The sequence below is a fragment of the Bradyrhizobium sp. Kon69 genome (assembly GCF_055807515.1).
The window spans coordinates 1-57,671 of record NZ_JBVVOS010000038.1 but is presented as its reverse complement, the minus strand read 5'-3'; the positions used below and the strand labels follow the sequence as shown (position 1 = coordinate 57,671).

The window sequence follows — 57,671 nt, the reverse complement described above, 5'->3', positions numbered from 1 at the left end:
GGTCTGGAGCTCGCGTGCCACCGATGTCGTTTGCACCGTACGCGCCGGCGGCCAGACCTACGGCGGACGCGCCACTCACGTTCCGAATGCTGGTCGTATCGTGAACCGTTTGATCTTGAGCCGAGAACGAAGCCGTAACGCCTTGGCCGAACTCCGCTGTATACGAGATCTGATTGACGGGATCCCAGCCGCCGGCGCCGGGCAGCTCAAGGTTGTTGCCCGGGTATTGACCCCAAGGAGTCCTGAATTGCGATTCCGCTTTGCCGAATGTAAACCCAGCAAACTGAAGAAATGCATAATAGATCCCGAGATAACCGCCAGCGGCCGCACCAGCACCATTTGTTCCGGCCGGGGCGGCGTTATAAGCCGTTGAGCCATTCACGGGACTTGTACCGGCACCGTTGTATCCACCGGATTTCCAGCTGAACACAATTTCAGCGAAGGTTCGGACGACGCCGTACTCGGTCGCGGTCCGCGTATCGACTTGGAAACCTTGACGGGCCAAGGTGTTATAGTAGTTGCTGAGGCGGTTTCGCGCCCCCCCCAAATCGTTGGATGCGGCATCAAAGTGGTAATGCGTGTTCAGAACGGTTTCCCCACGGAGATAACCACCCAACTTAAAGCACGTGTCGCTACCGGGGATGTAGTAGAACCCCGCACCATACAGCGAGCAGATCTTCACATATTCGATCGCCTTCGCCTTCACAGGTAGATCGGCAGCATGCGCCCCGGCACCCGCGAGCATTGCCGCAGAACCGAGGATGAGACTCTTCGTCAGTTTCATGGATAGTCCTCCAAATTGAATATCGCTTCCGTCCAAGATCCGCCGCGACGAGCCTCACCCCCCCGGTGGGCGGGTTTTGACGGAACGACTTCGAGGCGCCCCCTCTCCGTCCATCCCCGTATAGTTCATCGTAACAATTGCTTCAATTACTTAATTGGATGCAGTATTATGTTGGGTCGACACCGTTGCACTTCGGCAACAATCCGAAACACGCCAAAAGAAAAGCATGTAGAGGTGAAAAGGAACCCTCGGGGGGGCATCCCGAGGGCTCTATTGGAGAGTTTAACATGACCGTTGGCCGATTGGTCCTTCAGTCTGAGTCCCACGGTAGCCCACATCAATTGCGCACGTCAATTAATTTCTTGCATGACCGGTATACCTCGGCAATTAGTCGCGAGACGATCACTCGCATTGCGGCTAATGATCAGCTGCATGCCTGCGGGCGGGACCAACATGTGGCGGAAGACCAAAATGGGCGAAAAAGATCAGCTGGATAGAGCCGTTAGGGATTTCATCTGGAACATCGTCGAAATCCACTCGCAGCTCGAGGAAATACACAAGGGCTGGGCTGAGATGATGGGCATCAGCGAACCCCAATGGTTGATGCTGATGGCTATCGGCGAGCTCGACCAGGGTCGAGGGGTCTCCGGCATAGCAGTCGCCAATAAGCTCCGAATTCACCCCGCCTTCGTGACGACTCAAACGAAGAAACTTGAAGAGGCAGGTTTTCTGTCTCGCGTGACATCCCCTGATGATGCGAGGTTTCTGCAGATCTCACTGACTCAGAAGGCGCTGGCCGAAATCGCAAACCTGTCAAAGAAGCGAGAAGCTCTGAACTCGACAATGTTCGCCGGGCTAGACGAGGCATCCCTCGACTACCTCAATAAGCGACTGGCCGCGATCGCCACAAACAGCCAACTAGCCTCTCAAAAACTCCGTATTGGCGTACTGTAGTCAGTCCCGCGCTGCCGAGCCTCTCCGCAAGCTCAGTATGTATTCGGTCGTGAGCTGCAATGCCCAGGCAACCATCGCGAGGACAAAGGGCAGCTGAGAACGGACCAACATCGATGACCTTGTCGTGATCTAGTCCTGGGCGATCCGATCGCTAACCGCCGGCAATAAGCTTAGAATCCGAGCCATTTGTGAGCTTTCGATGCAGCCAGGCAAACACGCGATCGTCAGAACTCACGAAATTCTCGGTCCCTTTTAAGGTAGACCGGGGCTCCGCCTCGAAGAAGAATTCTAGATCAATGCATGCTGCTCTACAGTCAGCCTGTAGCTTAATCGCCTCTGACGCGCTGACCGGTCCGTATCCACCAACGACCACGAGACCTGGACATCTCAACTGTCGCACCAATCGCGAGCGACGTACCGACTCCACGCCCTGGTCTACGAGGTCTGCCGTACTGCTGCTCATCCAGCGCACTGCGGCCAAAGTCCGCGCCCAATTCCATAGCCCGCCATCGCAAACGGCCGCAGCAATTCGGCAATCAAATACAGCGAAATCGGTTGCAAGAGTAGCCGACAAGCCTTCCCCAAAGACGCCTATTCGAGCCGGATGAACATCTGCTCGGCCTGACAGGTAATCCAAACAGCAAGACAATGAAACTTCTGATTGGCCCCGCGCGTGATTCGAGAGGTCGTCGTAGGAGACCACGAGAACCGACAAACCTAGAGTAGTCACAAAAGGCCAAATTCTTCCAAGTAGCGCAGTTGCTGTTTCTTGTTCGTTGCTGATGCAAATAATTACGGGAGCGCGTAGTCCCGGCGCGCGGCAAGGCAAGTAATAGACTTGAAAGTCGGCCTGATCTACATGCGCAATCTGTACGAGCTCGACATTCAGCCCCAAATTTGCAAGCCCCTGAAGGTCTGCCTCAACTTTCGTTGAAACGTCATCAAGGCGTCTATCGTCATTAACACGGCTGGAAACTTCAAAGGCGGTTAGTGGATCGAGGCAAGCCTCGGCCGCCCGATCGAGCGCGTCCCTGTCAACGCGAAGATCGGCGACAGTGGAATGCGCATCTCCGATGTTCGTACACGAGTCGGACCAAGGCTGCGGTCCTTCAGGCGTGCAGATGCTCTCGAGACTGCGTCGAAGGCCTGCGGCGTCGCGCTGTGCCGAGGCAGAATTGCCTGTCATGTAAGGCCAAGCAGCGCGCTCGTTCAATTCGCCCCCCTTTGAGTGCAGCTCTACACCCGAGTTTAAGAATTCGCCTCTCTGTCGGAGTTGCTGGTGTGGAGATTGGCGGAGCCGCAGCTACGGTCGATCGACTTTTCTCCATCATTTGTGGGAATATTAGTGATCCTAAAGGGCGAATTTCTCTGATTTCTAGGGAATCTGATCCGTAATACTGCGCGCAGCAAATCAATCCGCAGTTTTTTAACATGCCGGAACTCGATGGTCGGTGCGCCGCAAACCAATCGGTGTCAAAGCTAACCATCGAGTTGGATTGTATCGGTCGAGCTTTTCACAATCGTGCGGATCATGAATTATCCGCGCTCTCTCATGTTGCCGCGAATTCGTGTCAGGTGCATGAAGGCCGGGCAGCAGCGGCCCTGCCGCTCTGAGCGATGCTTATACAATGCGCATGCGGGTTGAGGCCGCTTTTCCGGTTCTCACCGAGCATGCGTCAAATAAGGTATCGAAGCTTAGCCTAGTCAAAGGAGGAGAATGGGTCCGAATTGCGTCGGACCTACTCGGAATACGCCACCGAGCGGCGGCGCTCCTTTTCGCGATACGCTGCGACATTCGCCCGACGAAGGATGGCAAGCGTGCGGACTCAAGTGTTGTGCAGCTGCTTTGCCGAAAAGAACGAGGAAGCGTGAGCCGCCACATCTTGCCAGGTGTAAGTTAGCGATACGCCGCGGATGCCATATTCCGCCTCGATCGAGAGAATACGTACCAAGCCGTATATGCCGGTTTAGCGGCTCCGTAGTTAGGTTGCCGGAAATTCCCAAGCAGCCCCTGGGGACGTCATAATCGTCCCGCCTATTCGTGCGCTGCCCCGATTAGCCGCGAGAGAACGGGCTTGGTTTGCCAGCTCATCTTGATGCAAAAGCACAGTATCAGGCAACGCGGGTAAGGGCATTGGGTGCCATGATCCGGAAGCCGACGGCGACGACGAGTGCGACGCCACCTCCGGTGCAAAAGCCTACGATCGCGGCGATTGTCGGCTGGTCCATCTCGTACCAGGCTCAAGTGAGCCGAGGACCGCTCCTGAACTCCCATCCCGGCGCGGCTAGGTCGGGCGGTTCGCGAGGACCTCCCGCACCGCCTTTTAAGATCGGCGGGCGGCGCGTAAGGACTTGCTGCCGGTCAGAATCACGACTGAGGTTTTTGCGTTGTCATCAAAACTTTCAGCAGCTCTCGTCCGCTCGCGAGTTGCTCGTCGAAAGCGCGTTGATACAATCGCCGCGGTCGAACGCCTTAAAACCGGAACGCGCTCCTCCGGGCCAATCGGTCTTTACGAAACTCGCCAAGATCTGGCCTTGTTTTGACCATCTGGCGTTTTCCCGTATGTCTCGTGAGATGCCGCAGCGCTCATTTCGAACATCGACGTCGGTTACATGTGCCCAACGGGCGACTTCATCCGAGCGATACGATCATCACGCAGTTGGGTCCGCCGTACCTTGCCCGCCTCATCGCGCAGAGGCTCGTCGACGAACTCAATGGTGCGCGGAAGCTTGTATGCCACCAACCGCTTGGTCAGGTGCGCCAGTAGCAACTCGGCGGTCAGGCCCGGGCGCGAGTGGACGATTGCGTGGACGGATGAGCCCAGGTCGTCGTGTGGCAGCCCGATGACGGCGCTCGACTGCACAAGAGGATGTTCATCGATCGCGGCCTCGATCTCAGCCGGATAGACGTTTGCACCACCAACCAAGACCATGTCTGTACGACGGTCAGCGAGGTAGAGATAGCCGTCCGCATCGAAATAACCGATGTCGCCGAGGCTTTCCCATCCGCCGGGCAGGGTGCGGGCCTTCGCGCCGCGATAGGTATATGAGGGAAGCGCGCCTTCAGGGCGGCGCAGGTAGATCTCGCCCATCTCGCCGGGCGGCAACAGGTTTCCGTTTGCGTCGAATACCTTCATTTCGCCCATCGTCACGCGGCCAACCGACCCGCGGTGGTCAAGCCATTCGCTTCCAGTGATCGTCGTCCAAGCTAAGCTCTCGCTACCGCTATACATCTCTATGATAACCTCGGAGCCTACCCAGCCGATGAAGGCCTCCTTAAGCCACGGTGGGCACGGAGCGGCCGTGTGCCAGAGCGTCCTCAGTGAGGATACATCATAGCGATCTCGCACGTTTTCCGGCAGCCGCCACATCCGGCTCATCATGGTCGGCACTAGATAAAGCCAAGTCGCCCTGCTCCGCTCGATCTCGCGCAGTACGCCTTCTGCGTCGAAGCGCGGCATCAGCACCAGGTGGGCGCCCTGGATCAGGGCCTCCATAGCCAACCAGAATGGCCCGCTGTGATAGAGCGGTGCTGGAATGAGGGCAATGTCGCCTGAGCCCAACCGCCAGAAACCTTGGCCATCCGATTCAGCCATGGTCAGACCAGGCGAGCCGGAAAGTATGAGCTTGGGTCGTCCGGTCGACCCGCCAGACGTCGGAGCATACACAATCGGAGCCACGCAGGCTTCAACCGATCGGCCATCGTCACATAATGCGAGTAGGTCCTCGACCGTTGCACGTCGCCGATCGGTCTCTAGCTCCGGCAATGCGATCACCACCGGCGGATCGGCTAGGTTGACTATCGCTTGCAATTCGGCACGCGGTAATCGAAAGGACACCGGTTGCGGCGTGGCGCCCAGCTTCCAAACGCCCCAGCAAGCCTCGATGAAGTCAAGCCCGTTTGGCAAGCCGATAGTGACCAAATCACCCAGCTTGACGCCCAGCCCTTCCAAGGCGCGGGCAATCCGGTTCGCCCGGGCGTCAAGTTGGCTCCAGGTGAGTGTTGTTTCGCCACAACTGACCGCCGGGGCGTGCGGTGTTGCCTTGGCACGGCGGGACAGCTTCTCACCCAAAGGGATCATGTCTTCCGACATCTTTCGTCAAGACCTTCTTCTCGTTCGACCCGCCTTCGTACATAAGCAATACGCCTGCCCCGCGCTCGCGGAGGTTCTAGAAGAAATACCTTATGTCTCGGAAGGAAAACGCCAACTTCTGCTAGAGTGACACATAGATCAGGCGATTCTTGTTGTATTGGCGCAGAACTTCAGCATGGAGTTCAATTGCGTCTGCCATTCGCGCAACATGTTGCCCACTGAGAGCCAGCTAAAAAAGTCAGCGAGACACTGTCGTAATTCAGCTGCCATTGCACTGCGAAGGCATTGAGCGTACCCGCTAGTCTCGTTTCGCAGGTCCGTCGCGATTCTCCTCTTAGTTGCTCGTTGCCTCCCGCTCTGAATGTTGTTCCGCGCTGCTCCGCGTTATCCCACTGCCGACCTCGACCATCACTCCTTGTGGCGGAAACATACGTTTGGATGGCACGTTGACCTGCGTGACGACGGCGGCGCGATCAGCGCCGTCACGACGAAACACAGGATGATCCGGACGCTCCAGGCCACGTGAGAGCCATGACCCGCGGAATCCTCGTTACTTTGTCGACTCTAATTTTATGTCAGCTCGGCTGTTGGAGACGGCAAGGAGAACAGAAGCCATCCTGCCGCTCCTATGTTTGGCCTTACTGCGCGAGCCACCGGGTAAATCGCTGGCGTATTTCATCCATCTTCTCAGCCCAAAATCTCGAGTCTACCGGAATAGCTTCGCTGTTATCAGGGGCATGCGAATATGGCCGGATTGCTGGATCAACGAGCGCAACCGCATCCCTGTTTGCCGGTGGGTTGGCGGAGTCGTTTGCGATGTCTGCCTGGACACGGGTCGAACTAGTGAAGGCCAGAAACTTGTAGGCCTCCTCCAGAGGCCGAGCGCCCCTGGGAATCACCAAATCAACCCCGGTCTCCATCGCACCGTCCCACATGATCGCGAAATGCTGGCCAGAGTTCTTGACCGCATCATAGATTCGGCTGCCCCAAGCTTGGCTCATCACGACCTGACCATCGGCGAGAAGTTGCTGAGGCTGAGCTCCGGCCGTCCACCAGACCACGTCCTTCTTGATCGTGTCCAGCTTATTGAAGGCCCGGTCGACTCCCTCGGGTGTGTTGAGGACCTTGTAGATATCTTTGGCCGGCACCCCGTCGGCCATCAGGGCCCACTCGAGATTGATGTCCGGACTTTTATAGAGTCCCCTTTTGCCGGGGAAGGCCTTCAGATCGAAAAAGTCGGCGATGGTCTTCGGCCCATTCGGCAGCTTGTCCTTATCATAGGCAACGACCTGAGCAGAGAAGCTGGTCGGGACCCCACAGTCCGTGTTGTCGGCCCCCTGAAATTTGGCCCGTTCGAGGCCAAGCTTCTTCCAATCAATCGTCTCGATGAGACCCTCGTCGCACAATCGCTTGGTTTGAGCCTGGGTGACGTAGACCAAACCCCAGATCACCGTATTCGTGTCAACCATGGCGCGGATTTTGGCAGTGTTCCAATCCCACTCGGCTTCAGTGATCTTGATGCCCGTCTTCTTTGTGAAGGGATCGAACGCATCGTTCCGCAGCACCTTCGCGAACGATCCGCCCCCGTGGGTGACCGTGAGCTGATCGGCCGCAAAGGCCGATTTAGTTGGCGCAAGCGTACCCGCTGCCAGGCAGATTGCGGCCAAGGCGAAGGTGATCAATAGTGTCTTTCGCATCATTCTCTCCGCTGTTACAAATTCTCCCGGGATGGAAGACCCTTGCAATTGGCCGCTGCTTGAATTGGAATTTCGTCGTCATGGTGTGTGAGCGCCCTTCCAGCCGATGGTGATCACCGCCGCTTCGGCCCATGACAGTACCCTCGGCTGGCTGATGCCCTCGACATTAATCCCCAGCGCTTGCACGTTTTCCGACGCTCGGCATCTCCACATTGCAAGTGAAAACGCGCTTGCGGTCCGACCTGGTCAACGCTTCCCTTCGATTATGCGTCACATAGGCCATCATCTGCCGCTCCGAGATGCTCATGAAAATGCTTGATCCCGAGCTACGCGTGTTCACGCAATTGCTGTCCAGTGCCCCGAGCGGCACATCCATCAGCAAGAGCTTGGGATCGAAGACGAACGAGCCGGCGAGCGCAACACGCTGCTGCTGGGCACGGAAAGTTGGCCGGGCCAGCGGCCGCCGTAGGCGTTGAGCCCGGCATGCCTATCCGAGGCTTCATACGAGCCTCTCTTCATAGCATCACGCCACGGACGGGAGCTTCGAATCCGGCAAGCCGGAAAATTCTGCAAAACTCTTCGCTAGTGCCTGGCATTGCCCCTCTTCCCTCCTGCGCGCACCCTGGTGCGCCCACTCGGCGCCGGTCAACAACCGGACCGCGATCTTCTCTTGACAGATTGCAGCAGTGGGTGCATGGCCAAGCCTGCAAGAACAGTCCTGCACTAGGCGCCTGCCGTTAGTTGGATTTTTCCCACCGGTTCTTGATTTCTTGACCTCTCCGATAGTCAGAAGGCTTCTGTCTTAGAAAGAGTGTATCGGGTTCATATGATGAATTTCAGCATTCTGGCCGGTCGAAAGGCTGAAATCCTGCGCCGACTCGGGCGAATACGTCTGACATGGCTCGGAGCGTTGTCAGGCAAGTAGGAGCAGAGAACAGCGATGGCTTCGTAGTTTACGGAGGGGCCAACACGCGCTCACGGCCGACTGCGATGATCGCCAGGACTCATGCGCTACCCGAGGTGCGAGCTTACTCGCCCGTTTTGCGTCGTTAGCCTGCCTCGATGATTTCGCCCACGTCAGCCCGACCGAGATCGAAGGCCAGACTGTGCGCGCGCCCAAGAAAAAAACGGATCCGGCGCGTTGGGAATCCAGCCGTGTGTTGATAGGCGATGACGCTCCCGCTCAAGCGGTAATCCCTCCTCGGCCAAATTCGCCTGAGGCCGCAGACGTCTTCGATGTAAGGGTAAGGCACTCCCGTCGACGTCTAAGGTGGTGGACATTCGGCGCCGACGGCAACAATCAAAAGCGCTATTCACCCCCTTCTGCCGAAATGGCGCGGCTTGCACTTGAGGCAAATGCCTTACTCGTACGTGAACCTCGACCTGGACGTCGAGGAGATGTGGTTTTGAGACATAGGCCCCGCCGCGAATGGTTTGGTGAGGTTCGGTGGTTGTCTAGCCATGCGGCATTCTGAGACGCCAGTTCGTGTCGTCAAGTTTTCGCGCTCCGAAGCCGCTGCGCTTTTTGCGAAGTCCGTCCGTTTACGTTGAAATCCGCGAAGGAAAGCCGTGGAGCGCGGTTTTTGGGCGCGATCATGCGCTTTTTTGCGAAAATTTCGAATGGAGGATTGCTAGATTAACGCTCCTGCGGGAAGCAGGTTGAGAAATCTCAGTGTTCCTTACGAACTGGTGAGTGCGGCAAGACCAGTGTGGCAGCGCAATGTGCCCCCTTGATGTTGGTTCGGCCGACTAACCCGGACGAAATCCAACATCTGCTATAGGAACTTAAACCATGTCCGAATGGGACTACATCATTGTCGGTGGCGGCTCGGCCGGCTGCGTACTCGCCAATCGCCTGACCGAGGATGCGCGCGTCAAGGTACTCCTCCTCGAGGCTGGCGGACAAGGCGGCTCGATGTGGATCGATATTCCCGCAGGTTTCACGAAGGTCCGAAAGCAGTTCGGCTGGAACTTCCAGATGGACGCTCAGGACAGCGTGGCCGGCCAGCGCCTCCCATGTGCGAGCGGCCGTGGGCTGGGCGGCTCAAGTTTGATCAACGGCATGCTCTACGTACGTGGCCAGCCGCTCGATTACGACGGCTGGAATAAACTAGGCAATCCCGGCTGGTCCTACGAAGACGTGCTGCCGTATTTTAAGAAGTCGGAGCACTATGAAAGTTGCGGCGACGAGACGCGTGGTAAGGGCGGGCTCCTCAATGTAAGCGATATCAGCGAACGCCATGTGCTTGGCGACGCGCTCATTGAGGCGGCGCAGGCCAGTGGTTTCCTGCGCAGCCAAGACTACAACAACGGGCGGCAGGAAGGCTTCAGCTACTTTCAGACCACGATCAAGAATGGTCGCCGGTGGTCGGCCGCTCGCGCCTTTCTGAATCCAGCGCGCAACAGGCCCAACCTGCACATCGAGACCGGTGCTCTTGTGAGCCGTATCCTGCTCGAGGGTAGGCGCGCAGTCGGTGTCGCTTATACTCTGCGCGGCGAACGTCGGGAAGCGCGCTGCGAAGGTGAAGTGATTGTCTCTTGCGGCACTATCCAGTCGCCCGGCGTGCTGGAGCTGTCGGGCATTGGCCAGCCGAGAACCCTCAAGAAGCTTGGGATCGAGATCCACCATGAGCTGAAAGGGGTCGGCGAGAACTATGGCAACCACTTCTATGTGAACATGGGCTGGCGCATCAATCGACCGATCACGTTCAACGAGCAATCTCGTGGATTTCGGATGTTGCGCGAGATACTGCGATACTATGTTATGGGAACGGGTCTGCTTACCAAAACGCCGGGCCTAGTCGCCGGCTTTGTGCGCACGCGGCCCGGCCTCCAGACGCCCGACGTACAGTTTCACATGGCGCCCGCGAGCTACGATTCGGCGCGGCCCGGGCGTCTTGAGAAAGAACCCGGAATGTCCTTCGGTTTCAACCAGTGTCGACCCGATTCTCGCGGTTCAATTCACATCAAATCGGCGATACCCGGCAGCGAACCAGCGATTCAGCCGAATTTCCTGTCCGTCAATGGCGACTGTGACTGCGCAGTGGCTGGCATGCAAATCGCGCGAAAAATCATGCAGAATCCTGCTATTGCCAACTACACGACTTTTGAAATGTATCCCGGCGAGAAGGTGCAGAGCTTTGAACAAAGCCTTGACTACGCTCGACATGCAGGTCGGGGACTCCACCATTATGTAGGGACTTGCAAGATGGGCAACGATCCTATGGCGGTAGTTGACGAACGCCTGCGTGTGCATGGACTGCTTGGACTGCGCGTCATTGATGCCTCTGTCATGCCGACCGTGCCCTCCGGCAACACCTACGCCGCGACGATAATGGTGGCAGAGAAGGGCGCCGATATGATCAAGGAAGACGCTAAAGATGGCATCACACTCAAGGGCAGACTAGATATATTCCCTACAGTCTAACAGGGCCATTGGATCGGTATGTGCAAAACCAGTCCGTGGCATAATCTTCAACAGCTGCTAACACGATCTTCTCCGGCGCTCTCACATGGAGGCGGGGTCATCGCTGCCTCAAGCCATCTGAGCTTTGACGGGCCATTTGGAGTCGCCCGTGGAAGCAAGATGAACAGCCTGAATTTGCGAACTAATTTGAGGAACGCCGGCGATCAATTAGCCAGGCCGATCTTCTTGTAAAGGCGAATGAGGGATTCCGTCTGCGCTATAGGAACGTCGCTGGCGAAGAACGTGGCTCAGGCCTTGGCACTGAGCTCCTCGTCGCTGCCGGATCTCGCGCTGTGAGAGCGCTTCAGCAGGCGATCGCGGTAACCACCGGCGCGTCGCATAGTCATGCCACCGGCCAGATCGTCCGCTGGTTCGCGATGAAGCCGCACTTCATATCGGTTCCTTATCCGAAGTCGGCCGCCGCCTTGTTCCGCTCAGTATTCACCTTGGGGCTGCTTCCTACGCGCAACCGGGGAAAGCCCACGCCCCGCTCGATTCGGAACTCCTTCACCCACTTTGCAGCACTTTCTTATCAACGTCCAGGTCATGTGCAGCCTGACCAACCGATGCCGATCGCTTCTTCACCAGCCTGACCGCCTCCACCTTCAAATCGCCAACCGAACCTCCGTCGTGTCGTTGCCAACCTCCGCCTCCATGATACACATAATGTTGTGGCCATCAAACCGGCAGCAGCTCAGATCACTAGGCCACTTTAGATCTTTCGATTTCGGCAACAGTTTTTCAAAGTACCACTTCGACCGCGAAGATCGAGGTGGCACAAAGAGCAGAGATTAGGCCTCGAGCTTATTTGCCTCAGCGTCAACCGGAAGGTTTTTTGGCATGCGACGCTCTTCCTTAGTAATGATCTGAAGTAGAGCAGGAATACCCTTCTCGTTTTTCTCTAATGCACGCTTAATCGCTGGGATGATATCTTCAGGCTCAACTACTTCTTCGCCGTACCCTCCGAAGGCCCGGGCCATTGCAGCGTAATCTCCACCAAGTTTCTCGATCTTATATTTTTCAGAGGCGTTCGGGTGATACTTACTATATCCGCCCATTATGCTGTTTTTGAGCACGATTGTCAGCGTTCCCAACCCGCAGCGGACCGCAGTCTCGAAGTCCATGCCCACCATTCCAATGGCAGCATCACCCATGATGTTGACGCACGTCCAGTCAGGCCGTGCGAGCTTTGCGCCTTGCATAAGCCCAAGCCCTAGTCCAAGCTGGGTAGTCTTCCCCCACCCCATATAACCGTGCGGAACGAGCGACTCCCAAAAAGCAGTTATCTGGTCTCGCGGGCTCCCAGCGTCGTGCGTAACTACTGTTTTTGTCCGATCAACCGTGTTCATAAGGTCCCATACAACTCTGTATGGGTTTATCGGCTTTTCGGCGGAAGTGAGAAGAGGCAGCCATTCCTTGAGAAAAGCGGCCTTCTGCGCCGCGATGTAACGGGCAACCTCCGGCCTGCTAACACCTTTACCTCCGGTCTTGTCCTTTATCGCCGAAATCAACGCAGCTATCGACGGCTTGGCATCGCCAATCACACCCAGATCGATAGGGTAGTCCTTCGAGATGTCCCCTTCCCAGTTGGTCAATTGAACAAACTTGCGACCGTTAACCGGATACGGGGTAATATAGTCAGACCTTGTGAAGCTAGTGCCCAACCCAATGTAAACGTCGGCACGTTCCAAGGCTCGGTTTACGGTATCAGGACGCGATCCGCCACCACAACCCAAGGAAAGTGGATGGTCTTCCGGGAAGCAGCTCTTACCGTTCAGTGTAGAGAGAACCGGTGTATGGGTGAGCTCGGCGAGTTCTTGCAGCTCGTGCCACGCTTCAGCGTACAAGATGCCTTGCCCCGCAATTATAACAGGCGAATTCGCACGCAAGAGAATATCGGCAATTTCAGTAATTTGGGCGGTGTCTGCGCAGGGCGCCGATCGACGCTGCGGCTTATAGGCGTCCAGGAGGGTTGGATCAACTTCTTCTCTGAAGACGTCTGCAGGCACTTCGAGTACTACAGGACCCGGCCGACCATTCTTAAGAAGAGCAAACGCGTTTTGCATCATCTGAGGTAGGCGATCGACGGTCATCACCATCTCACACCACTTGGCGATAGACTGCATGTTGCGAGCAGCATTGAAATTTGGATGAATGCCTTGGACGCTGCGAGGGTAGCCACCAGGCATGTGCAAGACCGGAACATTATCCGCATAGCATTGTGCCACAGCCCCGATCGCGTTCTCCGAACCAGGTCCCAGTTGTACTGTGGAGCAGCAAATTTCTCGCCCTCCCGTCATGCGAGCGAATCCGTCGGCTAAATGTAGCGCGTGACGCTCTTGGCGCACAATCAATGGGCGGATCCCCGCTTTCGCGCCGCTATCGATGATGTCGCTGTGCGGAAACGAAGGTATGTATCTGACCCCCTCTTTTTTTAAGATTCCGGCAATAAGATCGGCGCCATTCATTTGACTCTCCACTGCTTCAACATTCCCCGTTGCGCGGCATTGCGTTCGAAGCGCAGATCGCCGCTAGTCGACATGCACCCTTTGGCAAATGCTGCCGCCTGACAGCTATTCACGCCCGTACATTTGTTGTGACATCTTTCAAAGAAGCAAACGCACACACAATTGCGGCATTCCGAACCGCTTGCTCTCCTGGCAACTATGCTCATACCGTTCGGTCAGTAACGGGACGAATAAGTCTCGATCGAACATTCAGAGTTGGACCGCTCACTGCGTTAATCACGAGGCTTCGCCTGCACAGGCTGCGTTAACCGGCTATCGACTAAGATGCAGCATAACCACTCTGCCGGTCTGATTTCCTGCAAACAGCAGACGAAGGCGCATCCAAAGTTTGCATACAGGCCAAATCATGCCGAATTCCTGACCTGAGCGATCAACGGGCGCGGCGCAATTAATCACCCATACTGCGCTACGGCTTGTCCCCCTGTGATAAGGATTAGCTCGGAGTGCCCCTAGCAATCCTCGGAAGTGGAGTGTAGGGCGAACCATCTCATCGGCAGAAGCGGCATGCGGTCTTACGGTTTATGCCGCTACCGTTAGCAATTTTGCAGGCCTGGACGCAGTTACCTTCTAAAATGCCCGAGCGTTGCGACTAGCACTATCCAGATCGCGGCGCACATCGCCGCGATCATTCAGCGGCGGTTGCGATCAAAGCCGGCCTCAGGGCACGCAACCAAGGGCGGCCGAATAGTTTAACAGGTACTCATCAGATTCGTGCTCGCATCGAGTGCCTTATCGGCATAATGGCGAGCCCCCTCAAAATCGCTCGTTGCCCCGGATTCCGCGAGCCTCTGTTCTTGTTGAGAACTTCGTCATCAAAAATGACTTTTCGCGGTCTTTGAGCGTCCAAGCTTCCTATCTCGTTCGTCTGCACGGCGCTGATGAAGGAGCAGCGGAAAGAAACGGCACGGCCCGCGTGTGGGCAGAGACTCGTCGAGCCCACCCGGAGAAGCACGTCAGTATCGGCAACTTCGACTGAGGTCGCCATAGCGACTGCCCAAAGCGCTTAGGTAGCCGCTATTAGCTATGAGAAGAATATACAGCGTCTTGGCGCAAAGAAGATCTGTCCTACATTGTGCGAAATTCTGCTAAGTTTTAGCTGTCTGCGTCCGCCTCACGTGAGGAAACGACCTGCGCTGTCCTCTACTTCGGAATCAGAGTTTCTGAAGCAAGGCGGCATCGCATTATCATTTGCTTTCGGAACTAGGAGTGTCGAAATCCGGCGTGGAAAGGCGTTCTACCGCCGCACGCCTGTGTCAATGTGAGTGTTTTGCGCAAAGCCACCTGGAAGAGTGGGTAACATAGAGGATTAACGATAGCGGATTGGGAAGGATGAAGGGCGTTGTGAACGTCGGCGATCTGCGCAAATTGGCGAAGAAGCGATTGCCAAAGATCTGCTATGACTATATCGAAGGCGGCACTGACGACGAGCTGGGGCTAATTACGAATGAGAAGGCTTTCCGGAAAATCCGTATTGTGCCGCGTTACTTGATCGATGTCAGCGCGCACGACCAGTCGATATCACTGTTCGGCCGTACCTATTCGAGTCCTGGGTTAGCTGACCTATTCCGTCCGACCTGATGCTGGCGCAGGCGGCACGCGAAGCGAACGTGCCCTTCATCATGTCGGGCGAGATCTCGGCAAAATCGCGCCTGACCATGGTTGGTACCAGCTCTATTCCGCTATGGACACATCGATTTCGGAAGATATATAATTAAGCGCGTGAGCAACGCCGGTTTGAAACTTTGGTCTTCACCATTGGAACGGTTGGGGAAAGCTGACGTGGCGGACGAAATTGGAAGCATTGCGTCATCCGCGCTGGATCATGGAGTGCTTACAACATGGCACGCCTTTCTTCGCCAATTGGACGCGCTACGCCGATCCTAACGCCAGTGCCAAAAATGTAGCCGATTTCTTGAACAGTCAATTCGGCGCCCCGATGACATGGAAGCGTGTCGAGCGCTACCGCGAGCTGTGGAAGGCAATTCGTGCTCAAGGGAATCATGCACTCCTGATGATGCCGTCCGCGCACATTCGCTAGGTGTCGACGGCATCATGGTTTCCATCAATGGCACGCGACAGCTTGACAGTGCGCCATCGCCGCTGGACGTGCTGCCCGAGATCTGTGATGCGGTGGGCGACAAAATGATTGTAATGCTGGATGGCGGCGTTCGTCGCGGCCTGCACGCCTTAATCGCCCTCTGCGATGCAATAATCTCGGCAACCGACAGCTGAAAGGTTCGCTAAGCACTGCCAAGGCCGCAGGCAGCGACGAGACGTCGGTCGGCGGGCAGATAGAAGAAGAGCTTGCAGCTCGCGCCGAGGTTCCTGGCTACTGTGACGTCTTCTTCACGACAGAGACCGGCGATTAGAGGCGTTTAGCGGGACCCCGAGGACAATGCTCTTCACACGTTTGAAGCCAGCTCATTTTGCAGAATCGCTGCAATTCTGAGCTGCTTGTCAATCCACCCGCTGCTTTTGGCGGCGAGCTGGACCAACTCGTGCTTCATCTTAATTATCTGATCGAGCTTGATCGAAACAGATTACCTTCCTCGCGCGCTTTTAGCTTGTCCGGTCGCACCGTCCCCTCCCGACGGATTCGCCCCGTGCGCTTTAGGGAATCTCGAGCTGCAAGTTGCAGGCTTCTGAGGGGCAACTCCATCATTGCCTGCGACCGTAAGTCGCCACAGCCGGAATAAGAGGCCCAGATCAGTTGCTTACCTGCGCTCACGTATAGCGTGATACCACCGGCGTACGGTAGCGCGACGTCGGGTGCGCATCCTTGTTAGCCTGCTTGCATGAAACTCCGACGGCGGGGGAATGTCGCAACTTCGCTTGGTTAGAGGCTGCCTTGGGTAAGAAGCTTCAGCTAGCGCCATGGCAGAGCCCAAAGCTCCTTGTTGCAGATCTTCTCGGCAACATCACGACTGATCGCCTCGAGCAGCTTCTCTCCTTTTTCGCGCGAGGCGACACTCGGATAGCCGTAAGCGCCTGTGGAGGCTAGGCTAGCGAGGCTGCGCCAGAGGTAGATGCCGTTGCCGACAAGGTCAGCGACTTCGGGCGTGAGGTTGCCCTCGGCGAGGCGTATGCGGTCCTCGGCTACGAGTTCAGGCCGCAACGCCATACACATCGATGTCTCCGCCTCGCAGGCATGCCAGAGATTGCTCTGCCGCTCGAGCAGCGCGGAAATCGGCTTCTCTGCTGCATACCAATAGGTGAGCTGCACGATCGGCACATCCAGCTTAGGGCCGAGCTCGTCCGCGCAGACCCGCAGCGCATTTTCGTTGCCACCATGCCCGTTGAGCAGGACGATACGTCGGAAACCGTGCCGAACCACGGATTCGCAGACGCAGCGGATCATGTTGAAGAAGGTCGGAAAGTCCAGCGTGATCGTGCCGCCGAACGACATGTGATGCTCGGAGAGACCTGTCCACAACATAGGCAGGACGACCACTTTCTCCATCGCTGCAGCCAAGCGCGCTGTGCGCAACGCAACCGTCTCGCCGAGCAGACTGTCGATCTCGACCGGCAGGTGCGGCCCATGCTGCTCGAGCGCGCCGACGGGGACGATGACGATCGCGTCCTCCTTCGCGCGTTCACGCAACTGATCAGCCCGAAGCCGCCGCCATTCGATTTCCATCTTACCCCTTCCGGTGAGCCTGTATTTGCCCACAATGTACCTGCGCCTCTAAGCCGACAATTTCACATTTCGGCCCCCCGACGCTTAAATGCTGCAAAACTGCATCGGCGCGGCACGATACGACATCATCCCTGAGCTTCTGGCGACACTATAGCCGAGCAGCTTCGCGATCTGACGTATCGCCGCTGCCACTATGAGGAACGCCGCGACTTCGAATAACACGGCAGCGATATGCAAATGAGCGGAGCGCGATCATGTGATGCGACCAGTGAGTAACCCTCCAGCGCCGATTCAATCTGGGCTACCACTATATCAGCGAGACGCGCTTTCATCGATCGAGCGAAATTGGTGATTTGATTGGCGCCCGCCATTTGGGCAAGGCATCGCGGGCGTATCGCTCGATCACAATCTCCTCACTTCGTCACCTGCGGCTTGCCAATTTCGGGTTTGAGCAGGCTCATGTCATGCTCGGCGGCCTGAGCTTCGCGGCCCCGGCGGAAGTCCTGCAGAATGCCTTGTGTCTGGGCGGCGCCCCGGACCGCCATCTGCAAGCCCGATCGCGATGCAAAGCAAGTCTGACGTGGTGATACGAGGAGCTCTCCGCCGGCATGCGGCCCTACCGCGGCGTTGCGCACGAGCCGGGGTCGATCGCGAGCTCGAATGGCACCTCAGGCGGGACGATCGCCGGCGCAACGTTGCTGCGTGGTACCGCCGCACCTCACCAAACTGATCGTTGCGATCGGCGCCGTGCCGAACGTCGTCGCGCAGGCGCCGGATTGGCTATCGACGACGGCATCGCCTGGACGAGATGCTGGCGTCCTCAGATCGCACATCTTCGCGGCCGGCGGGTGGTGTTCGTTTTTCCGCATGGCCTCGAGGTTGAAAGATAGCGAAGAACACCTTGATCCAGAGCCTCGATGATGCGACCAAGCGCGTCGACGTCGACGCCCTGCATGGACTATGACGCGTTGGATGGATTCCTGGATTGTACGGGATGATCGGGATGGTCCCGCATTGGCGCAGGAAGAGCCGAAAGCCGTCACTATCGAGGCAGCATCGGCGGCGCAAAGGCGCGCCGCTGGCAGAGGGGAAGACCGCCGCGTTGTCCCGGTGTTATTTCAATGGCGAGCGGCCGGCCCTGGCCGTCGACAACGGCGTTGACTTTTGATCGTGCGCCCGGTGCGCGAGCGCCCGATCGCCTGTCCCACGCCTCCGCTTTTCGCCGCCAACTGATGAGCCTTTACCGTGGTGCTATCGATCATGTGAACGTCATCGGGGCTTACTGTTGCCAGGCGCGAAACAGCGCGCCGACCATCGATGAAAGCGGTTGTAGATTGTGGTCGGCGGACCGTAGCACGAGGGGCAATCCTCCTATCGACAGCCGCTCTTCAGCACATGCACGATCCCGCTGATCAGCCCTATCATCGACTCGGCGCGCTCGAGACGGCTCTTCGGCAGCAATGGCTCGATCCTCGCCCACTGCGCATCGCCTCAAACTGAGGAACGGCCCTTCGCCTTTAGACACATTCAGAATGGCCCATTTGGCTGATCTTCTGCACTACGGCCTCGTTTGGCTCGACCGCTTCATTCCTTAGGATTAAGCTTCGGTGGCGGATCTTTCAACTCGCCACTAACCCAGAGAGCATCCCAAAGGGCATAATCGCAGTGGTGAACGATTCGAGCCTCGAGCGAGCGCACTACGAAGTTGCCCTCGCTGGAATGGACCGCTGCAATGTGCGCGATCTCTTCTGGGAGTCCGACGGTGAGACAGACATGCCATCCGTGGACCGGATGTCGAGCCGAGGGCCAGCCTGACACGTGAGTCTTGCTTGACCACAGTTCCCGCTTTTGTAGATTATATTCAAGCGGTTTGCCGACATCGTGAATCATGGCGCCAGCGATCAGTACGTCTCGTTTTAGCGGCAGCGACGGATACATGAGAGCAAGTTCGTCGCCATAACGCGTCGATAATCTGGTTACGCCGCGAACGTGGTCGAGCTGCGATCCCGTCTTTAGCACCCAACCGTCTGGACGGGCTGAGCCTTGTAGATCGGTGAGGCTCCGGCAGCCCTCGCGAGTCAGCGCGTAAGTCCAGGCATCAATCACCTTCTCGCGAATGTCCGTACTCTCTAGCTCTGCAAGCTCTACAAGCTCGCCGCGAACTATTGCCCGAACCTCGGGGTCCAGCTCAATGCTTTGTGTTGCTCGAACCGTCATCTTGATATCCTTTTCGTTTTAGTTGAGTTGATTTTTTGAGGCCGCGCACGAGAACTCAGTTGTGCGTTGAAGATATACATGCGATCGACTCCACCGGGGATGGCGGCACCGACTGCAAAGGAACCCATGGGCACTCAGATGGTAAGTACAACCGCCGCTCTGTTCGTGCAGCTCTAGCTTTCCTTCAGGCCGGTTGGCCGGCGATGTATCCAAGGAGACGCCTCCTCAAGCATTTTACCCAGGTGAAGTGCGAGGCCGTCACCACTATCTCAAGACCGATCGGTCGGCCATCCGTGTGCGGAGTGCTTGATCGGAATTGCTCCTGCTTATTTCGCCGCAATCACCATGATCTCAACATTGTATTGTGTTCCAGCAAGCTTTACTCCGACGGTCGCGCGCGCTGGCGTATTGCCTTGCGATACCCAGGCGTCCCAGATCGCGTTCATCTCCGGAAAGCGCTCCATATCGGTAAGATATATCGTGGCCGACAGAAGCTTCGATTTACTGGTCCCGGCCTTGGCGAGGTAGCCATCAATGATTGAAAGGATCTCCTCCGTCTGCTTGATCACGCTCTGACCAGCAGTCTTGTTGGCAACAATACCTGCCATGTAAACGGTGTTGTCGTGCGCGACGACCTGACTCATTCGCGAACTCGTTTCAATGCGCTCGATGGTCACTATTTTCCTCCAAGTTCAAGGTTATCCGAGGCCGGACATCTAGCAGCTTCAACGGTAGTGAATCGCCTTACAGGACCCGATGAGAGAGCTCACAAAGAGACATGGTTGTCACGTCTGCCAAAGCCGAAACCGTTGCTTCGGGCAGTGCACTAGCCAACATTGCATTTCAATCAGGAGGAAAATCCGTCAATTGCGTCGCTCGCCTGCAGAAATCCCGCAATCTTCGGCAAGAATGCACGGAAATTCCACAAGGCTTACTGGACGAGCTGGTGAGCGTCACCCGGTCTTGCGGATCGGCGAAGCCATACGCGATTACTGCGTTGGCCTGATGCTGCCTAGCGAGCACAAGAGCGTAGAGCCGATGGCGGCGATCACGTCGCTGGAGCGCAGCATCAACTGCTGCCTTATTTCGTGAGCACGGCGGATAAGCTCGGGATAGGGCCAATCACCATACGACCTGCCGATCGCCTATCGTTTGTATTTGCCTCAGAGCTGAGCCGAGGAGAAGGACATTGAGAGAAGGCCGGTGTGCCAATGTTTGTCTTCAAGACCATCCTCCAGTACGTTGGTCTCATCCAGGAAGACGGCGAGTCTGGGCGATTTGCGGCGGAACTAGCTGGCAACGACACCACGTCCGGGGAGTACGCGTCGCGGCAACGTCGGGATCGATGGCTTATGGAAGTAATCGCAGCCAAGCAGGCTGCTCACAGGCTGCTCAAACCTTGTTCACAGCCTTGCTGCACCACCTCGACGAGGGAGCCCTGCTTCGGGCGTTTCGACGGCAAAAGCGGCGGGACGCGACGGGGGTCGATGGGTTACGGTGGCGAAGTACAAAAAATGGCTCACGACGACGTCCGCGCCCTCTGCGCACGAAGCCACTCTGTTCGTCCCGCTCTAGCTTTCCTCCAGGCCGCTTGGCCGGCGATGTATCCAAGGAGACGCCTCCTCAAGCATCCTACCTAGGTGAAGCGCGAGGCCGTCATCGCCAAAGGGCGCCACTATCTGGAGACCGATCGGTCGGCCATCCGTGTGCGGAGTGCCCGGAATATTCAAGCCGCAAAATCCGACGGCATTGACCCAGCTGCAAAACATACTCTGGGTTGCTGCGGTACCAGGACGCCCGCCGATTGTGTCGGGACACGCACTTTCGGCGTCCCATGCTGGCGATGCCGCAGTGGGCGTAAGCAACGCATCAAACTCTCCCCATGCGGCACTTACTTCCGCACGAAACTCGGCCAATCGGTCGATCGCACGAAGGAAAGAGGTAGCGTTAATCTCTTGACCCTTTCGAACCAGCTCTTGGATCTGATCGGTCAGTTGGCCCTGGTGTTGTGGATAGGACAGAGCTACTCGGGCTACGCTCACCGGAGCGAGAGTCGCCCAGATTTCATTGATCTCGCTCAGGTTGAATGGAGGCAAACACTCTTCGACTTGGCATCCCTGTGAAACAAGACATCCTCGCGCGTCCCGATGAGCACGCGCGACCTCCGGGTCGACGGTTTCGGAGCCAATGGTTGTGAACCAACCAATCCTGAGAGGCCGGTGCGGAGTCGAGATTGGCGGCAGGTTGACCGACGCTGGATCGCGCCGATCCGGACCACCTATTACCGATAACAGAAGGTCAATATCAGCCAGGCTTCGGCCAACGAGACCAATTGTTTGGAAATCCAGCGCCATGGGCAGGAATCCATATCGGCGAGGGACTCGACCGTTGGAGGGCCTCAGCCCGACAAGCCCGGTGTAGCTGGCCGGCATCCTGGTCGAACCACCAGCGTCCGTGCCCAACGAGAGTGGCACCATTCCAGAAGCGACTGCCGCCACCGAGCCACCGCTCGAGCCGCCCGACGTTAAACGTAAATCCCAGGGATTCCGTGTGCTCGGCTTCAAATCGCTGAACGTCCGGCCGAGCAACGCGAATTCAGGGGTGGTCGTCTTCCCAAACAGAATTGCGCCTCCGGCCCTCAGCCTTTCAACGCAAATATCATCACAAGACGGAACATAGCCTTCAAAAATGCGGCTGCCCCAAGTAGCAGGCATTCCCTTAACAAATAGATTGTCCTTGATCGCGATCGGGATGCCGTCTAGCGGGCCCAACCTAAGTCCGCTGGATTGGCGAACCGTCGCCTCCTCAGCAGCGCGCCTCGCCCCCTCTTTGTCCACGAACATAAACGCATTGATAAGAGGCTCGATACGCTCGTATCTTTTCCAAAACATCTCAAACAATTCGATAGGTGTCACTGCTCGTCGTTCAAGCGCTTCGGAGAGTTTTGACGCATCTGATTGCCACTCGTGAGCAGACGATGAGAAAGAACGAGGAACCCCGGGCATTTCTGGCTACTCAAAAATCGCCACAGCCCGAATAGGACTCGCAGTCCCTCCCCTGATCTTGAGGGGAAATCCTGCGAAGCGGAAGCGGCCACGGCCAACAACCTTGTCAAGGTTGAACAAGCATTCGATGTGGGTGATGCCTCGTTCGGCGCAGATATTGTGGGCTATCAAGTTTAGTTCGCCTGTAGGAGCAGGGCTGATAGCTTCTACTCCAAACATACCAATACCTCTGTCAGCCAACCAGTGAACTGACTCGGGCGCAAGCCCAGGAAAATCGAACAAATAGCCCTTGCTGCCGTAGAGCCGATCATTCGTTGCCATGTAAAGCAGGACCGTGTCCTCCGGCTTGATTTCCTGCCCCGATCGTCTGAGTGCATCTTCCATCTCTGGAATTGTAACGGCATGCTCCAACGGAACATGCGACAAGTCCAAGCAGATCGCCTCTGTGTAGAACTTCTCAAGCGGGACTTGGTCAATCGAAAGCGCGCCGGGTCGAGAATCAAAATGAACCGGGGCATCGACGTGCGTGCCAGCGTGATCGCTGCAAGAGATAGACACGGCCTTCGAGCTGCCGACCGAGCTCCCCTCTATCCACTTGGTATCGTGATCATCCCAGACAGACACTATAAATGGTGGATGTGCGGGGTGTGTTGCCGTTCGATGAAACAGCTCTCGGCTGAGATCAATAATTTCCATACTTATCTCCGAACGCAGATCTTTTTCGTAAAGACTACAATGCACTAAGTTAGAATGAGTCAGCGAGTTTTACCCGCAAAAGGCGCTCGCGATTGCAGAAATACTGCGAAATGGAGATTATTCGTGTGAGTCTAGAGCCAAATGACCAAGTGTTACGCGGCGGCTGCATCATTGAGTTCGCAATGTCTCTGTTAGCGGTGAACCGCGACACCGGCGAATTATCTCAGCTTCGTGCAAGCTAAGCTTCGATGTGGCCGCGCAAGTTCCACATTAAGAACTCTGTTCGGGCTTGGGACCGAGCATACCTTCAGCGGAGATCTGCCTAAGTTTCGTGGGCCGACTCGCCGGACGTGTTACCAAATGCAAGCGACAATCGCGTCCCGACGGTGGTACCGCGATGATCTTGCCGAGCGAACCTCGGAGCGATTGCATGATCTGGTTGACCGACTGTTCCCAGTGCATGTTCGAGCCGGCAGCCTAGCATCACAGTTGCATCTTCCTGAAGGTTCTGAATTTATGGACCTCCATGATTTTGGACCTGATGATTGGTGGCGCGTCGGTTGAAGAGATGCTGACGTTTGGGGTTCGTCTTATCCGCATGCTGTGCGTCGCGAAGGCCATTCCTTCATCCACCGGACGCTCTACCCGCCAAATGAATGGACCGATGACCCCGCTCGCTTGAAACCAGTCGGCATCGCCCCCGCGATCGCGCAGAGCCTTCCCAAGAAGGTCTGGCGCCGCCGGCCGTCAGCGAAGAGACGAAAGGTCCGCGCTGGTGCGACCGGACCAATCTCGAGCTGGCTGATCTTGACGTCTGAATGTCAATCGGCCCTTTAATTGAGGTTTGTTGTCAAGCTTGCATTTCTAACTCGCCCACGGCACGGTGCTAGCGCTCGCGCCGTCGGAGCTGTGTCCGGATTGCGGAGACGGCGCGGGCGCGGCTGATACGTGCTTTGCCGGCAAGGCACTGGATCGCCGGAGCTGGTTGATGTCTTCGCTGGAAACATGGTCCTTTCCGAGGTCGCGCAGCGCCTCACGATGATGTCCGGGTCGGGGCGCCTCAGCGTTTGCAGCGGAATGCGGACGAGCCGCCACCAGTCGATTGACCGAGGTCGCCACAACACCGTCCCAGCGGGACATCGCCAGTCCGGCAGACCGGACCAGGAACTTTACAAGATCGGATCAGGCTTCCTTCGCCTGGCCCAGTCGAACGATGTGCCGTCGACCCAGATACAGTGAAGAACGATGGCGATTTTGCGCGCGATGGCGACCTTTGCCTTTCGCATGCCAATCCGCTTGGCGAGCTTCATGCCCAAGCCTTGAGAGAGGACCATTTCTTCGTTCTATAAAGCAGGACGGTCGCCGCCTCGTACAGGTAAGTTCGAAGAAGACGGTCGCCCCATCGTGATATCTTGCCGTTGATATCAGTTTCGCCAGACTGGTTGCGTCGAGGCGTAAGACCCAGATAGGCGCCGACGCTGGATGCCGATCGGAAGCGCGATGGGTCGTCGATCGTATGGCGGAAAGTCAAGGCGGTCACCACGCCGACACCAGGAACCGTCATCAGGCGGCGCGTTGTCTCATCCGACTTCGCCAACTGGCGGACTTCGTCATCGAACTTGCTTTGCTGCTTGCAGATCTGCTCATGGATCGACAGAAGCGGCGCGATCACACCGAGGAGCTGATGATCTTCGCCCAATAGCTCGCAGACCTGATTGCGGAACTGCAGTCCGATCGCGCGTGGGAAGAGCAAGCCGTATTCTTTGATTAGACTGCGGACCTGGTTCTCGATATCTCGACGAATGGCCACGAGCCGAGATCTCGCGACGAGTATCGCGCGTATCTTCTGACTTTCCTCGCTCTTGACTTTGCCTTCTCGGTACCGGCCGACCCGCACCAGTTCGGCCAAACCTCGAGCATCATTCTGATCGCTCTTGTTCATGCATGCGGACAAAGCCGCGTGGGCATGACGCGCGTCGATGCAGACCACCGGAAGATCAACCCTACGAAGTTCATGCCATAGCCAACTCGCCATCGCCCCGGTCTCAAATCCGATGCGCTCCGCCTGTGGCGCTCGCTTGCGAAGCAGTGCCGTCAGCGCCCCCGGGTCGGACTTGGCCTTTCCCTCGAACAAGACCTGCCCCACTTCGTCGACCACACACCGATGTTTCTTTTTGCGAGACATCCAACCCAACATACTGCTTCATAGCCCCTCCGATTCGCGGGATTGCGGGAAGGCTTGAAGATAGCGGACATTTCGAGCCGCGGGCGCCGACCGCAATTACTTCATCGTTTGCAAATATTGCAGGCCGAATGACAGTCTGAATGCAACGACGACCTTGTCGCGAATGGACGTCTTTTAATGCGCCCCAACATTGCAGACGGCCGTAGGCCTCTTGTCTGAATCGTGCTTCAAGCGCACCTGCATGCAGAAGCTGGCCGATGAAAGCATCGTTGGGTCATCGAGCACGGCTTGAAACAGTCAACAAAGAGCTTAGGGTTGATCACAACGAAACTCGTTCCTGGCATGGCTAGCATCGTCATGTCTCGCTCCTTATGCTGGCTTCCAATGGTCGTCGTCCGTCATCGGGCGCCAGGATGACCTGCGAGAATGTCGGCGCGCGGGATGCGCCGCTGGATAATTTCGAGCCAACTGTTAAAGCGCTGGCGTAGTTCGGCGCCTCTCTCAACCCGGAGGATTGGATTGACTATTATGGAACTGATTACATGGTCAGGTGCAGTCGGAAGGTGGGGCAGGATTGTTGGATCCACGAAAGCCATCGACTCCTTGTTGGCTGGCGATAAGGAAAACTAGCCGGTCAAGCTCGACTGCGCACGTGCCGAAGCTGCGAAGCTGCAAAGGCGATGAACTTGTACGCCTCCTCTCGCCGCGGAGTGCCCTTGGGAATCGCCAGACTCCCGCCCCACGTGTTATCGTCCCACATCACTCTCGAAATGCTTGCCGGGGTTCTTGATGGCGTCGTAGATGCGCCGTTCCACGCCGCGGTCATGACGACCTGCCGATCCGCGAGAAGCTGTGCTGGCTGCGCGCCAGACTGGCAACCAAGTAACTTCTTTCTTGATCACGTCGAGCTTCCTGAAAGCACCGTCCCCCCTTGGGAGTGCTGAGGACTTTGTAGACGTCGTTGATGGGCGCCCCAGAGCTGATTCGAGAGTGCCTTCGGGACGCTCGTAAAGTCCGCGTTTGTCAGGAACGTTTTTTGAACGAATACACCCGTGATGGTTTCGGACCATTCGGCAGCCTCTCCTTGTGATAGGCGATCAGGTCGGGCGAACTTCGGTGCCTCACAGTCAACCTTGTCCGTCCCTATGAACTTGGACCGGTCGAGGCGCAGCTTCTCCCAGTCGATCTTTCGATCGGGGCCCTGATCGCATATCTGAATGGACCAGATCGCCCTCGTGTGTACCACGTCCCAGCTTGCGGACTTGGAATCAACCATTGGATCATCTTCGCGAGCTCGCCATTGTACTCGTCGTCAGTGAGCTTGATGCCGGTCTGCTTCGAGAACGCCTCGAAAGTCGGCACGCAAGAGATCCGCCATTGACCCAGCCGATAGTGCTGCGGCCGTACAGATCCATGACAGCGGCGGAGAGGAGCCAACCCGAATCGGTCTCGATGTAGGCCCAGCTCGCGAAGTGAGCGCCTAGCTGCCGAAGCGTTTGTTCGCCGGTGCCATGCAAAGCCAGAAGTGAGCTGCTTGTGAGCCGGCCGCGTCCTGAAATCAGTGCCGCATTCCTCAATGAGCTTCAACGCAAGTGATGGGTCCGACCCATGGACCTCGCTCAGACCAACTAAGGACGCCGGATATAGCGGTCCTCACATCGAACGGTGGTGTACTGAGTCGCTTAATGTTTAACCTGGGGAGCTTGTCGACCAGCGTGGCCCTTTGTCGTTAGTGCCGCTATCAAGGATTTCAGCTCGCGTTCGCAGTCGAGCATCTTGGCGTGGTAGCCGCCGTAAAGTTCCATAGACTGCCAAAGACAGGTTTCTGGCGATCGTTGCCGGCGAGTGCGGCTCGGATCGTCTCGAAGCAGAAATGGCAATGCACATCGCAGTAGGTCGCCAGCACGTCGGGATCGCGCTCGCCCGCGACAATGGCTTGGATGATCCGCATCCCCGGATGCACCGCGGATGTCCGAGATGACGTGATGGAGCTACAGGTCATCTCCATTCAGGTCCTTCTGCGTGTGCTGGAAGCGACCGCATCTTCCACCAGTCGTTCTCCGTGACGCAGACAGGCTAGGTAGGGTGGTGATCTCGGCATCTAGTCGGAAGCTGCCGCAATCCATAGGAATGAGGCCGGTGCAGCCATGCGGCTGGCTGACATCCGTTTTTGCGTGCAGGCACGTTCTTGGCGTAACGGCCGTAACCAGAATGGGCCCCGAACAACGCTGCTTCGAGTTAGCGTCAACGTCTCCGTCGCAACCACGAGCCACGCTAGCGGCGGCCAGTTCGTCACTCTTGTGAAGCGCTGCCCATCAATACCTGCGGCGGTCATACGCCTAAAACCCGACGCTTAGCGCCAGAGGCTAATTGCTGAATGCCGTGGGGAGCGCTTACGAGTCGAAAGAGAAAATGACAATCAGTCGCTCACGAATGATGCGTCCCCGGAGAGTGGTGATGGTCAAGGCCGGCTTCATGGAACCGATTGTGCAGGCGCCGATATGCGGATTCCAATACTAGGCGCATCTGCTTTCTTCGTACCGAGTCAGCTCGTGTGCCTATTGAATCGATATAGGCCATCGTGCCCTCGATCTGTTCCAGTATCGTCAGTGCGTCGGCTGCCGCAAAGAATTGCGAACCCTCGACATGGATCATCACAGGCGAAGTGTGAGCAGCAATCATTTCCGGCTTGTCGTTATATTTCGCGCGGACAAGCAACGCGATCCAGGCGCTCTTGTTGATCTTGATCGACCAACTCCCTTGATCCTCGTCAGCCTTCACTGTCCGCGTTTCCCTGATCGTTCCGTTGACGATCAAATCGACCCTGGTCATGGGGATGACCACACTGGCAACTCGCCATGTCACATCGACTGACCCGCCCGATGCCGACATGTGGAGCGCTGCGCCCATTGGTCGGCCATCGACTTCGAACTCCACCAGCGGACCGAAAGTCACGAATGTCCTTGCGGATCTGACTGCTGCTGCCCATGACTGAAAGGTAAATTCGAGATCTGGACCAACGTACGCATAAGTTCGAACTGTTCCCACAGCATCCCGAGCACTCATCTTGTCAGTTCCGCCGACCGCAGCGACAAGGTAGCCGTTGTTCAGGAATCGATACCAATCGAGCAGCGAATAGGGATTGATTCCGCCGTAAAAATCGTCGTTTGAACACATCTCGACCGCGTGCGCTTCCCCAGCGACGATGGTTGCGGCATTCTCGAGGCGGGGATGTGGGAAATGAGGCAGGATCACGAGCCCCCCTTGGGCTCGGCATTGCTTCGCCCATTCTGTGAGAAGAACATCGACCGGATCGCCGATCGCTGACTCGTGAGGTCCGCCAGAGCAGAGTGGCATAATGATGCTGCCTTCGTAGCCCAATAACGAAATATGGCCCAGAATGTGCTGTCGATTCTCCGAGCCGACCCGAACGATATATTCCCCATCACCACCAGCCGCCCTGGAGCCGAATGTGCTCCTGCCATCAAAGTCGCCCACGTTCGTCATCAACTCTCCCCATTGGCTGGCAAGCAGGTTGATTACGTTGACTCCCTCGGCCGCGCCTTCGAGCATCGCGGTCGTCGGCGACAGGAAATGGACGTGTGTGTCAGCCGTGACCCACCCTTTTTCGCGCCAAAGAAGGACCTTGTCCAACTCAATGACAACGTCTTCGGTCGTCCCTGTAATGTTGATGATCGTCCGTACCGGCTTTACCTCAAACCCCTTTGTGACCTCGACGTAAACCTGGCCCAGAGGAAGATCAATGACGGTTTGGCCTGGTATATACGTGCAAGTATGGTCTCCGTGGCACAAACTCGCCGATCCCAGGTCCTCGAACCAGCGAGCGTTCGGGACGCGGTGGCGATCCAACGGTGCCAGGTATTCACCACTGCGTCCGTGGAAGTGCAATTTCGCCGGAATAGCGGTCCTGGTCTGGCTTTCGACGACGCGAAGCTTGACTCTCTGGACCGCGGGATCGACGCTCCGGATGCTCCAGCCAGCGACGGACATCTCATCGGCACTTTGAGGCACCCGGATTTTCGAGCCGTCGCGCAGATGGAAGGACGCTTCCGGATGCGCCGAATATTCGACGAGGACCTCATTTGGAGCTCTCACGGGTTGGAGATTCTGGCGCGAACTCGACCACTCCGTGTCCGGATAGATCAGATGCGGTCGCAGTGAAATCACCTGACCCAAGTCGAGTTGTACTGATTTCTCGATCTCCTCTGAATTATCGACAGGAAGCGTGATAACGGCCTTTTGTCTCGTGTTCCAAATAAGTGGATTCGAAGCCGTATCGGCCGTGGACACTCCCGAGACGAGGATGGCGCCGCCTCTTGGCTCGAATCTGAGCCGCGTAATAGGCTTTTGCGGTTGCGGGTTCTCGAATGCCCAAAGATAGTTGTTCCACGGTCCTCGGTCGCCCGAATAAGCGCGGGTCTGCCGATATCCCCAAGAGTCGCGTAGCGTTCCCTTGTCGCTATCTTGTGGCGCGGGACGGGGCTTTCTTGCAGGCACTGCTTCCGTGCAGCCCTCGCCATAAAAGGGATGGACGGGTCCAATTTGATGCCTGCGACGGATCTCTACGCGCTCTTCCGTGCCATCTTCGAAGCAGAAGACGTAAACCGCTTCAAGCGCGCCGAGCGCCACAGTGTTCTGCAGCGAGACGGTACCGATTTCATCCGGTCGAACGTCGGATGTGTGCAGGAAGATGAACCACCTTGCTGCAGTCGGAGTGATGTCCCACTCGACTGGGCGGTCCCGAATCAAAAGAGGGCCATTGACCTTGAATGGAATGCCCCACGCAACGCAATCGCCTTCGGGGGCATGTTGGAGCGCATTTCCCAGCTGGCCCGAAAGACTTCGATGCCTGAGGTCTTCGAATTTGCAAGTGCCACTCAGAGGAACAGGTGAGAAGAGAGGGGAGAATGGACCATCACGAAGAGCGGGCATAATTATCTAGATCCTCCAGGATGTACGCCGTGACACGCCCTCAACGATTGGATACAGAGCAATGAATGGATGCACCTTCGACGTCGAGCGGATAGAGCCTATTCGGCGGACCACCTGAGCGAGTAACGCGATCGGTCACGGTAGCGCGGGGTCTACGCCGGCCGGTGACTTTTCGAACTAAACTCGATGAAAGTCTCTGAATGCCTGCCATCTTGTCCCAGCAGATGCCGCCTCAAGCCGGCATACCATCCGTGGTCAACGGCGCCAGCAGGTCATCACGATCGAACAGCGCCGGATTCATCAACTCCTTCGAAAGTTGGTAGCCAAAAGTATAAGCGAGAGACGATGCAAATAGCCTGGAAAAACCATCCTTTGCCGCAGAAATCCTGCGAAATAACTCGCGTTTGTGCCTAGTTACAATCCTGTTCAGGGCCAAACCACTGTCGCCATCGGAGCAACAACGAGTGCGAGATACCTTATCTTTGCGCCCTCGCCGCGACCTGTAAGCTCTCTAAGCGATCTTGAGCTTACCTCCTCGGACCGGCCTCGCCGGTGGGCTGCACCGAGAGCGGGACCTTGTCCCGGATATTGACGGTCTTTGTTGCCGCTGTGGGAACGGCGGACCAGAAGTCTGCATGCGCTGTTGCCGCTTCTGTACCTGAGCGGTATATCGACCGGCAATTTCCAGGACGCGCTGATGGCCTCGCGAGGGAAGGATGCGTCGAACTTGTCGCCTGCGGTGGTCCCGGCTGATGGCCTAGTTGGCAAGGCGCGAGTACGAACGCTGGCAGAGGCGCGATTTGTCGACGCGACAACAGTCTACGTGTGGGCCGATGGCATCTTCGCCCGCATGGAAGATCACGGCGAATGCATGCTAGTACTGATCAGCGCGACAACGGAAGGCAAGAAGGAATTGATCGGCTTTAGGGTCGGCGTGCGAAAGAGCGCGCAGAGCTGGCGCGAGCTCCTGATCCTCGTCAGGCAGCGCGGATTGCAGATCGCCCGGAAATTGCCGTCGAGGACGGCGCGCTCGGCTTCTGGAAGGCGCTCGACGAGGTCTTTCCCGGCAGGCGTCGCCGGCGATGTCGCCCTCGGTCGCGAAACTTCGCCCGCGGGACCTCGACCCGACCAACGCCGGTCTGGAATCGTGGCGGACCATACCATGCCGCACGATAGGAGCGCGTCCGGCGGCAAGCTTCAAGTCCTTCCCCGTGGCGAGAGACCTCTCGAATTCGAGCTCGACAGCTCACGCCAGAAGCTACCGCGCACCACCACGCAGGACATTGGTCAGTGGATCGTCAATCTCGTCGGGCTGACGAAGCGGGACAATGCTGGTAGTCCCATTCATGGCGTATCGTTCTCCTTGAGGGCTCCGGCAGGCTTCGACACGTGCCTCGATACGTCCCTATTTTAGTCCGTCATCACCCCACTTTCCCGCATAGCTCTGCACCTCGCTCTTGTCGTCGAACAAAGACGAGTGCATGCTCGGGCGGTCGCATATACAGCGCCACGATTTCTTCGAACTTCTTGACTAATTTTCCATCGCGCGAAACCTTGAAGCGCCGCACGATGTGAAGCTTCAGGCCATTGGCAGGCCAGCAGCCCGCGACGCTAGTGGCACTGACACCAATTCGGTAGCCATGTTGCGCGTGCTCTAGTGCGTGGCAGCTCCGGGTTTGCTCTGCGGCGGCGCGCCAGGTCGACTCGCATCGGGCCCTCCACTCTGCTTCGTTAACGATGACCGTGCAAGAGTATACAAATTTCCTTTCAAGAACGAGGCACCCAGTTGGGTTGCACTTGCCGTCCGGGTACGTTGCCGATGGGCAGGCTGTTTGACTTGCACGGCGCGGCCAACACGGAGATGCATCGCATTCTGACGACGTCGACTCAACCAATTTCGTGCGGGATGGAGCATCGTAACGCCGCGTTCCCGCGGATCAGCGCCGACATTTACAGTTTTCGCGTGGCTGACTCGCCTACAATCCCTCGTTCTTTGCAGCCACAGGACGACGACATGAAAGAATTGACGGCGATCGAGGCAGCTCATCAGATCGCAGCAGGTCAATTGTCTAGCGAGACCTTTGTTCGCTCGTGCCTCGAGCGGGTTGAGCAGCTGGAGGCCGGCGTCCACGCGTGGGAACACCTCGATGCCGACCGAACGATTGCACAAGCCCGACTCGCGGATCGCGCTACAGTCCGCGGTCCACTGCATGGCGTGCCGTTGGCTATCAAGGACGTGATCGACACGGTGGATATGCCCACGACCTACGGCTCGCGCATCTATCGAGGACATCGGCCCGCAAACGATGCGACCTGCGTTGCACTCGCCCGGGCCGCCGGCGCGATCATTCTTGGTAAGACAGTTACGACGGAATTCGCGACCGGCACTCCGGGCAAAACGCGCAACCCACACAACCCGGCACATACGCCCGGAGGATCATCCAGCGGCTCTGCTGCTGCCGTCGGGTGCGGGATGGTGCCCTGGGCGTTCGGAACGCAAACATACGGGTCTACGATCCGGCCTGCCTCGTTCTGTGGTGTGGTGGGCTACAAGCCGACCTACGGCAAGGCTGATGTAACCGGTATCAAGACCCTGGCCGCCGGCCTCGACACACTAGGGCTGTTCGCCCGAAGCGTCCCGGACATTGCGCTGCTGGCTTCGGTTGTCACTGGTGGTCGCGTCGCCGCCGATCTTGCATCGGAGACGCCCCGCATTGGATTCTTGGACACTTCGTCATGGGGGACGCCCGATGCTACGACAGGGCAACTCCTCATCGACACCGTGAGACGCCTGGACGAGGCAGGAGCGCGAGTCCGCGATCTCTCTTCGCCGCCTGGCATGGCTTCATGGCTCGAGATCCAGGATGGGCTTTTCAGCTGGCAAGCGCTCCAGGCGTTCGCGTGGGAACGCCTCTTCCGGCGCGGCGAGCTCCAGCCAAAAACCCGCAGCATGTTCGAGCAGTACGAGCAGGCCGCCACGGCTGAGTCCTACGAAACCGCATTGGAACGAGCGCAGGAAGCGCGGGCGGGATGCGCCAACCTATTCACCGATTGCGATGTCTTGCTTGTGCCCGCTGCGGCTGGCGAGGCGCCCGAGGGCTTAGAATCCACGGGCGATGTGCGCTTCAATGGTGCCTGGTCGATGCTGCAACTGCCTTGCGTGACGGTGCCTATGGGCCGCGGCGCCGCGGGCCTACCAATCGGAGTACAATTGGTCGGCCCACGCGGCGAGGATGCGAAATTGCTGCGCGCCTCTCACTTCGTTGAGGCGTGTCTCGCGAGCACACGATTGACATTCAAAAGCACTCCTCGATAATCTACACTCGCCGAGGCTTGCACGCACGAGACAAGGAAGACGGTGGCAGAGGTGTAATGGCAGTTCGCGTACGATCTGGCAGGCTTTACCGATCCACGATCTCTATTGCCGGACCAACCTGAATCGCACGTCATTGGCCAAAAGCATCCTGCAGGCGCGCGTCACATACACCAAGTTGGCGCTCGAAGATATGTTGCGCTCTCGCTTCACGAGCTCGATCGGGCTTCAAAATCCCAGGAAGTGCGCCTGGAACGCGGAGCAGGAAGGCGGCACCAGAGCGAAGGTAACATCAACTGGCATTGTCTCAGCGATTCAAGCACTAGTGACGCGACATCATCGGCTGCCCAATTCCTGGTGCCGATTGAATTTCTTTGGCCGATAGCCCCTTTGTTTCGACGCTCACGGGTCCATCGATGTTCGTCCTCACGCTTACTCGGGCGCTTCACCCTGCTTCGTGACAACGACGTCAGTGCGAGAGTATTTAAGTTTCCACTATACCAGATTCCTTCGCTTGTCCGGCTGATGCCGCGAGGAGAATTCTCCCCGCGGCTGGGCTTTGGTCTCTTTGCTTCTCGGTCTTACTGCCCGAGCCAGCCGGCAAAGCGCTGGCGTATTTCATCGCCCTTCTCAGTCCAAAACGTTGCGTCAACCGGAATAGCTTCACCGACATCCGCAGGGGCATTCGAAAAGGGGCGGATTGCCGGATCAATGAGCGCGACCGCATCCTTGTTTGCCGGTGAGTAGGCCGTGTCGTCTGCGAGGTCGGCCTGGACCCGCGGCAAACCGGCGAAGGCCAGAAACTTGTAGGCATCCTCGAGATGTCGAGTGCCCTTAGGAATGACCAGAGCATTCCCGTTCACCATCGCGCCGTCCCACATAATCACGAAATGCTGGCCAGAGCTCTTGACAGCATCATAGACTCGGCCGTTCCAGGCTTGACTGATCACGACCTGACCATCGGCGAGAAGTTGCTGAGGCTGAGCTCCGGCGGTCCACCAGACGACGTCCTTCTTGATCGTGTCCAGCTTCTTGAAAGCACGGTCAAGTCCCTCGGGCGTGTTGAGGACCTTGTAGACATCCTTGGGAGGCACCCCGTCGGCCATCAGGGCCCATTCGAGATTGACCGCGGGACTCTTATAAAGTCCCCTCTTGCCAGGGAAGGTCTTCAGATCGAAAAAATCGGCGATGGTCTTCGGGCCATTCGGCAGCTTGACCTTGTCATAAGCGACGACGTTACCAGAGAAGTGGGTCGGGACTCCACAGTCCGCGTGGTCGCCCCCCTGGAAGTTGGTCCGGTCGAGGCCAAGCTTCTTCCAATCGATCATTTCAATGGTCCCCTCGGCGCACAATAACTTGGCTTGAGCCTCGGTGACCACCACCACATCCCAAATCACGGTATTCGTGTCGACCATCGCCCGGATTTTGGCATTGCCGAAATCGTACTCGGCTTCAGTGATCTTGATCCCGCTATTCTTTGTGAAGGGATCGAACGCGTCCTTCCGCAGGGCCTTCGCCCACGATCCGCCCCCGTGGGTGACCGTGAGCTGATCGGCCGCAAAGGCCGATTTCATTGGCGCAAGCGCACCCGCTGCTAGGCCGATTGCGGCCAAAGCGCTGGTGATCATTACTACCTTTCTCATTATCCTTTTCCTCCGTCACCAAGTCTCCCGGGATGGGAGACCCCATTGCATTTGGCCGCTTCCCTAATTTGAAAGTCGTCGTCATGGTTTGTCGAGCGCCCGAGAACTCGGTTTTCCGACCTATGATGATCACCGCGCGAAGCTCGACTTGCACCGCTCAGGCCCGCAATGAAAGCACCGTCGGCTGGCCGATCGCCTCGATTGGTCGCCACCGCCTGCACGTTCTCGGCTCCCGGAATCTCACGCCCATGTCGCATGTGGCGGCATGTTATTGATCAATGCCCTGCCACTAGGACCAAGCCTTGGGTGGGCGGCTCGAAATCGGCGAGCCAAGGCCCTCGATAGCGCCTGGCATGGTCCCGTATCGTCCTCCGTGCATCTGGCACTTCCATCTCTGCGGCGCTCGCCGACGACCAGATCACGATCTTTTTCTTGACCATTGCAACAGTTTGAGTCATGGCGAGGACCCATAGACCTTCATTAGGCACTTGCGGTTGGTTAACTGTTTCCTCACCTGTTCTCTTGAATCCGCGACCTCTTGGATTCGCAGGCGGCTCTATGTTTCTCGAAAAATTGTATCGGGCTCATGATGATGAATTTCACCAATCTGGCTCATTGAAAAGCCGAAATCCTGCGCCGCCTAAAGCGAATATGTTGGTTGCGTCAGTCGCACTTCAGCCGAGGAGATAGTTGACACCAACCCGCAACATGGGAAGCGCTTTTCCGGCGAAAAGGGAGCTGAGCACGGGCAAGCACGCTATCGCAGCCGACTGCGATCGACCGTTTTTGGCCGGTTAGCCGACCCGCCGGATGGCCCCTTCGCCCAACCTCAAGGCGGCTATCAACCGTTTCGATCGCTTCTATCTCCTCGTCCTTGATGATCTTGCCTACGTCATCAGGACCAGGCCCGAGACCACGTGCTGTTCGAGCCACGATATCGGCTATCTTCGACAGCGCGATCGGCCCTTAGCGCTCGGCTCGCGCCCGATGGCACTCTCTTGATTACCGGCTTCGATCGGCCGCCTCACCCGAACTCTCGATTTCGAGGACGCCAAAAAATCATGCGGCGTAGAATTGAACCCGGTCGTAAGAAGCGCTGTCGCTGTGGCCACCCGTCCCCGCCACATATGATACGCCCCTCGTTGTCCCCCAGCGGCTAGGAAAGAGAATCGAATTTGAATGCATCACCTTGCCTGCGGATCCACCCGGCCGTCGGAAAATGCGAATTAATAATCAGCACAGGTCTTTCGGCATATGTCTCCAAAAAGTTGCGCCGCGTGCGCCGCGCAAGCTCGCCGTCGATGCAGAAGCAACTATTGAACTCGGGCTGGGCGTATTGCAGCGCTGTATGGGCGATGTCACCGCCAATCACCGCCTCTGCGCCCGCAGAGCGGACATGCACACAGACATGTCCCGGCGTATGCCCGGGACTTGGCACAAGTGCGACTTGATCGTTGACGACGTGGTCGATGGCGACGAAGTCAACGAGATCGCTATCAATCACAGGTAGTATACTATCCTCAAAGAATGGGTCGGTCGTGTAACGATCGCGTAGCTCGCGAATGCGCCAATGATCCCATTCTTCGCGCACGAAAAGATAACGAGCTTTTGGGAAAGTCGGTACCCAGCAATTATTCACAAGGCGCGTGTTGCAGCCGACATGATCGAGGTGCATGTGGGTGAATAGCACCACATCAATGTCGTCCGGTTGATAGCCTATAGCGGCAAGGTTCTCGATGAAGGGCCAGTTCTTCATATGATACCAAGGCTTTTGCGGCCGTGTTTTGTCATTGCCAGTAGACGTGTCTACCAGCAGGACATGGGAATTCGTCTGGATGAGAAAACTTTGGTGCGACGTTATGAGCATCCCATTTGCCGGATCGAGATGTACCGGTTCAAGCCAGTGCCGGTGCGGATTGACGAGTTCTGGCCGCATACCGGGATAAAGAGATTCCGGTGCTGCGCGCGATTCAAATTCCAAAATGCGACTGATTTTCACCTCGCCAACAGTCCATGACACAATCACGGCAATAACCTTGCAACATATGGATTCATTGACCACTATTTTATCCAATAGCTGCCCTGCTGACTCCCCAGATGAGCCGCGTTTACGATGAAATCCCGCGTCTTTGTTGCCTTCTTCGATGGATTTCACCCTTCCATTATGAACGACATAGCGGCCACGCTGTGCTTTCCATCCGACTTAGCTGCGGACAAAGCGGGGGAGTTCATCACCTTGTAAGTCGGATTTGCTCCGTGCAACCTGATGAGCGGCTCTATCTCAACTTCGAAGTCGTAAAGCCATGACTCCGGCGCCTTCAATGTCAAAGGCCGTTCGATTATCCGACAGTGACGCGCGATCAATTCGTAACCCTACGCGGTAGGCCGCAGCGCGCTGATCTTTCCAGTTAACCGTTAGAGCTCGTCGGACTCCTCGGTTTTCGGCTTCATCGTCGCAGCGAGCACTTGGCGGCGTTTTTCGATGATGCTAGGGTCCTCTTTGTGGATTGCGATCAGCTCTTTGAGGTTCTCGATCCCCTCATCGGTGAACGCCATCACCCCATCTTCACCGACGCCCACGACCCATAGCTGGCCATCCTCGGGGTCCATTTCTTCGGCGACCTCGAACAGCCATTCCTCGTCTTCTCCAAGCATCTCGGCGACATGGCCGAGGGTAAACACGTGGCTGACTTTGTTGACGGGCCCCATCAAGCCGCCTGCGCCGCAAGGCCTTGCTGTTGCGCAATCTTCCAGTTCCAGGGCAGCAGCTCATCGAGCCTGTGGGCGGGGTGGATGGCGATGCGAGCGAGTACATCGGCAAGCCAGACCTGAGGATCGACGTCGTTCATCTTCGCAGAGACGATGAGGCTATACATGGCGGCGGCACGACGCCCTCCGCGGTCGGACCCGCAGAATAACCAAGACTTTCTGCCCAATGCGATGCCGCGCAGCGCTCTTTCGGCGGCGTTGTTCGAGAGACAGACGCGGCCATCGTCGAGGAAGCGTGTGAAGGAGCCCCAGCGCTTGAACATGTAGTTCATGGCCTTGGCCAGATCGTGACCGCGGGAGAGCTTGGCGCACTGCTCACGCATATAGGCTTCCAGATCGGCAACCAACGGAGCGCTCTGCGCCTGGCGGACAGCCTCTCGGTGGTCGGCGCCTTGGCCATTGATCGTGCGCTCGATTGCGAAGAGGGCGTCGATGCGACGCACGATCTCGATCGCAATCGGCGAGAGGGCGATCTCCTTCTTGCCAGCAGCCTTACGTCGCGCGTTTTCCTCAAGATCCGCCATGGCGAAGAACGGGCGCCGGGCATGCACCCAACAGGCCGCCTCCCTGATAGGCCCAGGACTTCGCGGGGGCTCGTAGAGTTTGGTGTATCCGCCGAAGGCGTCGGCCTGCAGGATACCGCTATAGTTGGCCAGATGCGCCTGCGGATGCTCGCCCCTTCGATCGCGCGAGTAATAGAACATTGCCGCCGACGGATCTGAGCCGCCGAAGGGGCGGTCGTCCTTTACATAGACCCAGCATCGAGCGACATCGCACTTGCCCAAGGCCAGCACGGGCACGGTGGTGTCGTCGCCGTGGAGGCGTTCGGATGCCATGACGTGGGCTTCCAACAGACGCAACAGCGGCTCCAATACCGTGCAGCACGCTCCGACGGCGTCGGCTGCGGTCGACAGACTGATCGGCACGCCTTCCAACGCGTAACGCTCGGTTTGCCGGTTCAGAGGCTGATGCTGGCCGAACTTCTCATAGAGCAGCATGGCCAGCAGGCTCGGCCCCGCCCACCCTCGCGGGATCACATGGAATGGCGCCGGTGCCTGGCTGATCTTCTCGCAGTCGCGGCAAGAGAACTTCTCGCGCACCGTCTCGATTACCTTCCACTGACGCGGCACCGATTCCAGCGTTCGGGTCACATCTTCGCCGAGCTTGCGCAAGCGATTGCCGCCGCAGCATTCGCACGCCGTCGGCGGATCGATCACCACCCGCTCGCGCGGAAGGTGGTCTGGGAACGTGTTGCGCTCAGCGCGCTTGCGCGTAAATCCGTCAACCGTAGTCGTTTTGGCGACTGCCTGCTCCGCCGCCAATTCGTCTTCCGTCGCGTTAGCTTCCAATTCTTCGAAGGTAAGCGCCAGCTGGTCGATCAACCGCGCCGAGCGCTCCGATTTCTGGCCGTAAACCTGGCGCTCGAGCTTCGCTATCCGCAAGGTCTGCTGCACAATCAGCGCGGCGTCCTCCGACGCCTTTGCCCGCGCTACCGCCAGCTCCGCTTTCAGCGCGGCGTTTTCTTCGGCAAGAGCGGCGCGATCAGCATCCATGAGACGAAGTGAATCATAGTTTTAGTGATTTGCGGCACCCCAAAATACGCGGGTTTCCACATTTTTCTTCGCTCATCCCGCCCTTGTCGGCCGCCACGTCAGTTGTGGATTGCGCCAATCGATCCCTTCGAGCATGTACGCCATCTGCGCCGCCGAGATCGACACCGCGTCACCTGACGCCGAAGGCCAGATGAACTTTCCGCGATCCAAGCGTTTCGCATAGAGCGACAGCCCGATCCCGTCATGCCAGAGGATCTTTGCCAAATCGCCACGCCGGCCTCGGAAGATATAGAGATCTCCGGCGTGGGGATCCCGCTTCAGGCTCTCCTGAACCTGCAAAGCCAGACCCTGCATGCCGCGACGCATGTCGGTGTGGCCGGTTGCGATCCAGACTCTGACGCCACCCGGTATCGGGATCATCGCCGGCTCAGAACATCAAGGACCCGCCCCAACGCGTCAGCATCGACGTTCTCGTCAACGCTGACACGCTTGCCGCCACCGAGTTCGATCTCGATCAGGCCCCGGCGCCTCCGGGGCGAAATCACCGCTGGGGCTTCAATCGATGGAACGCTTTCGGTCGCACCCGGGGTGAGCTGAACAGGGACAAGCTTCGGTCCCGCCGAAACGACACTCGCCAGGCGCGCCCGCCGCCGCCACGTGAACACCAAACTCGTCGAAATGCCGTGCCGCCGCGCGATCTCCGTCACAACCGCGCCGGGCGCCAGCGTCTCTTCGATGATCCGCATCTTATCGTCGCGAGACCAGCGACGACGACGCTCAACCCCGCCCAGGACCTCTACCCGCATCTACCGACCTTAAGGCTAGCCTTAAAGCTAGATCCTCGTCGGATACCTGCAACTCAACAAGGCGGCCCACCCCGGAGGAATACATCAATTCTGCAACCGCGGCCGGATCACCAACCAGATGAATCCGATCTTCGTCGCGGTATCGCTGACGCTGCTGTCGACCGTGCTAGGCGCATTCGGCCTCAGCGTGACAAACTTTTCCTAGCGAACAGCGGCGATAACCGTTCTGATCTCGCCCATCATCGTGGCGAACTCCGGTCGGGGTGTTTTTTCATGCCAATGTCGGATTGCTCAACAGCTATGGCCTCGAGAAAATGACGTCCGGGCGTTCACCGACTTCGGAATCGAAACCTCAGTGAGCGGATCAGGTTCTAGGCGAGAACCCTGGACTGCTTGAGCGTAACCCTGCGGCCCACGCCGAATGCATAGCGATGACACGCATATCTGAAGATATCGAGTGGCTGGCTGGCCACTTTCAGCCGTAGTCGCCGAACGTTGAGAGGCCGCCGGCTGCTGCGGACGGGCGAGTGCCCGGCGAGCCAAGGCAGCGCCTATGAGTCGGCCGCGTCCATTATCACGCGCACGCTGGGTCCGTTTTGAGCTGGATAGATTACCGATAATCACGAAGTCGCCGTGCCTGAATTTGGATTATGTAGATATGTCCGCTCTCGGAGCAGACAACAGGAAGCCTTCATCGACATAGTAAGGCGCACAAATCCTCCCGGAACCCTGAACACTGGCCGCTGGAGAGATCGTTATGGATGTCGATAATGGTCTACGCGGTAGCCGTTTGGATCGCTTCAAGGAGGTGCTGTGGCAAAGCCGGACCAGACGAAGTCATGGTCCGGAAGGGCAGACGGTTCAGCGAGCTGAACCGACCACCTCACCTCCTCCGGTAACGGAAAGGCTTCTTCCGTCCATTTTGCTCGTGACGGACCCTGTCGATTTGCCGCGAGAGTCAGCAGCTCAAGTCAAATGCCCCGGAAGGTTTCCGAATTGGCGCGGCACGGTCTCGACCTCCGGCAGAGACCGTCAGGTATTTCTGATACCGCGCAGGCGCTCCGAACGTGCGCGGAGCAGTTCGACGGAGAGCAGCACGGCAGTGGTGAGCAGGATCAGCACGGTGGCGGCGGCGACGATCGTCGGGCTAACTTCCTCGCGGATGCCTGAAAACATCACCATTGGCAACGTACGCTGTTCGGGACCAGCGATGAAGAGCGCAATAACTAGCTCGTCGAAGGAGGTCAGGAAGGCGAAGAGCGCGCCTGAGACCAGGCCCGGTAGGATCAGCGGTAGGACGATATTGAAAAATATAGTAATTGGCCGTGCGCCAAGGCCAGCGGCTGCGCGAGTCAGTGAATGATCGAAACCTGTCAGTGTTGCAGTCACGGTGATGACTACGAAGGGCGAAGCCAGGATGGTGTGCGCCAGAATCAGCCCGACATAACTGTGAAGCAACCCAATTTGCGCATAGAAGAAATACAGGGCAACCGACGTGATCACCACCGGTACGATAATGGGTGTGATCAACAAGCCCATCACCGCTGCACGCCAGGGGAAATTGGTTCGACTGAGCCCCAATGCTGCCAGTGTGCCCAATGTGGTCGATAGCAGCGTGACCGCCAGCGCGATAGAAGTCGATGCATGCAGCGCGTGCTGCCAACGCTCGGTGAGAAAGAATTCCTCATACCAGCGTAGCGATAGGCCTGGCATTGGGTAACTGAAGAAAGGAATAGAATTGAATGATAGTGGAATAATCGTGAAAATCGGCGAGATCAATAGCAGCAGGATTGCACCGCAAATCAGCCGGTGCAGGTAGTACCAGCCCCTCTCAACCGGAGTGGCGTAAACCGAAACGGCCATCTTCTTATCCCATCTTCAACTGGTCGGCGCCGACCAACTTGCTATAGACATAGTAGAGTAAAAGGGTTGCCGTCAGCAGAATGGCGCTCAGCGCTGAGGCCATCCCCCAATTAAGCTGTTCGTTTGTGTAGGAGGCTATGAAAGAGCTAACCATTTGGTCAGCCGGCCCTCCGACAAGCGCAGGGGTTATGTAGTAGCCTAGACACAGAATGAACGTCAAAAGGCAGCCCGCGGCTATGCCCGGCAAGGTTTGCGGAAAATAGATCATCCAAAAGGCGTAGAACGGACCAGCGCCGAGCGAGCGAGCTGCGCGCAAATAGCTGGGCGAAATCGTTTTCATGACGCTGAAGATAGGAAGCAGCGTGAAAGGCAGCTGGATATGGGTCATGGCCACGATCGTCCCGACTCGATTGTAGATGAGCTCGGCAGGCTGCGAAATTACATGCAACGCCATCAGTATTTCGTTGACCACTCCGTTCTGCTGCAGGAGGATGACCCACGCGGTGGTACGCACCAACACCGATGTCCACAGCGGCAGCAGGATTAGGATTAGCAGTAGATTTGCGACTTTAGGCGGCAAAGTCGCCATGAGATGAGCGACTGGGAAGCCAAGCAGCAGGGTCGCGATGGTCACACCGATGCTGATGCCGAACGTACGCAGGAAGATATCGCGGAAGATTGCGTTTTCTGGCGGTACGGGAACGATCTGGCTGTTTGAACCGTACTGGTAATCGAGTGAGCGCAGCAGGTAAAAGGCCGTATAGGCTGAGCTTCCGCGCGTCAGCAGGCTCCAGACGTCGAGCCGCCCCCAAAGCGGATTAATCTGGATCATGGCCTCCTTATAGGGGCCGACGGAAAGCGTGCTCGCCTTGCGAGCGCTCGACAAAACCTCGCTGAGGGCGCCTGGCAGCTCATAGTTCATCCGTTGACCAATCCGGGCTATAGTCTTTTGCGCCAACGCCGCCTTGAGGTCTCTGGCGAGAGCGGCGTAGACGGTCTCCTCGGGCAGGTCCTTGCCGTCCCATTCTCTTAGCGCGGTCATCGTCTGTGGCATCAGAGTCACCAGCGTGTCGTCATGAACCGCGCCGAACATCATTCGGCCGATCGGCAGTACCAAACCCACCAGCACTAGAAGCAGGAGCGGCAGAACGAGGATGAAGGCTTTGAACTTCTGCTGGCCCTCGACAGATCGCAATTTGCGACGCAGAGAAATGCTTCCAGAGCCGTCGCCGATTTGAACGCCGGTCATTGACATTGACTAGATTCCTTTGATTGTCCGGCTGATGCTACAAGGAGAAGCCTCCCTGCGGCGAAGTCTTTGCTTCTCGGCCTTACTGCGCGAGCCACCGCGTAAATCGCTCGCGAATTTCATCGCCTTTCGCGGCCCAAAATGCTGCGTCGACCGGAATAGCTTCAGTGACGCTCTCGGGGGCATTTAAGAACGATACGATCGCCGGATCAACCAGCGCGACTGCGTCCTTGTTTGCCGGCGGGTTGGCGGTGTCGTTCGCGATGTCTGCCTGGACCCGGGGCGAACCGGCGAAAGCCAGGAACTTGTAGGCATCCTGCAGATGCCGAGCGCCCCTGGGAATTACCCAAGCATTCCCGTTTACCATGGCCGCATCCCACATAATTACGAAGTGCTGGCCGGCGTTCTGGACCGCGTCAAAGATTCTGTTGCCCCAGGCTTGGCTCATGACGACCTGACCATCGGCGAGAAGCTGCTGTGGCTGAGCTCCGGCCGTCCACCAGACGACGTCCTTCTTGATTGTGTCGAGCTTTCTGAAGGCGCGGTCGAGTCCCTCGGGTGTGTTGAGGATCTTGTAGATATCCTTGGCAGGTACTCCGTCGGCTATCAGGGCCCATTCGAGATTGATGTCGGGACTCTTATAAAGTCCCCTCTTGCCGGGGAAGGTCTTCAGATCGAAAAAATCAGCGATGGTCTTCGGACCGTTGGGCAGCTTGTCCTTGTCAAAAGCGATGACGTTCCCAGAGGCATTGCTCGGGACCGCACAGTCCGCGTAGTCGGCCCCCTGGAACTTGGCCCGGTCGAGGCCAAGCTTCTTCCAATCAATCGTCTCGATGTTACCCTCGGCGCACAATCGCGTGGCTTGAGACGCCGTCACCAAGACCACATCCCAAATCACGGTATTCGTGTCAACCATGGCGCGGATTTTCGCAGTGTTGTAATCATATTCAGCTTCAGTGATCTTGATCCCGCTATTCTTTGTGAAGGGATCGAACGCGTTTTTGCGCAGAACCTTGCCGAACGATCCGCCTCCGTGGGTGATCGTGAGCTGATCGGCCGCGAAGGCCGACTTCGTTGGCACAAGCGTACTCGCGGCTAGGCCGAGTGCGGCCAAAGCGCATGTAATCAACAGTGGCTTTCCCATTATCCCTCCCCTTACGAGGTCTCCCGTGACGAGGACCTCATTGCACTTGCCCGCATTCCTAAATTGGAAGGCCGTCATGGTGTATCGAGCGCTCGACAATCCTCGGTTTTCCAGCCGATGGTGATTACCGCCCCAGGCTCAACCTGCACCGTGCCTTCCGAATTCGGCAATTTGACTACAAAATCATCATGGCCGCAGACCGAAATTCGGGTTCGCACGTGATCACCCAGATAGATCACCTCTCCGACTTGCGCGCTGAAGATGTTGGGAAGCGAGCCTGGCGCCGGGTTCAACTTCACCCGCTCCGGCCGCAATGACAGCACCGTCGGTTGGCCAATCGCTTCGACATTGATGGCCAGAGCCTGCACGTTGCCGGCTCCCGGAATCTCCACGCTGCAAGTCGCACCATTCATCGCCACGATCTTGCCGCGCAGCCGATTGTTCTCGCCGATGAACTGGGCGACGAAAGCGTTCTGCGGACGTTCGTAAAGCTCGGCCGGCGCGGCCAGTTGCTGGACGTTTCCGTCGTTGAACACGGCTATGCGGTCGGACATGGTCAATGCCTCGCTTTGATCATGTGTCACATAGACCACCGTCACGCCGAGATCCTCGTGGATGTGCTTGATCTCGAGCTGCATGTGTTCGCGCAGTTGCTTGTCCAGCGCGCCGAGCGGCTCATCCATCAGCACAAGCTTGGGATCGAAGACGAGCGCACGGGCAAGCGCGACGCGCTGTTGCTGGCCACCGGAAAGCTGTCCGGGCCGGCGGCCGCCATAGCCGCCGAGCCGGACCATGTCGAGCGCACGCTTGATCCTGGCCTCTCTCTCCGACTTGCCGAGCTTACGTACCTTGAGCGGGAAAGCGAGGTTCTCCTCCACAGTCATATGAGGAAACAGCGCGTAATTCTGGAACACCATACCAATGTCGCGCTTGTGCGGGGGCGTGTTATTGATCGAGCGCCCCGCCAGCAGGATTGAGCCACGCGTGGGCGCCTCGAAACCTGCGAGCATCATCAGCGTTGTCGTTTTGCCCGAGCCGGAGGGCCCTAACATCGTCAGAAACTCACCGCGGGGAATGTCCAAATCGAGATTCTTAACGACAAGCGTCTCGCCGTCGTAGGTCTTCTGAACGCCGGAAAATTCCACAAAGGCATCGTTCGTGCCTGGCATCGATATTGTTTCCTTCCCGGTGCAACCCGATCCTTCCGGCGCTGCAGCGTCCAACGAGGACTTCACCAGAATACTTTTGTTTACGGATTGTAGTTCTTTGCGCGCGCGATCCGCCCCGCGCGGACAGACAGCTATGACTCCATTCGATTCTCCTGCCAAACCTGCGCTCCTTCCAAACAGCGTTTCCGTTCCGCGCGCCTGCGGCTCAGACTATTTTTATGTTTGCGAAGTACTATCGGGCTACTTAAGCCGAGTTCCATTAATGTGATCCATCCAGCAGCCGAAATCCTGCGCCAGCTCGGCTGAATGCGAAGTTCTATGGCAAAGGCCCTTTAGCGCGACGCAAAATAGTGAAGATTGGCGCAAGGCCGGACAACTCTTTCATCCAACCGGAGCAGCTGAGGCTCAATCCAGCCCACCTGCCCCAAGCGCGGCTTTTCCTCGCTCATTCGAGTAAAACGCCAAAAACCGTTCTACCGATTTCTATAGAATGCTCAATTGACGATGCTTTGATGGAATTCGCAAACCAGCTTCGAAGCAGCCCAAAATATTGCCGCTCTCCAAATTATCGAGAACATGCAGCCCTTAAAAAATTGGCGGCGGCCCAACTACGGGCCCGCTGACACATCAGCTGCCGTTTCGCAATCGGGCGCGGCAAGCTACATTCTGCTGTCTTATCGCGGCTTGCATCAAGTTCGGGATCGATGTCGGGAAGGGAGAGAATACACGATCACCGGTTTTGCTAAGCGGCCGCTACGCTGGGTTGACATCAGTGGCATATCCCAGGGACTAAATGGACGCCGGGCGGTATCGTTGACGCTTAGCCTTGCAGGACCAACGTCAGTTTCCCTCGCGCGCTCGCCAGAGGGCGAGCTTCGGACTCCATCTTCGATTGTTCGGCGGTGAGGCAGGAATCAAAATGACCGACTCTCCCAAGCTTTCGACGTTCAAGGCCGAAGGGATCACTGCGCCGTTCCGCTATGCCACGTTCCGTCGCATCTGGCTCGCAAGCCTGCTTTCAAATTTGGGCGCACTGGTTCGGGGCGTCGGCGCGGCATGGGCGATGACCCAAATGACGTCATCAGCCGACAAAGTCGCGCTCGTCCAGACCGCATTGTTGCTGCCCGTTATGCTGATCTCTATGCCAGCCGGTGCGATCGCCGACATGTACAATCGGCGCGTGGTGATGCTCGTCTCCTTGGGCATCTCGCTCGCGGGTGCGACCACCCTAACTGCGCTCGCCTGGCTCGGGCTGGTCACACCGGATTTGTTGTTGGTATTATGTTTCGTGATCGGCAGCGGGATCGCCTTGATGGATCCTGCCTGGCAGTCCTCCGTCAGCGAGCAGGTGCCTTCAGAATCACTCCCGGCAGCGGTCGCGCTGAACAGCATCAGCTACAATATCGCACGCAGCGTAGGACCAGCGATCGGCGGCATTGTGGTTGCGACCGCAGGCGCGGTAGCTTCCTTCGCTTTGAACGCTTTTCTATATCTTCCGCTGATTGCGGCGCTATTCTTGTGGCGACGAACTTCAGAACCTTCGCATCTTCCCCCGGAAAAGCTAAATCGGGCCATGGTTTCGGGGGTCCGTTACATCGCGAATTCGCCTTCGATTAAAATCGTTCTGGTCCGCTCCATGATTACCGGCGTGATTGGTGGCGCCATTATAGCACTGATGCCGCTGGTGGCGCGCGATCTCCTCGGCGGCGATGCCCAGACCTACGGGATTACGCTCAGCGCATTCGGTTTGGGGGCAGTGATCGGAGCGCTGAATTTGCCTGAAGTGCGGAAGCGTATGAGCGGAGAGGCAGCGATCCGCGCCTGTGCACTGTCGATGGGTGGCGCGCTTGCCGCAGTAGCTCTCAGCCGCGAGTTGATCTTGACATCGGTCGCGCTTATCCTCGCGGGCGCCGTGTGGATGTTGGCGTGGGCGCTGTTCAATATCGGGGTACAATTATCGGCGCCGCGCTGGGTGGCAGGACGCTCGCTCGCGGCGTACCAGGCGGCTAGCTCAGGTGGAATTGCCGTCGGTAGCTGGGGATGGGGACACCTGACCGATGCCGCCGGCGTCGAATCGGCACTCTTGATATCAGCCGGCCTGATGTTCATTTCTCCGCTGTTTGGGCTATGGCTCCGTATGCCCCGCATCAACGCGCGAAGCGAGGACGCCGAGGCGTTAGCGCATCCTGAGGTTCGGCTCCCTTTGACCGATCGTAGTGGACCGCTTGTCATAGAGATCGAATATCGCGTGTCACAAGAGAACGCGCGCGCTTTTCACAATGTGATGCAGGATGTGCAGCTGTTCCGAAAACGGAACGGCGCCTATGGTTGGTCCATTGCACGCGACATTGCCGATCCTGAACTATGGACCGAGCGCTACCATTGTCCCACATGGCTTGATTATCTGCGTCAACGCAACCGCTCCACCCACTCCGAACGGGCGCTTGATCATCAAGCTGCGTCCTTCCACATCGGTCCGGATCCCGTGCGCGTCCGTCGGATGCTCGAGCGCCCGTTCGGATCGGTGCGGTGGAAGGACGACGTGCCCGACCGCGCCGCCAATGACGTGTTGTTTGGTGATTATAAGCGGAGCCGAACTCCCTAGTAGAAGTAGTCATTCCGTGTAAGCTTTTCTACGCCAAGCCGGCAGGTGTCATCCACGTCTAAGGTCGGCAAGCGAATGACGTTTTCCAGGAATACGAGAAATGCGCCGGGTCGGCTTCAGCTTAATCTGGAGCTGCGTGTGGGCTGCTAGCCACGACCATGGTTAGCTGCCTCACTTCTGCAAAAAAGGCAGTGTCGACGCGAACTCCGCAACAACGCTGGCTTCCGAAGCGCGTCCTTTCTGGCTTCTATCGGAGGTCAGGCTTACTTTCTGAGGCGGCTGAAGCTTCGCACAACCAACTTGGGGAAGGGCGATAAAAAAGGGGGCCACTCCCGAAGGAATGGCCCCCTAAGTCAGGGAGGAAATGCCCCCCAAGGGAGGCCTCTGGGAATCAGGCCGCAGCCTGTTCGATCGGTGAAAAAAGACAGCCGGGGAGGCTCGGCCACGGCCTTACAAATCAGCTGGCCCCCGATAGACATTCAGGCCTGCGCGCCAATGGGGATTTTCAAGCTCGGATGCACGAGTCTTGTCAGCCAGAGCCAAATCGAACGACAGATTGGCGCTATTCAGAGCCTCGCGCGACGTGAGCGATAGAGGCCCAAGGATATATTGCCTACGCAGCAATGGACGACGCCATCCACGTCCTAGGTGGAATTTGCGTCCGTCGGCGCATGGGAAGCATTCGCTTTCGTCGACAGCAACCTCGACGAGGACCGATCTTGGGATTGAACTCATATGCTGATCTCCGGACTGGATGTCCCTTATAATCAAAAAAGCGGGATTAACTTGCCACGTAGGACGATGAATGGCGCAGACTTTCGGCAACTTTTGTGCCTGCGCGCAGAATTCCAGAGGAGACACAAATAGGCGGCAGATCAGCCGAATCGAGAGTGTTTGCCGCCTATGCTTTCGCGGCGTGCCGACCTTTTTCGAGCGCTCGCTTTGGCTGCCAAAGAAGTCCACGAACAAACGCGCGCCGGCTTAAAGACGGCGCATGTACCTGCAGTGTGATATTTGCGGTAAAGCTCTCGATCAATATGATCACCTGCGCGAGCCCGTCGTCATTGAGGCTCCGACGCCTGTGCCTGCTGCGGTGGATCGCGGCTGGCCAAGATCGGTGAGGATGTGAATAGGACGTTGGAGGAGATCCCGCGCCGCTTCAAGCTGATCGAGACGGTGCCCAAGAAGTTCACCTGCGCGATTACGAGAAGATCAGTCAGCCGCCTGCACAAGCCGCGCGGCTTCATCGGCCCACAATTGCTGGCGACGATCCCATTCGACAAGTTCGGCTTGCATATCACGCTCAACCGCCAGAGTGCGCGCTTCAGTGCGAGGGGATCGACCTACCATTGTTCGAAGCTGGCCGACCAGGTCAGCCACTGGACCTTCGCCGTCTCCCGCTCTTCTACTTGATCGAATGCTATGTGCTCGCTGCCGGGCACCTTCATGGCGATCTCAAGACCATCGGTATCCTGGCGAAGGGCAAGTGCACGACTGGGCGGATCTGGACTATGTGCGGGATGACCGGCCCTGCGCCGCCGACGGCGGCCTATTACGCCTCAAGCGACCGACGAGGCGAGCATCCCCAGAAGCATCTGGCTGCCTTCGCCGGAATCCTGCAAGCCGATTTCTGCAACGGCTCCAAGCCGCTGTTCGACCCGCAGACCAAGGTGCTGCCGATTACGCCGGCGCTCTGCTTTGCCCATGCGCGGCGGGGCTTCTTCGAGCTGGCTGACATCGAGAAAAATGCTGGGAAGGTAAGAAGTGCATACTGGTCTCTCCGATCGCGCTTGAGGCGGTCGGATGCCTCGATGCCTTGTTCGAGATCGAGCCGTCATCAACGGTCGCGGCGCCGACGAGCGGCGCGCCGTGCGCTAGGATGCGCTAGGAAAAGAGCAAGTCGCTTATGGAGAACATGCACGCCCGGTTCCCGCGTGAGCGCGAAGCCCTCTAGCGCTCCTCCCAGGTCCTCAACCTGATCAACTACATCCTCAGGCGCTGGGACGACTTCGCCGCTTCCTCGAAGATGGCAGGATCCGCTTGACTAGCAATTGTGCTGAGCGCGCGTTGAGGGGCTCGCATTGGGACGGCGCAAGTGGACCTTTCGCCGGTAGCTCGCGTAGCGCCGAGCGTGCCGCCATCATGCTGACGACGATCACGACTTGTCGCATCAACGACGTCGATCCTAAGGGTTGGCTCACCGACATCCTCGCCCGTATCGCCGATCTTCCCGCACCGCGTCCGCGCGAACTGCTGCCTGACAATGGAAGCTGCTCCGCCAAACCGACAAGCCCGCCGATGAGCGGGCGGCCTGACCGTCACGCAGCGCCATCATAGAGGTTGCGGTGTCGTTCGCTTCTGAACCCGGCTTAGAACGCCTTCGACATCGGCACGGAGGCTGCGTGTTGGACAATACCCGTTCAGATAATTAACCAGGCTCGGCTCTCCAGTTCGCACATACTCTGTTGTAACTAGCTGCCCGCACCTCGGACCAGGCTTAATGGCGGCCGAGATTCTGACCGAGACACCGCAACGAAACGCGGCGCTGTTCGCCTTTCTAGTCCCCTTGATCTGCTGTCCCGACTTCAGCTCCGCGTGCGGATCAGCCCTTCCTGCGCCGCCGAGGCGACGAGGCATCCGTCCTGGGTGAAAAACCGGCCGCCGGTGAGGCCGCGCGCGCCACTCGCTGATGGGCTGTTCATGACGAACAGCAACCACTCGTCCATGCGGAACGGACGGTGAAACCAGAGGGCATGATCCAGGCTGGTCGAATACAAGCCGGGCGTGACCGAAGTCAGCGCATGCGGCCGCAGGACGGTCCCTAAGAGGTTCAAATCCGACACATAGGCCAACAGGGCGCGGTGCAGCACCGGACGATCCGGGAGCGTGCCCAGGGCACGATACCAGACGCTTCGCAGCGGCGGTATTGCCTCGGCGTTTAGGATGCCGATTGGGTCTACAGGACGGACCTCGATCGCACCTTCGAACGACAATTGCTCGCGAGCCGCATTGGGGATCCTATCTGACATCCTGTCGATGTGCTTGCGAGCAATCTCGGCCTGAGACAACAGGCCCTCCGGTCCGGGCACCTGCGGCATTGGGTCCTGATGCTCGAACCCGGGCTCTTCACGATGGAAGGACGCTGTCAATGTGAAAATTGTACGGCCATTCTGAATTGCGTCCACTCGACGGGTGGCGAAGCTCTTGCCGTCTCGGACCCGTGCCACCTCGTAAGTGATCGGCTTGTGCTCATCACCCGATTGAAGGAAATGGCCGTGGACCGAATGGGCGGCCTGGTCCTCGCGAACCGTCTGTTCGGCAACCACTAAGGACTGCGCCAGGAACTGTCCTCCGAACACGTAGCCCCACTTGAGGTCCAGGCTGTGGGCGCGGAACCGGTCTATCTCGATACGTTCAGGCTCGAGTATCTCAAGCACCTGCTTCAGTGAAGCTGCTCTATCACGGTGAGGCATGGCTGGGGAACCTTTGTGAAAGTCATGGCGACTGAACCGAAGTGAGCGTTCAGCCGCACCTCATTTTGTGATGAAGTCGGCTATTACCGCCCAGGACACCGTCTCCGAGGAGCTCGATGGTTTGCGGTCGCGTCTCCCGCGGCGCGAATATCAAAGGATAGGCTTTGATTTGTCCGGCAGGGACTTCGAGCTCACTGAGCTTGGGCGGGCAGCTCACCATAGCGGTCAGCAAAGCACCTTGCCCGGTACTAAGCTCCATCTTCAGCTACGTTCAAAGCGCCGCAGCTTTGGAAGGGAGTGAGAATAGCCTGATCGAGGGTATTCTCGACCAGGCCGTTGGTTTCCGCCCGCGTAGGGCAATGCTATCCGCGCTTCACAACACCAAGAATGTTCCGAGCCTCGGCCGGGGTCGCGACGCTTGCTCCCATACGCTCGATAATTCCCACTGCATTCTCCACGAGCTGGGCGTTTGATGCGAGCACGCCACGTCGCAGATAGAGATTGTCTTCCAACCCAACTCGGACGTGTCCGCCTAGTCCAACCAGCTGGGGGACCGTTGCCATTTGGACCGCGCTGCAGCCAAATCCAGCCCAGATGGCCCCCGCGGGCAAGATGTCTCTCATTGCCTGCATAACGATTGGCACAGCGGGAGCGCCATAGCCTGTGCTGAGGCAGAATTGAAAGAGCGCAGGATTATCAACTTTCCCTTCCGAGATTAGCTGCTTGGCCGTTTCGATGTGACCGAGCTCGAAACATTCGAGCTCGGGTTTCACCCCAGCATCTCGCATAAGCGTTGCCATCTCTCGCAGATCAGACATACGCGCAACAAAGATGCTCTCCCCAAAGGTGAGCGTGCCGCAATCGAGAGTCGCAATCTCCGGCTGAAGCTTGATTGCGTGGACGCAGCGCCCCAGGGGCGTTTTGAGCGACGTCGCTTTGCTGATAGTGACCGGATCAAGGGATTCAAGCGATATGCTCCCGTCCATTCCGCAGGTCAAGTTGATGATGACATCAGTGGCCGCATCCCGCAGCCTTTTGACGACCTGCTCATAAAGTTCGAACTTGTTTGATGCTGCTCCGCTTTCTGGGTCGCGGACGTGAATATGGACGACTGCAGCCCCCGCCTTCGCAGCGTCCAGCGCCGCATCTGCAATTTGCGACGGCGTCTTCGGAATGCCTGGATGCTTCTCAAGGGCTGGTGAACTCGAACCGGTGACCGCACATGTGATGATGACTTGTCGAGACATCATGGACTCCTTAGTTGATCGGCATATTGAACGTTCAGACATGGACTATGACCCCTCGGAATGAAGCTCAATTTCATAGGTCCGCGCTGCAATGAATCCGGTGTCGGTCGACACCCGAATAAAGTTGTCTTGCAACCCCATCCGCTTGTGACCGATCCACACATAAATCCTTCATTCTGTGCGCCTCGTTGCTGCCTTTATTGGGAGATGATGCATTTTTCGGGCGCCTGAGCGGAAGGTTCGCTGTTTTTTGCAGCGTCATGAGAAAGGCATGTGATGCCTTGGCGGCTCTGTGAGTTCACGCACCAATGGAAGCGACTTGATTAAAGATAGAGCACCTGCGGATAACCGGATCAGAACGACATGAGCCGGCGCTTGGGAAGTGACACCGAGTAGGAGCTGAATCTGCTGGTGACGATGTTAACCTCCTCCACCGCCGCCGTATCCATCACCGAGCGTGGCACCCCCGAGCACATCGGCAGGCACTCGCCGTCCGAGGGCTCAACGCACCGGCGACTTTTCGCTTAGTGAGGTAGGTCGCTACTCTGACTGGGTCTGCGGAACATATCGTTGCGGCTATTCCGGATTATCGTTGTCCTTTGTCGATCCGCTCCGGATGATCGCTCGTAGCCGTCTCGACGGGGGAAGATGCGTCCGGCCACCGAATGAGCGGCCGAGTCGCAAAACTCACGAGATCACTTCACAGGCATGCCTACTGTCTGCGCCGTGGGTAAGAGGTGAAAATGGCGGTATCAACCGCGACGATTGCAATCAGCTAGATCCGAAGATCGCTGCAGTGGGATGCCTCCTGCCGTTGCTTTGGCTAAGGATGCGTTCCCGGACTTTACGAGCTGGAGCGACCGGGCTTTTGTCCTCGTTAGAGGCGGTCGCCTCGATCGGGACGGTGAACCCGCACTTAACCCGATCCATCACCACGTGAGTCTCGAAGCATTTGATATCAGGATTTTCAGACAACCTGCGCGTAAACTCCTCGTAATCGTCCATGCTCGTCGCGGTGATTACCAGAACGAAGTCGCTTTCTCCGGTGACGTAATAGCCGCTCATGATTTCGGGTGTAGCCCGAATCGACTGTTTAAAGCGGTCAATGATCGCGGCTCGTCCCCGCTCCAACGTTACGAAGACGATCATCGTAATCGGACGGCCCACGGCTTTTGGTGACACGATCGAAACATCGGCTAAGATAACGCCGGTCGCACGCAAGCGTTTGAGGCGTCGCTGTACGGCAGTAGGAGACAGGTTTACGATCGCACTGAGTTGGTCCGACGTCAGCCGGTTGTCCTTCTGCAGAGCCGTCAGTATTCGCGCGTCAATGCGATCGATTCTCATGAGGAGCTCCTACATCCACCTAAGCTGCAAGTGGATCTACTTGAGGTTTCATATGACACCAACCTACGAGGACGCCGTGCAGTGCTCGAGGGGGCGCCAAGCGCGAAACTGTTGCCCAACCACGTCGAGAAGAGATCCACGATCCGTTTTCCCAACCGGAAAAGCATCAAAGCGCAAGCCGTAACAATCGCCGCCAATCTAGCGATCACCCCGGGCGATACGCCCACCACATCGAAACACAAAATTGCGGTCGACGGACAGGTGGGTGTTCGCGCGCTAAATCCAAAGCAATTGGTCTCGCCAATGAAGGTCGCAACACAGCGGGTTCGCGAAGATTCATACATTCCTCTGGCGTTCCGATCGGCTCCACGTTGCCGTCATTCATCGCCACAATCCGATCGCACATGCGGCATCATTATTTGTTCTCAGGTGACGGTTCACCACGCTGCCTCCAGGGGCTTCTGCAGACGCTTTAATTCAAGCTGAGTGCTCCCGAAGCCTTTCACAAAGTTATGGCTGAGAAGACAACTGCGGGCGAATGCACCTCGCCGCTGTCGGTCATCCGACAGCTGGCGAAACATACAGCGCTGGTAATCATCGAGCTGAAACATACTGAGCGCTTCGGCCACACGGGTGCGAAGCTCGGAGCCGGACAGTCCACGCATTTTCAGCGCGAATGCCACGCTTTCGAAAATCGAGGGGTGTAGGAACGACTCGTCGAAACACCACAGGATATTTCGCTGCACTCTTGCAGCCCAGGTGAGGACGGAGGACGGACGGTTCGGCCAGAGGTTCGTACCTTGAACACGGTAACTAGCATTGAAGCGGTTGTTTTGTCCAAGCCTCCAAGTCCGAAAAAAGCGGCCAACTCGCCCGCTGGGTCGTGGAACCGGAACACCATTGACCGCCCGCGTGGCGCTGTACTGCTTGCAGACTCGCTCCCACCTCAGTGACTCGCCGGACATATTCTCCTCCCGAAACCATTGCAAATAATGCAATTGTGTTGCATAAAGTGACAGGTGCATGAACTCCTGTCAAGAGAATCCGAGGTACTTCGATGAATTCTGGCAGACGTTCCCAGAGCCATGGCGACCGAACCGTCGGAGAGGTTACGACCGTCCAGCGAGCAATCGATCTGCTAAGGGTTGTCGGCGCGAGTGAAAAGCCGAGCGGTGTGAATGAGATTGCGCGCCGGCTAGGAAAGCATGTCAGTGCCGTGTCCAGGACACTGGCGACTCTTGGACACAACGGATTCGCCGAGCGCAACGAAGAGACTGGCCGGTTTGTCCTCGGAGTTGAACTTATCGCGCTCGCGAGCAGACTTCTTGCTGAACTCGATGTGGTCAGGGTGGCGAGGCCCTATCTGGAAGAACTTGCCAGAAGTACGAGAGAAACGGCCTCGCTCAGTCTTTGGAATAAGACCGAGGCGATCAACATCGAGCATGTACTTGGTCCCGGGTCCATTAAGCACATCGCAGCACCCGGGCGGCGCAATCCAGCCCACTGCACGGCTAGCGGAAAAGCCATGCTGTCGCAAATGCCAGGCTTTACGCTGGAGGAGGTTTTGACACTCGGCCTCGAATCCTTTACGGACCGTACGATCACTGATCCGAGCGCGCTTGAACGCGAGCTGTGCAGCATTCGCGAGCGAGGATACGCGCTCAACGTAGGAGAGTTCATTCCGGAGATCGCCTCGATCGCCGCCGTGGTCCTCGATCGGAGGGGACGAGTTGCGGCCGCAATCGCCATCACCATGCCGGTCTTTCATTTTACTCAGCAAGGCGAACGACAGCTGGCGCCCGTTGTCATGAACGCGGCGGCAACTATCTCACAGCGTCTCGGACATCGCGTTGCAAAGCCGTCTGATCAACAAACATCCCGGCGGCCGGACTGAAGGATTTGGAGATCGATCATGCTGATGCATAGATGCAAGTGATCCGTGGCATGATCGACCGAGGAACATGCGAGATAGCAGCACGCAGACGCAGTGCCCGCCTTCTCGGACGCTACGGTCTAGATGCCTTTTGCGTCCAGACGATCGAACATTTTGTACGGCGCACGTTGTCTTCCTTCTAGGAGCCTACCCTTGGCGGCACCTGCCTGAGTATTTTGGTCGGGCGCGCCGAAATCACTTAGAGATCCTGCGTAGCTTGGTCAGCAAGTCCCTTCGCCGACGGCGATAGCTCGGGCACAAAAAGCAACGCTGACGTTCGCGGCTTGGCCACACCTACGACTCATGCAAGTGTCAGAGCGCCATCTATGGCTACCGTTGCCAGTACCAAAGCTCGCCCCAAAACCAAGATAGGTGATGAGATCAGCACTTTCGGCCGGCTCCGCCACCCGCTTCAGCAAGGTTTTTTCAATGCCTCGCCGGAGAGATTCCTCCGGCCAGCGCATCCAAGGGTATAGATCCAACATTGACCCGCACCTCAGGAGAAAGTGCGCGCGCGAGATTTTTTAGTAAGGTTTATCACTCCTGCTTTCGCTGCACCGTACACGATTGTGCTGCTGGGATAATCGAAACCACCGATCGATGCCACGTTTACGATCGCTCCTCTTGATTCTTTCAAGGCTGGCGCTGCAGCCTTGCTGCATCGGAACACACTCGTCAATCACCTGAAAAAGGAAGGGCCAAAGCTCCTCCGTCATGAGGTCGAGGCGCGCAGCTGGAATGGACACCTTCACTCCTGGAGATCCGGCATTGTTGACAAGCAAGTCCAGCCTGCTAACTTTGGATACTGCCTTGGAGATCATCAATTCGGTTCCGGATTACTTACGTATCCAGGAGCTGCTATTACATTGCCCAACGTCCGCAGACCTGCAACTGCTTGCGAGCGCGTTCATCATCAGGCAGAAAATTCAAAGCGACTGCTGCACCGGATTCGACAAGCATCTTCGCCGCCGCAAATCCGACACCACTTGTGGCTCCCGTCACAATCGCCGCTTTGTCCCTCAAATTGTACGAGATCATCAGCCCACCGCGCATTGAGACGTGTCACAAGATATATTAGACGTTCTGTTTACGTCCGCGAGAAGTGCTTAGCTTGTAGGGCGTCGGAAGATCGCGTCTGGCTCGCGAGAGCAGTTCCTTGGTACAGTGTGGGCTTAATGCCGGAGATCCCGTAAGCATTAAAGTCACCGGCGGACCAACGACCGAGCCATGGTCGCAGCGTTAGGCGGCGTTGGCCGTCCGTGAACAAGGCTCTAAGCGATTGAGCAGGAGTCAGTTTTTCGGTTGCGGTGGCATTTGAGATTGCAGGGATTGGGGGCTTGA

Annotated in this window: 39 protein-coding genes and 6 pseudogenes (1 of these 45 running past the window's edge); 14 read left to right on the top strand and 31 right to left on the bottom strand. The window is 57.5% G+C overall.

Annotation, left to right across the window (positions count from 1 at the left end):
• A protein-coding gene (locus AC0L3U_RS34750) for a porin (protein WP_259219432.1) crosses the window boundary here: on the bottom strand, positions 1–784 show its 5' portion. 749 nt of this gene lie to the left of the window's left edge; 784 of the gene's 1,533 nt are visible here — the first part of the coding sequence; its start codon is at positions 782–784; the stop codon falls past the left edge of the window.
• A gap of 471 nt (positions 785–1,255) precedes the next feature.
• Here AC0L3U_RS34750 and AC0L3U_RS34745 point away from each other — a divergent pair, with 471 nt between their 5' ends.
• On the top strand, positions 1,256–1,738 hold the full coding sequence (locus AC0L3U_RS34745; protein WP_259219431.1) for a MarR family winged helix-turn-helix transcriptional regulator: 483 nt from the start codon (positions 1,256–1,258) through the stop codon (positions 1,736–1,738).
• A 2,609-nt stretch (positions 1,739–4,347) separates the two neighbouring features.
• On the opposite strand, the gene AC0L3U_RS34740 is transcribed toward AC0L3U_RS34745, so the two are convergent.
• Positions 4,348–5,832 (bottom strand): AMP-binding protein, encoded by a 1,485-nt coding sequence (locus tag AC0L3U_RS34740; protein ID WP_259219430.1) that lies wholly within the window; start codon positions 5,830–5,832, stop codon positions 4,348–4,350.
• Between the two features lie 638 nt (positions 5,833–6,470).
• Positions 6,471–7,532, bottom strand: a complete 1,062-nt coding sequence (locus tag AC0L3U_RS34735; protein WP_310473305.1) for a polyamine ABC transporter substrate-binding protein — start codon at positions 7,530–7,532, stop codon at positions 6,471–6,473.
• A gap of 1,789 nt (positions 7,533–9,321) precedes the next feature.
• Here AC0L3U_RS34735 and AC0L3U_RS34730 point away from each other — a divergent pair.
• Positions 9,322–10,956 carry a GMC family oxidoreductase gene (locus AC0L3U_RS34730; RefSeq protein WP_259219428.1) on the top strand — a complete coding sequence of 545 codons (1,635 nt, stop codon included), beginning with the start codon at positions 9,322–9,324 and terminating at the stop codon, positions 10,954–10,956.
• A gap of 332 nt (positions 10,957–11,288) precedes the next feature.
• Entirely contained in the window at positions 11,289–11,588 is a 300-nt protein-coding gene (locus tag AC0L3U_RS34725; protein ID WP_259219427.1) for a hypothetical protein, read from the top strand.
• A 198-nt stretch (positions 11,589–11,786) separates the two neighbouring features.
• Here the strand turns inward: AC0L3U_RS34725 and AC0L3U_RS34720 are convergent.
• A pseudogene (locus AC0L3U_RS34720) lies at positions 11,787–13,484 on the bottom strand (thiamine pyrophosphate-requiring protein); the annotation flags it as partial.
• Between the two features lie 1,368 nt (positions 13,485–14,852).
• Here AC0L3U_RS34720 and AC0L3U_RS34715 point away from each other — a divergent pair.
• From AC0L3U_RS34715 to AC0L3U_RS34705, 3 genes are all read left to right on the top strand, one after another.
• Positions 14,853–15,101 (top strand): alpha-hydroxy-acid oxidizing protein, encoded by a 249-nt coding sequence (locus AC0L3U_RS34715; RefSeq protein WP_259219426.1) that lies wholly within the window; start codon positions 14,853–14,855, stop codon positions 15,099–15,101.
• A 214-nt stretch (positions 15,102–15,315) separates the two neighbouring features.
• The gene (locus AC0L3U_RS34710) at positions 15,316–15,561 is read left to right on the top strand and encodes a hypothetical protein (protein ID WP_259219425.1); all 246 of its coding nucleotides are present in this window, start codon (positions 15,316–15,318) and stop codon (positions 15,559–15,561) included.
• Entirely contained in the window at positions 15,465–15,755 is a 291-nt protein-coding gene (locus AC0L3U_RS34705) for an alpha-hydroxy-acid oxidizing protein (protein WP_374762405.1), read from the top strand. The genes AC0L3U_RS34710 and AC0L3U_RS34705 overlap by 97 nt, the downstream gene beginning before the upstream one ends.
• Before the next feature lie 634 nt (positions 15,756–16,389).
• Here AC0L3U_RS34705 and AC0L3U_RS34700 read toward each other — a convergent pair.
• The 7 genes and pseudogenes from AC0L3U_RS34700 to AC0L3U_RS34670 form a co-directional block, all read right to left on the bottom strand.
• Positions 16,390–17,160, bottom strand: a complete 771-nt coding sequence (locus tag AC0L3U_RS34700; RefSeq protein ID WP_259219423.1) for a creatininase family protein — start codon at positions 17,158–17,160, stop codon at positions 16,390–16,392.
• A 413-nt stretch (positions 17,161–17,573) separates the two neighbouring features.
• Positions 17,574–17,711, bottom strand: a complete 138-nt coding sequence (locus AC0L3U_RS34695; RefSeq protein ID WP_473364723.1) for a hypothetical protein — start codon at positions 17,709–17,711, stop codon at positions 17,574–17,576.
• Positions 17,712–18,744: 1,033 nt separating this feature from the next.
• On the bottom strand, positions 18,745–19,377 hold the full coding sequence (locus AC0L3U_RS34690; protein WP_259219421.1) for an HD domain-containing protein: 633 nt from the start codon (positions 19,375–19,377) through the stop codon (positions 18,745–18,747).
• Positions 19,378–19,703: 326 nt separating this feature from the next.
• Positions 19,704–20,054 carry a RidA family protein gene (locus AC0L3U_RS34685; protein WP_259219420.1) on the bottom strand — a complete coding sequence of 117 codons (351 nt, stop codon included), beginning with the start codon at positions 20,052–20,054 and terminating at the stop codon, positions 19,704–19,706.
• Positions 20,055–20,948: 894 nt separating this feature from the next.
• Positions 20,949–22,292, bottom strand: coding sequence for an amidase (locus AC0L3U_RS34680; RefSeq protein WP_259219419.1), 1,344 nt, complete (start codon positions 22,290–22,292; stop codon positions 20,949–20,951).
• A gap of 96 nt (positions 22,293–22,388) precedes the next feature.
• On the bottom strand, positions 22,389–23,078 hold the full coding sequence (locus tag AC0L3U_RS34675) for a cyclase family protein (protein ID WP_259219418.1): 690 nt from the start codon (positions 23,076–23,078) through the stop codon (positions 22,389–22,391).
• 343 nt (positions 23,079–23,421) lie between these two features.
• A pseudogene (locus AC0L3U_RS34670) lies at positions 23,422–23,540 on the bottom strand (TrbC/VirB2 family protein); the annotation flags it as partial.
• Between the two features lie 64 nt (positions 23,541–23,604).
• Between AC0L3U_RS34670 and AC0L3U_RS34665 the strand changes: the two are divergent.
• Positions 23,605–23,760 carry a hypothetical protein gene (locus AC0L3U_RS34665; RefSeq protein ID WP_259219416.1) on the top strand — a complete coding sequence of 52 codons (156 nt, stop codon included), beginning with the start codon at positions 23,605–23,607 and terminating at the stop codon, positions 23,758–23,760.
• A gap of 487 nt (positions 23,761–24,247) precedes the next feature.
• Here the strand turns inward: AC0L3U_RS34665 and AC0L3U_RS34660 are convergent.
• The 3 genes and pseudogenes from AC0L3U_RS34660 to AC0L3U_RS34650 form a co-directional block, all read right to left on the bottom strand.
• A pseudogene (locus AC0L3U_RS34660) lies at positions 24,248–25,285 on the bottom strand (IS110 family RNA-guided transposase).
• 724 nt (positions 25,286–26,009) lie between these two features.
• Positions 26,010–26,165, bottom strand: coding sequence for a hypothetical protein (locus tag AC0L3U_RS34655; protein ID WP_259219415.1), 156 nt, complete (start codon positions 26,163–26,165; stop codon positions 26,010–26,012).
• A gap of 1,525 nt (positions 26,166–27,690) precedes the next feature.
• Positions 27,691–30,216 carry a CehA/McbA family metallohydrolase gene (locus AC0L3U_RS34650; RefSeq protein ID WP_259219413.1) on the bottom strand — a complete coding sequence of 842 codons (2,526 nt, stop codon included), beginning with the start codon at positions 30,214–30,216 and terminating at the stop codon, positions 27,691–27,693.
• Between the two features lie 598 nt (positions 30,217–30,814).
• Here AC0L3U_RS34650 and AC0L3U_RS34645 point away from each other — a divergent pair.
• Positions 30,815–31,153, top strand: a pseudogene (locus AC0L3U_RS34645) (transposase); the annotation flags it as partial.
• A 151-nt stretch (positions 31,154–31,304) separates the two neighbouring features.
• Here the strand turns inward: AC0L3U_RS34645 and AC0L3U_RS34640 are convergent.
• Positions 31,305–31,564: pseudogene (locus tag AC0L3U_RS34640) on the bottom strand (IS256 family transposase); the annotation flags it as partial.
• Positions 31,565–32,035: 471 nt separating this feature from the next.
• On the opposite strand from AC0L3U_RS34640, the gene AC0L3U_RS34635 reads away from it, so the two are divergent.
• Positions 32,036–33,532 (top strand): amidase, encoded by a 1,497-nt coding sequence (locus tag AC0L3U_RS34635; RefSeq protein ID WP_259219409.1) that lies wholly within the window; start codon positions 32,036–32,038, stop codon positions 33,530–33,532.
• A 578-nt stretch (positions 33,533–34,110) separates the two neighbouring features.
• Here AC0L3U_RS34635 and AC0L3U_RS34630 read toward each other — a convergent pair.
• From AC0L3U_RS34630 to AC0L3U_RS34585, 10 genes are all read right to left on the bottom strand, one after another.
• Positions 34,111–35,157: a polyamine ABC transporter substrate-binding protein gene (locus tag AC0L3U_RS34630; protein ID WP_259219408.1), complete on the bottom strand. Its 1,047-nt coding sequence runs from the start codon at positions 35,155–35,157 to the stop codon at positions 34,111–34,113.
• 1,171 nt (positions 35,158–36,328) lie between these two features.
• Positions 36,329–37,327, bottom strand: coding sequence for an MBL fold metallo-hydrolase (locus AC0L3U_RS34625; RefSeq protein ID WP_259219407.1), 999 nt, complete (start codon positions 37,325–37,327; stop codon positions 36,329–36,331).
• A gap of 260 nt (positions 37,328–37,587) precedes the next feature.
• Complete coding sequence (locus AC0L3U_RS34620; protein WP_007590556.1) at positions 37,588–37,881, bottom strand: hypothetical protein; 294 nt, start codon at positions 37,879–37,881, stop codon at positions 37,588–37,590.
• Positions 37,881–39,494: an IS66 family transposase gene (gene tnpC, locus AC0L3U_RS34615; protein ID WP_259219406.1), complete on the bottom strand. Its 1,614-nt coding sequence runs from the start codon at positions 39,492–39,494 to the stop codon at positions 37,881–37,883. The genes AC0L3U_RS34620 and tnpC overlap by 1 nt, the downstream gene beginning before the upstream one ends.
• Before the next feature lie 72 nt (positions 39,495–39,566).
• Positions 39,567–39,914, bottom strand: coding sequence for an IS66 family insertion sequence element accessory protein TnpB (tnpB, locus tag AC0L3U_RS34610; RefSeq protein WP_007591027.1), 348 nt, complete (start codon positions 39,912–39,914; stop codon positions 39,567–39,569).
• Positions 39,911–40,300, bottom strand: a complete 390-nt coding sequence (gene tnpA, locus AC0L3U_RS34605; RefSeq protein ID WP_007591026.1) for an IS66-like element accessory protein TnpA — start codon at positions 40,298–40,300, stop codon at positions 39,911–39,913. The genes tnpB and tnpA overlap by 4 nt, the downstream gene beginning before the upstream one ends.
• Before the next feature lie 1,032 nt (positions 40,301–41,332).
• Positions 41,333–42,163, bottom strand: a complete 831-nt coding sequence (locus AC0L3U_RS34600; RefSeq protein ID WP_259219405.1) for an ABC transporter permease — start codon at positions 42,161–42,163, stop codon at positions 41,333–41,335.
• A 4-nt stretch (positions 42,164–42,167) separates the two neighbouring features.
• Positions 42,168–43,418 (bottom strand): ABC transporter permease, encoded by a 1,251-nt coding sequence (locus AC0L3U_RS34595; protein WP_259219403.1) that lies wholly within the window; start codon positions 43,416–43,418, stop codon positions 42,168–42,170.
• Positions 43,419–43,494: 76 nt separating this feature from the next.
• Positions 43,495–44,556 (bottom strand): ABC transporter substrate-binding protein, encoded by a 1,062-nt coding sequence (locus AC0L3U_RS34590; protein WP_259219401.1) that lies wholly within the window; start codon positions 44,554–44,556, stop codon positions 43,495–43,497.
• A 74-nt stretch (positions 44,557–44,630) separates the two neighbouring features.
• A complete protein-coding gene (locus AC0L3U_RS34585) occupies positions 44,631–45,725 on the bottom strand; it encodes an ABC transporter ATP-binding protein (protein ID WP_259219399.1) in 1,095 nt (364 codons plus the stop codon).
• Positions 45,726–46,644: 919 nt separating this feature from the next.
• Between AC0L3U_RS34585 and AC0L3U_RS34580 the strand changes: the two genes are divergently transcribed.
• The 4 genes from AC0L3U_RS34580 to AC0L3U_RS34565 all read left to right on the top strand — a co-directional run bounded on the left by AC0L3U_RS34580 (position 46,645) and on the right by AC0L3U_RS34565 (position 50,667).
• Positions 46,645–48,330, top strand: coding sequence for an MFS transporter (locus tag AC0L3U_RS34580; protein WP_259219398.1), 1,686 nt, complete (start codon positions 46,645–46,647; stop codon positions 48,328–48,330).
• A 1,125-nt stretch (positions 48,331–49,455) separates the two neighbouring features.
• Positions 49,456–49,743, top strand: a complete 288-nt coding sequence (locus tag AC0L3U_RS34575; RefSeq protein ID WP_473364722.1) for a hypothetical protein — start codon at positions 49,456–49,458, stop codon at positions 49,741–49,743.
• Between the two features lie 11 nt (positions 49,744–49,754).
• The gene (locus AC0L3U_RS34570; RefSeq protein ID WP_374762408.1) at positions 49,755–50,309 is read left to right on the top strand and encodes an IS66 family transposase; all 555 of its coding nucleotides are present in this window, start codon (positions 49,755–49,757) and stop codon (positions 50,307–50,309) included.
• A 163-nt stretch (positions 50,310–50,472) separates the two neighbouring features.
• The gene (locus tag AC0L3U_RS34565) at positions 50,473–50,667 is read left to right on the top strand and encodes a transposase domain-containing protein (protein WP_374762407.1); all 195 of its coding nucleotides are present in this window, start codon (positions 50,473–50,475) and stop codon (positions 50,665–50,667) included.
• 248 nt (positions 50,668–50,915) lie between these two features.
• Here the strand turns inward: AC0L3U_RS34565 and AC0L3U_RS34560 are convergent, their stop codons facing one another.
• The 4 genes and pseudogenes from AC0L3U_RS34560 to AC0L3U_RS34545 all read right to left on the bottom strand — a co-directional run bounded on the left by AC0L3U_RS34560 (position 50,916) and on the right by AC0L3U_RS34545 (position 55,422).
• Positions 50,916–51,803, bottom strand: a complete 888-nt coding sequence (locus tag AC0L3U_RS34560) for an acyl-CoA thioesterase (RefSeq protein WP_259219396.1) — start codon at positions 51,801–51,803, stop codon at positions 50,916–50,918.
• 362 nt (positions 51,804–52,165) lie between these two features.
• Positions 52,166–53,092 carry a beta-keto acid cleavage family enzyme gene (locus tag AC0L3U_RS34555; protein WP_259265539.1) on the bottom strand — a complete coding sequence of 309 codons (927 nt, stop codon included), beginning with the start codon at positions 53,090–53,092 and terminating at the stop codon, positions 52,166–52,168.
• A gap of 849 nt (positions 53,093–53,941) precedes the next feature.
• Positions 53,942–54,397 (bottom strand): annotated as a pseudogene (locus tag AC0L3U_RS34550) (Lrp/AsnC family transcriptional regulator); the annotation flags it as partial.
• Between the two features lie 437 nt (positions 54,398–54,834).
• Complete coding sequence (locus tag AC0L3U_RS34545; RefSeq protein WP_259219394.1) at positions 54,835–55,422, bottom strand: P-loop NTPase family protein; 588 nt, start codon at positions 55,420–55,422, stop codon at positions 54,835–54,837.
• Between the two features lie 32 nt (positions 55,423–55,454).
• Here AC0L3U_RS34545 and AC0L3U_RS34540 point away from each other — a divergent pair, with 32 nt between their 5' ends.
• Positions 55,455–56,291, top strand: coding sequence for an IclR family transcriptional regulator (locus tag AC0L3U_RS34540; RefSeq protein WP_259219393.1), 837 nt, complete (start codon positions 55,455–55,457; stop codon positions 56,289–56,291).
• A gap of 535 nt (positions 56,292–56,826) precedes the next feature.
• On the opposite strand, the gene AC0L3U_RS34535 is transcribed toward AC0L3U_RS34540, so the two are convergent.
• Both AC0L3U_RS34535 and AC0L3U_RS34530 read right to left on the bottom strand, forming a co-directional pair.
• Positions 56,827–57,000 carry an SDR family NAD(P)-dependent oxidoreductase gene (locus tag AC0L3U_RS34535; RefSeq protein ID WP_259219391.1) on the bottom strand — a complete coding sequence of 58 codons (174 nt, stop codon included), beginning with the start codon at positions 56,998–57,000 and terminating at the stop codon, positions 56,827–56,829.
• Positions 57,001–57,191: 191 nt separating this feature from the next.
• Positions 57,192–57,290, bottom strand: coding sequence for a hypothetical protein (locus AC0L3U_RS34530; protein ID WP_259219453.1), 99 nt, complete (start codon positions 57,288–57,290; stop codon positions 57,192–57,194).
• Positions 57,291–57,671 lie beyond the last annotated feature (381 nt).

Excerpts from the sequence above, each read along its gene's own strand:
- AC0L3U_RS34745 (WP_259219431.1), top strand. The coding sequence starts at position 1,256 with ATGGGCGAAAAAGATCAGCTGGATAGAGCCGTTAGGGATTTCATCTGG.
- AC0L3U_RS34740 (WP_259219430.1), bottom strand. The coding sequence starts at position 5,832 with ATGTCGGAAGACATGATCCCTTTGGGTGAGAAGCTGTCCCGCCGTGCC.
- AC0L3U_RS34735 (WP_310473305.1), bottom strand. The coding sequence starts at position 7,532 with ATGATGCGAAAGACACTATTGATCACCTTCGCCTTGGCCGCAATCTGC.
- AC0L3U_RS34730 (WP_259219428.1), top strand. The coding sequence starts at position 9,322 with ATGTCCGAATGGGACTACATCATTGTCGGTGGCGGCTCGGCCGGCTGC.
- AC0L3U_RS34715 (WP_259219426.1), top strand. The coding sequence starts at position 14,853 with ATGAAGGGCGTTGTGAACGTCGGCGATCTGCGCAAATTGGCGAAGAAG.
- AC0L3U_RS34705 (WP_374762405.1), top strand. The coding sequence starts at position 15,465 with ATGGAAGCGTGTCGAGCGCTACCGCGAGCTGTGGAAGGCAATTCGTGC.
- AC0L3U_RS34700 (WP_259219423.1), bottom strand. The coding sequence starts at position 17,160 with ATGGAAATCGAATGGCGGCGGCTTCGGGCTGATCAGTTGCGTGAACGC.
- AC0L3U_RS34690 (WP_259219421.1), bottom strand. The coding sequence starts at position 19,377 with ATGACGGTTCGAGCAACACAAAGCATTGAGCTGGACCCCGAGGTTCGG.
- AC0L3U_RS34675 (WP_259219418.1), bottom strand. The coding sequence starts at position 23,078 with ATGGAAATTATTGATCTCAGCCGAGAGCTGTTTCATCGAACGGCAACA.
- AC0L3U_RS34665 (WP_259219416.1), top strand. The coding sequence starts at position 23,605 with ATGATTTTGGACCTGATGATTGGTGGCGCGTCGGTTGAAGAGATGCTG.
- AC0L3U_RS34650 (WP_259219413.1), bottom strand. The coding sequence starts at position 30,216 with ATGCCCGCTCTTCGTGATGGTCCATTCTCCCCTCTCTTCTCACCTGTT.
- AC0L3U_RS34635 (WP_259219409.1), top strand. The coding sequence starts at position 32,036 with ATGGGCAGGCTGTTTGACTTGCACGGCGCGGCCAACACGGAGATGCAT.
- AC0L3U_RS34630 (WP_259219408.1), bottom strand. The coding sequence starts at position 35,157 with ATGATCACCAGCGCTTTGGCCGCAATCGGCCTAGCAGCGGGTGCGCTT.
- AC0L3U_RS34620 (WP_007590556.1), bottom strand. The coding sequence starts at position 37,881 with ATGGGGCCCGTCAACAAAGTCAGCCACGTGTTTACCCTCGGCCATGTC.
- tnpC (WP_259219406.1), bottom strand. The coding sequence starts at position 39,494 with ATGGATGCTGATCGCGCCGCTCTTGCCGAAGAAAACGCCGCGCTGAAA.
- tnpB (WP_007591027.1), bottom strand. The coding sequence starts at position 39,914 with ATGATCCCGATACCGGGTGGCGTCAGAGTCTGGATCGCAACCGGCCAC.
- tnpA (WP_007591026.1), bottom strand. The coding sequence starts at position 40,300 with ATGCGGGTAGAGGTCCTGGGCGGGGTTGAGCGTCGTCGTCGCTGGTCT.
- AC0L3U_RS34600 (WP_259219405.1), bottom strand. The coding sequence starts at position 42,163 with ATGGCCGTTTCGGTTTACGCCACTCCGGTTGAGAGGGGCTGGTACTAC.
- AC0L3U_RS34595 (WP_259219403.1), bottom strand. The coding sequence starts at position 43,418 with ATGTCAATGACCGGCGTTCAAATCGGCGACGGCTCTGGAAGCATTTCT.
- AC0L3U_RS34590 (WP_259219401.1), bottom strand. The coding sequence starts at position 44,556 with ATGGGAAAGCCACTGTTGATTACATGCGCTTTGGCCGCACTCGGCCTA.
- AC0L3U_RS34585 (WP_259219399.1), bottom strand. The coding sequence starts at position 45,725 with ATGCCAGGCACGAACGATGCCTTTGTGGAATTTTCCGGCGTTCAGAAG.
- AC0L3U_RS34580 (WP_259219398.1), top strand. The coding sequence starts at position 46,645 with ATGACCGACTCTCCCAAGCTTTCGACGTTCAAGGCCGAAGGGATCACT.
- AC0L3U_RS34565 (WP_374762407.1), top strand. The coding sequence starts at position 50,473 with ATGCTGACGACGATCACGACTTGTCGCATCAACGACGTCGATCCTAAG.
- AC0L3U_RS34560 (WP_259219396.1), bottom strand. The coding sequence starts at position 51,803 with ATGCCTCACCGTGATAGAGCAGCTTCACTGAAGCAGGTGCTTGAGATA.
- AC0L3U_RS34555 (WP_259265539.1), bottom strand. The coding sequence starts at position 53,092 with ATGTCTGAACGTTCAATATGCCGATCAACTAAGGAGTCCATGATGTCT.
- AC0L3U_RS34545 (WP_259219394.1), bottom strand. The coding sequence starts at position 55,422 with ATGCACCTGTCACTTTATGCAACACAATTGCATTATTTGCAATGGTTT.
- AC0L3U_RS34540 (WP_259219393.1), top strand. The coding sequence starts at position 55,455 with ATGAATTCTGGCAGACGTTCCCAGAGCCATGGCGACCGAACCGTCGGA.
- AC0L3U_RS34530 (WP_259219453.1), bottom strand. The coding sequence starts at position 57,290 with ATGCTTGTCGAATCCGGTGCAGCAGTCGCTTTGAATTTTCTGCCTGAT.